The sequence below is a fragment of the Xanthomonas floridensis genome (assembly GCF_001642575.1).
In the GTDB taxonomy this organism is placed as follows: domain Bacteria; phylum Pseudomonadota; class Gammaproteobacteria; order Xanthomonadales; family Xanthomonadaceae; genus Xanthomonas; species Xanthomonas floridensis.
This window is the reverse complement of the sequence record NZ_LXNG01000025.1, coordinates 1-50,780: the sequence shown is the minus strand read 5'-3', so window position 1 is coordinate 50,780 and position 50,780 is coordinate 1. Positions and strand designations below refer to the sequence as shown.

Genomic DNA, 50,780 nt, shown 5'->3' with positions numbered 1-50,780 from the left:
TGTGCAGCATGAGTCGGCGTGGCAACTGCCACGACAACGCACCCGTGGAGAGCTTCTTCGGCCTGCTCAAACGCGAGCGGATCAGGCGGCGGATCTACCCGACCAGGGACGCCGCACGCGCCGAGGTGTTCGATTATATCGAGATGTTCTACAACCCAAAACGCCGCCACGGTTCAACTGGCGACCTGTCGCCTGTAGAGTTCGAACGGCGCTACGCGCAACGAGGGTCTTGAGTGTCTACGGAACCCTGGGCGTATCAGCTCACCCGAGACACCAAGGCTCAATACCAAATCCAGATGGACGAGGAGGGCATCTTGCTCGCAGCAGCTACCATCCTGGAACAACGCCTTCAACGCCAAGGCCGCATCCACAGCCCCGAGCAAGCTGGCGACTACCTCATTGCCCGCTGCGCTCACCTGCCGCACGAAGTCTTCGGAGTCGTCTTCCTGGACATCAAGCACCAGATCCTGGCAACCGAACATCTCTTCTTCGGCACCATCGACGGCTGCGATATTCATTCCCGAGTAGTCGCCAAGCGCGCCCTGGAATTGAACGCAGCTGCCGTCATCCTTTTCCACAATCACCCAAGCGGCAATCCGGAGCCAAACGAAGCCGACCGCAAGGTCACCGAGCGCCTGCAGCAGGCTCTGGGCCTCCTCGACATCCGGGTGCTGGACCACCTGGTGATCGGCGGGCGTCAGCACACCAGCCTTGCAGCAAGAGGGTGGGCGTAGCCCTCCCTCTCTCTCATCGGCTGTTGGCATAGGCCACCAGTGCGCCTGATCTTGCAAAAGATATGGCGCTACGCTTGAGTTCGGTCATCACGCTCTTTCGCCGCTGACGCCATTACGGCAAGATCCAAGTGAAAGAGCTGCTGCTGAAAATTTTTACGGCATGGATAAAAATCGAAGGAGGGAGTTGTTGATGCGCCAGGATGCGATCCAACTGTTTCAATGCTTGGGGAAGCATGATGTCTGAGCGGGTTGAGAAGCTCTTTGAAGGTTCTGATGAGCTATTGGAGGCGTTGGCGCCCATTACGGCGGCTCCGCCGTTTGATCAAAGTGATCGACTGCAAGTTTGTCGCGCGCTATGCCTGCTTTCGATTGAGTACGCTGTTGCGAGTCGCTGCTTACTCGTAGTCGGTTCTGAGCCGTCCACCTTAGTCATCCATCGAGCGCAGTTCGAAGCGCTGGTGCGCGCCGTGTGGGTCCTTTACTGCGCAAGCGATACCGACGTGGCCTGCTTACAAGAAGAGCTGACACCGACAAGTGAATCACTAGCGGCTCGTTTGCCAATGCTATCCAAGATGCTGCTCGCTCTTGAAGCGGTGACGCAGGCAGCTGATCCGTTGCACGCGTTTATGGAATTTAAGAAATACTCTTGGGCGGCACTCAACTCGTTTGTCCACGCGGGTGCACACGCGCTTCATCGGTTGCGAACGGGCTTCCCGCTTGAACTCGTTGAAGTTGTGGTCAAACAAAGCAACGCGTTGGTCGTGATGGCTCACATGCAACTCGCAATCACCGCAGGTAGCCAAGAGGCGGTGCGCTGGGTTGCCAAGACGTCGGACGGATTTCCCGCTGTGCTTCCTCCACGAATACGTTAGGATTTTCAGGCAAGCGCCATCGCCCACAGGCTGTCAGGCTGATGAGTGGCAAGCTTGCGGTGCAAGTTGCTTGCAGTGAGACTAGAACGAAGGACGGTTTGAATGACAAATATCAGCAAGGCGGAAAGCTTCGAAGACGGATTTTTGCGGGCTGCGCTTGAAGTCATCGCAAAGCGCGATGAGCGCGAGGCCATCATCACCAGCCAGGATTTCGATGGCCTGAAGCAACGACTTGATCGCTCACCGAGCACGACGCGCTTCACCCAAGCCATGGCGGAGTTTTACCTCAGCATCCCAAGGCGTCAGTTCGACAAGCTCAAACGAGAACACGGCAATCCGTTTTTGATCAGCAAGAGCACGCCGAGATCTATCCCCAAAGTGGACCTCTTGACGTGGTATGCGCAAGTCACCAAAGCCCGGGAGAAGATCCAAGATCCGATCTCGGGCAAATTCGGTCGAACGGGGAAGGGCATTCCATTCATTGTGATCCGTGAATCGGCTGGCAAGATCAAGAGCGTGATCTCACATGCGGGCATCACGGGGCTCGACATGAGTGTGATTGAAGAAGCTTTTCAGCAAGGCGCAACGATCTTGGCCCTGACCATCGATCAAGCCTTGGCGCTGCCTTGGCAATCAAACCCTGAGAAGAGGCGTTGGCGAAACGCCTACCGGTTGCATCTGATGGCGGTCCATGATGCCAAGATGGCGTGGCTGGATCGCCAAGAGTTAGACGAAGACACGAAGCCCGTTTAGCGCGGCGGCCCACCCCACGTATTGGCTGCCTGGTGCATCCGGGCGCTGGCGTTATCGGCGACGGATGAATGGATGTTCAGCGATCGTGGCGATTTCGTCCTGTAGCGACGCGCCTGCGATGCATAGATTGCGTTCCGAAGCTTGGCAAGTCGTCAAGCGCGGAGAGCAAGATGAAATACACCATCGAGATCAATGCGACGGTCCAAGTCGCCCACTACATGACAGTTGAAGCAAGCTCGCCGCAGGAGGCGCTTGCTCAGTGCGATGTCGACACGATTGCGAACAGTGACTTCGATTTCGAAGAATGGTTTAGTGCACCCGAAATCCATCGCATCGAAGATGAAACCGGCACGCTCATTGCGTGTGACTACGAGGACCATGTTCCTGACATCGACGACCTGTAAGTCCCTTCTCGGCTTGTCCAATCGACTGATGCTGTCACGCTGCGATCTTGACGAAAGGCGTTTCGGCCTTAAGTTGAATGGAAAGGAGACGAAATGGACCAATCAATTAGAAGAAATATTAGACAAGCAGTGAAGCAGGGAAGCGAGACATATGTGCAGTCGCTTTGTCAGGCTCAGGGTGACATCGATGCTGCGGCACGCTACGCCATTGAGGTGGCGATCAAGAGCGGCAAAGAAAGCTTGGTTGATCAGCTGGCGCCACTGCTGTCAAAGTCGTTTGCGGTCTATCCGCTTGATGTCGCCGCCAAGGCGGGTTCAGCGCGGGCAGTTGAGCAGCTCATGGCGTTTTGCGACGCAGAAAACGACGAGGCATTGGTGCTTGCTGCCAGGCACGGGCACACGGAGTGCGTCAAACGCCTGCTCAAGGAGTGTAGTCCTTTGCAAGGCGATTCTCAGGCGCTGTATGAGGCAGCGCGTCATGGTCACGCAGATATGGTCTTTCAGTTGGTCCTTTTTTCAGATGCTAAAGCCCAGGACAGTCGAGCGCTGATCGCTGCGTGTCGGGAAGGCCACTTGGAAGTGGTCAAGCATCTGTTGCCGTTTTCATCCAAAATTCAATGTGCGCAGCATGGCTTTGCGGCGGCGGCCGAGAACAATCATGCCGAGGTCGTTGAGTTCTTGATCGAAGCTGGTCTTCCGGATCCGGAAGACACCTTTTCGCTGGGGCTCAACGTCGCTGCTGCCAAAGGTCATGAACAGCTGGTGCGGACGATACTTTGGGCGATCGTCAGAACAGGCCATGCGCCTCGCGACTTTGGCGAGAAAGCACTGTTCGCTGCAGCAACGAAGGGCGATGCAGGAATGGTCAAGTCGATCTTGGAGTTCGCCCACAAGACCGCCTATCCAGAGGCCGGCTTGTTTGCTGCACTCCAAAATGACCATGATGAAGTGGCGGATGTTCTGGTTCGCCGAGTGAACCTAGATAACGTGCGCGAATTGATCTCGGACGAAGAGATCGAAGCCAAGCTTGATGAAGCGATTGCCAGACTTGACGCTACGAAGCAGCACAGAGAGCTTCAATCCAACGAGCGCAAGAGATTTGCGCAGAGCAATACGTCAAGTTCAATAGAGAAGAGCCCTGCTCGCGGCGCACGCTTGTAAGCGAATGCTGTAGAAATACGCCTGGATGTCATCGGCATCCTCACTCCGCTCCGTTGCTTACTTCTAAGGACCTGCTCTCCGTATCTCCCAATCGCCCCGCGATAGGGTTCGTACCTGATGGAGGTCAGTGTCGTAGATGGCGATCAGGTCAGAGCTACTGGCAATGATGTGGCCTCGGATCTTTCGCTCACCCTTTTCCCAGAGTTCTGTATCGCCTCGCGATACCGGACCAAGGAGGCGGCGCTTCTCAGTAACTGCTTCCTTCTTTCCGTAACGCTCCCCAATCACGCCTGGGATTGTTGAAACGAGCAAGCCAACGGAATACAGCGTCAATGCTAGATAAATTCCCGAAAAGGCTATACCTCCTGAGGTGAGACCAAGCTTTACTCGTGGATGACGCCGATAGAAATCTTGAAGGCGACCATTGCGAACCGATTGTGCGGGGAGGCGGTAAACCCAGACAGCTAGCCATAACGTAAAAAAAGCGATCGCTATTGAACCCCACGGAAAAGCGCTGAACATTCCGAACCCTTGAAGCACAACGGCATAGTAACCGCGAACAACCTTCCAGTCGGCTGATTGGGGAAATAGGTCGGCTTGAACGCCCCAGGCTTTGAGGTAGCTGGTGTAGGCAACATGTCCGCATCCGTGAAGCACGATTCCAGCCAGCGTCGTCATGGCAGCTAGGCTACCGACGAAGCGTGTGATGGACCACGACCGTCTGGAGGACGCACTGTTCGAGTCTTCTGGTGACGAGGTGGAACGCTTCGATCTGACAATTTCGGTATGGCGCATGGTTGACGTGTTCGATGAGCTACTCAGCTACTTTGATCGTTCCGCAAGAATCCGATGTGATGCACCGAATTGACGTCAGCCATAAAACGCCCTGAGCCTGACTCTCGGGCGTAATCGAAAAGGAGAAGATAGTGGCCAACCATCTCATCGATACTCGATAGGCCATAACGTGCGAGGATAGGGGGGATCTTGTCCCGGTGAATGGCGATACGGAAGCTCTGGTGCGTGGGGCCGAAGTTGGAAAAGTAAGTGTTATGGCCCTGCCAGATGCTCCAAGATCTGACAATGCCCCAGAACCCTAGCCAGCGACCGGTGTGCTGCGCCATGCTGGCCGATTCAAAACGCACGAAAGCGTTATGGACCGCCAACTCAGGTCGGTCATTGCCTGGCATGCGAATCATCATGGCGCTTGTCTTAAAGCTCGGCCAATGCACAAGCTGTTCAAGAAGCTTTTGAGGACCGCGCGATACCGAGTTCGTCGATCGGGTCTGGTCGCCGCCGGCACGAGATCGGCTTTCGCTCTCCGTTGGGTCACCCGTTGAGACGTTATCGGCCGAGCCTTCATCTTGATCGGTCAAAATCCGAACAATCAGCGTAGTGTTTCGCTGCTCCCAATGAGCCACAGTCCGATCGGTATCATCGTCTTCCCATGGATCACCATAGCTTCGGGTAATGTCGCACTCGTCACCGTGGGGTAGGGCATAGAAATGCGCGACCTTGCTTCGTCGCCCTGGGCTGAGCCTCGACGCTGACCTGAAATGAGCGGTTGCCTCGCAATAGGGGCAGCGTAGATGGGGCTTCAGTGCCCGGCGAGCAGACGGATCCAAGTCAGCTACCTGTTGGGCCGTGTAGTCCTGGTCACTCCGACGATCCCTTGCTTTGTCCATTAGACCCCCTGTCTTGCCTTGCATGCTTTCAGGGGTTACGCCGGCAGTCAAGTGGTCGTAACTTTGATGAAGGAGATCAGTTGGTGGGCCTCAAAGAATTGGAGAAAGGCGATGCCAATGGACGACGGGGTGAGAAAAACTCAAATCAGTGGGCTTTGGACAGTATTGTCTTCGCGCGCGTTGCTGATGACGCCTGTCTTAACGGTCGACAGATATAACTCCTTGTCTTTGAGCATCGTTTCGCTCAACAAGCCTCGCTCTTGAAGCGAGACATAAAGCGCTGCGGCATAGGCCTGGCAATTGACTGACTTGTCCGGGTTAAACGCGATGTCCGAAAATGCTCGGTATGTGAGCACTTGTTCGGAAAGGTCCGGCTGCTTGTGCAGGGCGTTCATGTAAAGCCAGTCATAGAATGCGGTTCTTGGTTCTAGTTCCCAATCAACATTGAAGAAATGGAACTTGATCAATCGGCCACTTTCTTTCAAGCGCGGATCGCGCTTGGCGTCGAGGGATCGCGCGTTCAACAGATCTTTATAGGGCCCGCCATTCTCGAAGACTTTACTTGCTTGAAAGGCACACTCCAGGCTAAATTCTCGCTCGTGCTTGACGGTCTTGATCATCAAGTTGAAAGCGCTCAGATCAACCCCAAGTGAATCGGGTGACTTGCTGGATATCTCTAAAACTCGATCAACGCCAAGCTGCCGTTTTGCTTGGTCGTGAAGTGATGCAATAGATTTCTGCGACTGGCTTATGGCCATGCCTGGGTGCCACTGGAACTCCACATGACGGGTGGAGACCAGCATGGGTCCCTCGAAGCTCGGCATGAAGATGGGGCGAGTCGCCACGCTTAGGTCGCCTGTTTCCAATGTGCAAAATCCTGGCGACCACTGAAAAGAGCAGGTGCGTGGACTACATACGTGCCCGCATGCCTCGAAAGCATGCGGTTCTTGTCTTCGCTAGTGTGGGTGGCTAAGCCCATCAAGTATGTCGGTGGAATATCGTTCAGCACTAAAACTTCTGCCTGCGGATCAGTGGGATAATAGTTGGGAATGCCGAGCGAGCTTCTTGTCTTCCCACTACAATCACCATACATGTTCTGGAACGGTGCCAGGCCCATCCGTTGAGCCAAAGTGCTTGCTGTTACCGCATTTGATGCGGCATTGGTCGTGCAGAAAGCACATGGTAGCATCCAAAGCACCGAAGGCATAACCGCTATGACCACCCACTTCGTGTCAGGGTTCTTTATCCTGAGTGGGTAGAACATCTTATAGTTGGGAAAGCCAACTGAGAGGCAGATGGCGGAGGTGCGATCAAGACGAAAGTCGTCATTGAAGACCGCGCCTTCTGAGCTAGACAGCTGATCACGCCGCAACAACCCTCGACTAAGGATGGAAGCCAAATTCTCTTCGCGCGTGAAGTGGAAGAGGGCCTTAATGCCGCGCTCGGTGACAAACTGCTGGATATTTGCTGCCATATTGATTCCTTTCAATCTGCCTAACGATGCTTGAGGAGCGCGAGACCATGCCGTGCGCTTCCCTAGCACGACCTCACAGAGGCTTTATCGGCCGCAAGGTCAGAATCTTGAAGTCGAAGCGTTACGTTTCAGGCGGCAGGCAGTAGCGTTACGATAGGGAGGCCCATAGGGGGCGGAACAGGGGATGTTCATGCAGTTGGCAGTCGTCAGGATTAGTAATTTCTGGTCCTTCGGTCCAGAACCAGTTGAAGTTAAGCTGGATTCGATGACTTACCTTCTAGGCCCAAATGGGGCGGGTAAGACCGCCGTTCTAACGGCTTTGGCGCGTATGTTCGGCACCACAGGGGGCATGCGCGCTGTGCTCCCTTCCGATTTCCATGTGGCAATGGGCGAAGTTCCAGCGGAGGGGAAGGCCGCGAGTCTATGGATCGAGACAGACTTCACGTTTCCCGAGGTCGAGGAGGGCGAGGGCACCGCAGCTGTTCCGATCTTCTTCTCTCACATGCAGCTCCAAAGTGCGGGCGAAGTTCCCGGGGTGCGCATTCGCCTCACGGCTGAAATGGATGAAAGCGGAGAGATCGAGCAACGCCTGGAATACGTATTGACAGCCGACGAGGACGGCGCGCCTACGCAGCTTCGAGGTATGCCAAAGCTGGATCGGCAAGCCATCCAGGTTCACTATCTTCCGGCCCGGCGTAACCCGGCTGATCACATCGCATACAGCGCAGCCTCACTGCTCGGAAGGGCCCTCCGAGCGGCAGACTGGACCGCTGAGCGCACCAAGGCAAACGATCTATCTGAGCAGCTCGGTGCAGCAGTCACCGAAAACGCGGGCGTCGCAGCCTTCGGTAAGGCACTTACGACAGGGTGGGGAAAGCTTCACAAGGGGAAGTTCTTCGCCTCCCCTAGCATTGCTTTTGGCACAGGCGGACTCGCTGAGGTGTTGAAGCAAGTCAGTGTTCGCTTCTCGCCCGGTCATGAAACGCCCTCAGTGGATTTCGAGCGCCTCAGTGACGGTCAGCAGTCATTGCTTTACATCTCGCTCGTGTTGGCAGCACATGCGGTTGATGTCGCGGCGTTGACCGACGCAGAGTCACCTTTTGACTTAGCTCGGCTAAGGCCGGCTGCTTTCACTTTGCTGGCGGTGGAAGAGCCTGAGAACAGCCTTTCGCCTCAGTATCTAGGTCGCGTCATCCAATCGCTTCGGGATCTCAAAGAAGAGTCAGGAGGGCAAGCGATTGTGGCCACGCACTCGCCTGCCATCTTGCGCAGAGCAACGCCTGATTTAATCCGCCATCTGCGGCTTGATGCTGATCGAACCACACAAGTCAGCCAAATCGTTCTTCCGGATGAGGCCGGAGAGGCAGGTAAGTTCGTTCGTCAGGCAGTAATGGCCTATCCGGAGGTCTACTTCGCCAAGCTCGTCGTGTTGGGTGAGGGCGACAGCGAGGACATCGTGCTGCATCGCATGCTCGGCGCAATGGGCGTCGAAGCGGACGCATCCAGTGTCTGCGTGGCGCCTCTGGGCGGTCGCCATGTCAATCATTTCTGGCGCTTACTATCCAGTTTGCGCGTGCCTTATATCACACTGCTTGACCTTGACTACGGGCGCCATGGCGGAGGATGGGGGCGCATCAAAGTCGCACATGGCTATTTGCGCCAGTTTCCAAACGGCCATCCAGTGCGCACCGCTGCTGAGGTGAATGCGCTTCCCGGATGGAAAACATCTTGTGGCGGAGAGGACTTCTTTGAAGAGCTGCGCTTTTTGAAACGTGCGGGTGTGTTCTTCTCGCTCCCCATTGATCTTGATTTCATCATGATGCGCAAATTTCCAGACGCCTATGGTGCGATGGGGCAGCCATTGGGCGATGACGATGATTTAATAACTGCGGTCTTAGGCAAAAGCGGAATCGCCAGTCACTTAAGTGAAGAGGCTCAAAGTTTTTTTCACGACTACCATTGTCTGTTCAAACTTGGCAGCAAGCCAGTAGCGCATCTTCAAGCCTTGGCCAACCTGAGCGACGAAGAGTTGATAGCGGATGCACCAAATACGCTGAAAGTTCTTTGCCAGCGTGTGGTCACCATGTTGGCGGCAGACTCGGAATGATCACACCAGCTCAGTGGAGCCCGATCGCCATCAAAACCTTGGAACCCGGCGCAAAAGCTGCGATCACGGCACTTCATGGGAACAGCATGGTCATTGCTAATCCCGGATCAGGGAAGACAGAGCTTTTAGCTCAGCGCGCCGATTTTGTGCTCAGGACGGGCACGAGCCGTTATCCCAAGAAGATCTTAGCCATCTCGTTCAAGACCGACGCCGCTCACACTCTTCGTAGGCGAGTGAGGGATCGATCGGGCTTTGACCACGCCCACCGTCTGAACAGTATGACCTTCGACGCCTTTGCGCGTCGGATCATCGCGATCTACCGGCCGCTTCTAAAGCCGACGGATCGGCTGGATCACGGGTTCAAAGTCGGCGTGACCCGTGTCAATACCATCCAAGTAGCGTTCAAGGAGTTGGTGCCTCTGGCGCAACAACTCATCGAGCAGCATCCAATGATAAAGCGATCCATCAACATGGCTTACAGCCATGTGTTCTTAGATGAGTTCCAAGACTGCACAAGCGCGCAATACAAGCTGATCCACACTCTGTTCAAAGATAGCCACACCTCCATCACCGCTGTGGGAGATGCTAAGCAAAAAATTATGGGCTGGGCGGGGGCACTTGATGGGGTGATGGGGAAGTTTGCTGATGAATTCGCCGCTGTGCCCTTGAAGCTTGTCCAGAACTGGCGGTCTGCTCCTGCCATTCGTCGGGTGCAAAACCGGATGATCATTCAGATGGAGCCATCCTCGGCTATCGCGGAGAAAGATATTGTTGGTGAAGATGGCAAGGTCTACTTAGCGCGTTTCGCTGATGAGCGGGCCGAGGCCGCGCGCATTGCAGAGAAGATTGAGGAGTGGATTGCCGAAGGCATCGCGCCGCACGAAATCGCCATCCTTCACATTCGCCAAAGCGTTATGTTCAATCAAGCCATCGACGGTGAGTTGGATCGTCGTAGCATTCCGCGTCGCAATGAGCAGGAGCTACAAGACTTGGTGTCGGAACCCGTTACAGAGTTCGTGGTCAACCTCCTGCGCGTTCTTGGTCGAAAGCCTGCGCCAAACGCCTACGCATCGGTTCTGTATGCTTTGACTGCACAAGACGATGAGCAAGGCGACTGGATCAGGCTGCTGAGTGCCGCTCGCGATCGTGTAGCTAAGGGGCTTGCTGGTGATCAGGCGGAGATTGCCTTTGAGCAGCTGCAAGAGGTCATGGCGTTGATTCCGATTGCAACACTGCTGTCGCTCTCTTCGGAATACGACGCCCCGCGCTTAGCCGAAATTTTGAGCCAAGTTTACGAGGTTCTCGGAAACTTTATTCGTGAGCATCACCATCTGGAGCAAGCACTGGCAAGATTTTTGGATGAAGGATCAATCCGAGTAATGACGATCCATAAATGCAAAGGTATGGAGTTCGAGTGTGTCGTTTTGCCTTGCACAGAGCGCGAGACATGGTGGGGCGATCAAGATGAAAATAGAAATGCATTTTTTGTCGGTGTGAGTCGCGCTAAGCAAAATCTCGTTGTGACCTGCGTGGGCCAAAGAAGTGCACCAATAGGCGCAAATTCAAAATGGCAAATTTCACGGCATCCGCAGGAAGAATTCCTGGAATACGTGAGGTTGCATGAAGTTCATTATAGCGAATGAAAAATATTTTTGGCCGGTTTGGTTTGTTGTGCATTGACTGCTTGGGTGCCTCATTTAATATTGTAATAATATTTACGAGTGCGAGGCCTTGAATGAAAGATTACTTATTAAAAAAATACTCGAAGATCCCGACATTCGAAGATGTGTGGTATTTCTCAGTGTCAGGCGGGGCTTTACTTACTGTAGTAATGGGTGTTTTTAAGTTCCTGCAAGGGTCGATTTCTTAGCTATTTTTCCAACATATTTGATCTTCTGATTTGTAGGCTATTGATGAGGTGGGATGTGCCTGAGTTTATATATTTGATGGTCGGAATTCTGCTTGCCGGAGTTATCGGCTATGTTGCATATCTTCACAAAATTAAGTTGGCGACAGGAACTTTTTTGTTTCTTATTGTTGATGGAATTAGTGTGAGCGTGATATTAAAGATCTTTTATAAAATGTTTGATGGTAAGTATGATGCTGTTGTAGGTGGCGATGAAAAAATTTATATGGGTCTGGGGTGTGCGGGTATAGTTTACTTGGTTGTCATGCATGTGTTAAAGGCTCTTAACGCAGCGCGAGGCAAGGATTGGGATTTTGATGAAAGGCCAACGTTATAGTAATTTTTTAGTGCGGGACAGGGGGGGTGTAGCGGCAATGGATTTCGTTTTAATTTGTGGGGTGCGAATTAATGGTTTTTATCTATTCTTATATGCGTCGCAAATCTTTGCCTAGAGCGTGTTATGAATTTAAGGCTCCTGCGGCTATCGTAAGAGATTGAAGCCACCACGACCGTGTCCGACCGACGTCTCCGATGAAGAATGGGCCTTCGCTGCGCCCTATTTAACACTGATGGATCCGCAGGCACGGCAGCGCAAGTACGACCTGCGCTTGAGGTTCAACGCATTGCGCTGGATGGCGCGAGCTGGAGCACCCTGGCGCTTGATTCCCCACGAGTTTCCGCCGTAGGAGGCGGTCTACCAGCAAACCCAGCGGTGGTTGTAGGCTGGGCGCTATGAGGCCATGGTCAACGACTTGCGTTCGATCTTGCGGGTGGCGCAAGGCAAGCAGGGGCAGCCCAGCGCCGTGATCCTGGATGGCCGAACGCTGCAGTCCACCTGCGAAAGCGTGACACGTGCCGGCTACGACGGCTATAAGCGCAAGAAGGGCAGCAAGGTGCACATGGTGGTGGATACGCTCGGCCACCTGCTAGCAGTGCAGGTCACCCCCGCCGATGAGCAGGAACGCGCCCAAGTGCGATCGCTGGCGCAGGAAGTTCGGCATGTCACGGGCGAGACGGTGAAACTGGCGTTCGTCGATCAAGGCTACACAGGCGAAGGGCCGGCCGAAGCCGCACGGGAGGAAGGCATTGAACTGCACGTCGTCAAACTGCCGGAGGCCAAGAAAGGCTTTGTCTTGCTGCCGCGCCGCTGGGTCGTGGAGCGCAGTTTCGGTTGGGTCAATCGGTTCCGAGGCCTGGCCCGTGACTACGAACGCCTGCCGGAAACACTGGCTGGACTCCACTTCGTCGTCTTCTCCATCCTCATGCTTGGAAATTCCGCGTCTCTACTTCAAAATTCATAACACGCTCTAGTACAGGGCGGAAATTATACCCTTGGCTTGCTCCCGGATCAGAGCTTTAAGGTCAGATCAAGGGAGGACCACGCTGGATGCGACATGCCTATGCCTGCTTTCGGTCTTGCGGCGGTTTAGGCTTCCGCTGACAACGAGCAAGTGCTTCGTGCTGATAGCTGATGGCGTTCACCCGCAAGGCTATCGGATTGTTCGGATCTCGACCTCACCCTTCATGCGGGTGACCGCGATAACATGGTCAGCGATATCAGGCACGGCATGGTCGATGACCAGCTCCACAACCTCTTTGACAGGAGCGCCGCTGGCTTTGGCAGGATAGTCAGCAATGCGTTTGAAGATGTCGACATCTCTACGGTGTGGGATAGGCCAAGTATTGCCAGAGTTCATGTGGCATAGCCAAGTATTTTCTGCATGAGCGGCTAAAAGACTTGCCGTATCGATGGTCAGGACATCGTGCTCAAACTCATCATAAGAATTTAGTAGCCGTAGTAGGCGTTCGCGCTTGGCCCAGAAGAAGACTTTGCTGTTGATCAGTCGATACCAGTGTTCTGGCGTGACATGTGGGGGCAGAGCATGCACTAGTCGGCCCGGTGGCATCGGCTTCTGGTCGCGAAGCACGATGTCATCCGGAGAGTTGGGCTTCACCGATTGCATTTCCGGGCGATGCTCGGCTTCAAGGTGAGTGCGTCGGCTACCGCACACCCCTAGCTCGTCGAGCGCGCCCGTTGTAGAGAGGAGTCCACGCGCTTGGATGCTCGGCCAAGATCCAGCCAGCGCCATGTGGTAAACGCGCGGGTAGCGCTCAATCAACTTGCTCAATTCCACTGCTTTACTCCAAACGCGAACGCGCGGTCCAATTGCGACGGTCAATGATGGATCGAAGATCCTTGAAGTCGCTGTCTTTTTTTGGGAATCTCGTGTTGATCAGTGAAACGGGGGCTTGTGCCACGCGTTCCAGCTCTTCGATGAACTTGATTGTGTCTACTGCTAGTTGGTCAAAACGCCTAGCTTTCTGGTTGGCTTCATCTAGGTAGTCGACGAAGGTCAGCACAATGTCGGTCGGCGCATTGAGGTTGCACGCGCGGCGGAACTCGCTCCATTCGAACCAGCCAACGCGCCGATTGCGTTTAGTTGTGGAGGTGATCTCGGCGCCTTGAACTTCGGCGGCGTCCAGTCCTGCTGCCCCGGCAATGATGGCAAAGGTGGTTTCATTTTTGAGCTTTCCAGAGGTATTTCCGGCTTCACCGTCTGGGTCAGCAACTCGGATTGGCGTGGTGCGCACGACCATGAGGATCTTTCGGACACGACTAGGCGAGATGCCAGCTTCCGCAAGGCACCCTGCTACATTGGTATCGCGGGACGTGACATGCGGATACGCGCCATGATAGAGACTAAGTGCACTCCCTTGCGTTCCTTCCAAGAGCACGGAGTGGCCCTTTCGATAGGCATGTTCCAGATGCTCCTCGGTGGAGCCGATATAAGGTTTCAGCTCAGGAATGTCGCGGGCAAGTTTCACCAGCTTTGAGGCGTTTCCTCTGTTGAGAATGCGCCGCGCCTTGGCGGCGCCGCTTCCGCTGCCAGTGGATGCAATGGCACCAACGACACCGCCCTTTTCGAGTGTGATGTCTTCTTCCTCAATGATGGTCGCCTGTGGATCGATGAACAGCCGGTCGGGTCCGATCTTGAACTTTGCAATCTCCTCCAAGAGCCCTTTAACATTGATCGTAAAGCCAGCGCCCAGCAGGAGTTTGGCATTGGAGAAGCTTGCGCCGGAAGGAAGTTGATGGTGAATTGCCTTGCCTACGGCATTAGCCACAGTGTGTCCGGCATTGGGACCGCCTACGCGAACAAGCACATCGTATTCGTTAGCGAGATAAGCCACGATGTTGCCCTTGCCCTCACTACCATATTGTCCACCGACCAGCACATCCACACAGCGGACGTCCGGTGGCGTCAGGAGATGAAGGTGTGCAGCGACGCGGACGAGCGTGTCCTCATGATCAGCGCGGACGGTGTAGATGCGAACATCGGCATCTTCTTTGAGAATTTTGATCTCGCCGTCATCAAGATCGTCAAGTTGGTCGTAGACTAAGCCGCCCGGATTGTCCGTTGTTGATGCGATGTAGCGTTGCAGCAAAACTTCTTTTGACGCATACAAATGCACATGGGTAAGTCGAGTGTGAAAGCGTTGACGCAACTGATTGACTTGTTCAACAGAGCGCACCGCATCCACGACAATCCCTGGCTCGTCTTCTTTCAATGAGTCGTAGATCTTTTGCACACTCTCATTGACCCATTCGCCATATCGATCCCGATCCGGCATGGGTGTCCTGGGAGCGATACGGGGAGGGGCCACATGACCACTACTTAGTTCGAGTTGACCTGAAAGAATGTCATCGGTGGAAATGAGGCGAAATCCATAGCGCTCAGCCAACGCTTTGGCCAAGCCACTTTTGCCTGAGCATCGCTTGCCGCTGATGATGACCACCCGGTGGCTTGGCATCGTCAGCTCCAATTCTTGATGATGCTGGACGCTACCTGCTCGGGCGTCTGTGTTGATGTTTCGATCAGGCAATCGGCGATGCTTCGCAGCGAGCGAGCACTCACCTCGTTAGGGTGGGATACCGCATTTGAATAGTCGTCATCAGAATGGGCATAGCGTGAACGGAGCACCGCCTCAGGCGCTTCAAGATGGACATGGCGAACAGCCGATCCAAATCGCGAGCGGAAGTGCTCAACCTGCCGCGCCTTACGAACGGCATCAATGATCCAGCCCTTCGTATCCGGCGCTTGCTCAATGGCCCGGATGGTTACCGGATCAACGACCCATGTGTAGTCCGTCTCAGCATCAAGACGATCGCCGGCCTCTTGAAGCTGCCGGCGAAGCTCGGTTTCGGATAGCGAGGCGTCGGGGATGAAGCTTCTGAGATAGGCGCTTGTGCTGACCTTCTGAAAGCCGAACTCGTTGATGAGTTCAGTGGTGGCTGCTGATTTCCCGACACCAAATGCACCACTCAGTAGAACAATCCTGACTTGATTCATCTCAAAAGCGCCCCCTGCACTTTGACTGACAAACTTTAGGTTGAGGTCTATCTCGCTCAATAATGCTCTATGGAGAGGTTAGTCGACAAGACGGGACAAACAGCCACAACCGCGCTTGCCGGCGAACTTCCCTTTTTTGTTGAGGATGACTATCGACGTCCCCCCCGATTTTGAGTGGCACCCCAGTTTGGAGTCCAATTCCCTACCCCGAGGAGATTGGACGTGAAGAAGCGCTTTACCGAGGAACAGATCATTGGCTTCCTGCGCGAAGCCGAAGCGGGCGTGGCGATCAAGGACCTATGCCGGCGGCATGGCTTCAGCGAGGATCGACCCAAAAAAGCAATCGGCGGCATGACCCCGGCTGCTTATGCCCAACATCTGGCAAACACCGATATCATCAGCCCAGGACTCCAAACCCGACCATTACTCAGGGCGGGGGGACGTCGGTAGGGCCGCGCACTCTCTAAACCGCTGAAAGGCGCAGTAACAAAGGATCTTGGGGATCGATGGACGCAAAAACCAATCAGCTCGACGCTTTGTTCGACGGAAACAAGTTTTACCAAGTGCCGCTGTTTCAAAGGCCCTATGTCTGGGAGGAGAAAGAGAACTGGGAGCCGCTTTGGGAAGATATCCAAGCACTCTTGGACAAGCGGCTTCGCACAGGCAAGGCGCACCCGCACTTCATGGGCGCCATCGTGCTCGAACAGGTGCCCAACCCCGCAGGTTCCATCGAGACACGCCTGGTCATCGACGGCCAGCAGCGCTTCACAACCTTGCAAGTCTTCTTGATGGCTGCGCGTAACCTATGTGCTGCCAAAGGGGCGGAGAAGTTCGCTGGTCGCTTCACTGGCTTGATCGAGAACGCAGCCAACCGGGCAGAGACCGAAGAGGAAAAGTTCAAGCTTTTTCCCACTAACTCCGACCGGCCTGCATTCCGGCTGGTGTGTGAGTGCACTTCCGACGCCGAGGTAGAGCAGGGGGCCAAAGGGAAGCCAGAGCTTCATGGCAGCCAGATCGTTGGCGCCTATCGCTATTTCAGCAAGCACCTGGTCGACTGGGCTGCGGGCAAGCTTGATGACGAGGCCGATGCCGAAGCGCTATCTGGCAAGACGGTTGGGGACCGCCTGGAGTGCATCTGGTTGGTCGTGCAGGATGGCTTACAGCTGGTGGTGATCAACTTGACTGCGGGAGATGAGACGCAAGTCATCTTCGAAACGCTCAATGCTCGCGGCACCGAGCTCCTACCTGCTGATCTGATCAAGAACTATCTGTTCCGCAAAGCTGCGAGGGTAGAGGGTGCGACGGAGAAGTATGTAGAAAAGCTCTACGCCAAGCATTGGGAGCGCTTTGACAGCAAGTTCTGGCGAGAGCCCGTCCAGCAGGGTCGCATCTACCGCCCCCGCATTGACCTTTTCATCAACCACTACCTGTCCATGATGACTCGGGATGAGGTGAAGTCCACCCATCTGTTCAATGCATACAAGAACTTTGTAGATCATGCAGAGGCGGATCCAGAAGCAAGCATTCCGGCTCCCACCACACCTGCGGCCCATATCCAGCAACTCGCTCAATTCGGGGATATCTTCCAGGCGTTCTATGAGCCCAAAGACCATGACGCTTTGGCACTGTTCCTACGCCGTTTGGAAGCGGTAGACACTGCTACGGTCTATCCGTTCCTCCTGTATGCCTACGCGAGCTTGATGCCCGACAACAGGGACGAGTTCGACAAGATCTTAGGCGTGCTCGAAAGCTTCCTGATGCGCCGCCTGATCACCAATTACACGACGAAGAACTACAACCGGCTGTTTGTGGACTTGATCAAGGCCGTTGAGAAGGCGGGCGGAGTGTCCGCAGCCACCGTCGCTGAGCAACTGGGCAAGGGCACTGGCGAGAGCACCAAGTTCCCAACGGATGATGAATTACTCGTGGCGATCTTCGAGCAGGAGCTTTATGGCAGGTTGGCACAGAAGAAGGTACGTGCCGTGCTTGAAGCCTTGGATGCATTCTCCATGTCCAGCAAGAGCGAAGCGATCGCGATGCCATCGAAGCTCACCATCGAGCATGTGATGCCGCAAGCCTGGCTTACCCACTGGCCACTGCCGGAACAAGACCAGGTGGATGAGCTGACCAAGCAGAAGGCCATGGTTCGTAGAAGCGTCATGCTCAACACCTTGGGTAACTTGACCCTGATCACCGGAAAATTCAATTCGTCTTTGCAGAATGCTGCTTGGGCGAACAAGCGCCCGGAGCTCTTGAAGTATTCCAAGATGAACTTGACCCGCTACTTTCATGGGAAGGAAGCCGACGACTGGCACGAGGCGGCAATCCGGATTCGCACTGAGCACCTCTTTGCGCAGTTGCTTCGTATCTGGCCAGCTGCAGGCAAGACGGCGAACAGCTAGGTCTCTCCGAATCATATTTATTGGTCAACGCGAAAGGATGTTCCATCACGCAATCCTTGGGCAATCTGATGCCCAAGGATTGCTCTGCGCAGGCAAGCGGGCATTCCTCATACTAAGTCGCGGTCTCGATCCTCGTCGTTGTGGGATTGATGACGTGTAGTTGGAAGGCGGGCATTGCCGCCCATCGCAGAAGGCGAGTAACAAGATCTTTGGTCCCGTTTTTTTTTGCAACACAGGCGACGACGTTCCGGTCTTCCATGAACACGTAAGGCTCGAAACTGATATGCAGCGATCCTGTCTCGCCTTTGACCTCGACGTGGCCGCTCGGCAAGATCCACCCAGCGTCGATCCCCGACACTTTGATGGACCTAGCGCCCGCCGCCTGGTCGGTCAACTTGCTGCCTTCCAGCTGCACAGCTTCGCCAGATACTGCGCTATGTGCAAAAGCTGCCAGGATTATCCACCCAACTAGGGACACATCTTCGTGCCCTTACGAAGCTTCTCTTTGAACTGACCCCGCTGATACACCGGCAACTGAACGCTAGGTTGATAGAGTGATAGTGCTGCAAGTTGTCTTTGCATGACATTGCCTGACGACTTATGAATGTAGTGGTCTTGCAGCACTGGCACGCTCTTAATAAGCGAATGTCCCGTGAGCAACGCGATGTCCCGAGCTGTGATGCCTGCCGCATGAAGCTCTGTGGCCAGGATGCAGCGGAAGCCATGGAAACCAATGCCTTTGGCAAAGCCTAGATCTTTCAGGTAGTCGCTGAATTGGTTCAAAAGTCCTTGGCTATACCGGCAATTGCTCGCACCGCTCTTCTTGTTCTTGCCAGCAGATAAGTGCGGGAGATGCTAAGCGGCATGCGATTCGCATCGCTCTCTCCGCCCGTGAGAAATACTTGTAAGCTCAATAGGCATTGATTTTTACAGAGCCACGTATGACCTAGCTGAGCACGTAGCCATGAATCAGCCACGCATAGCGATTGCGCTCAAATAGCGGACTTTGAATAGTTTAGAATTTGCAAGGGGAGGAGCGAGGCAAAAGCCTGCTCCCTCCTTTTGGGCAATTAGATATTGAGTGGCTTTGTGACAGGAGATTTCGCGCTCCCGTTACTGGTCGTAGCGTACGCTTTCCCTGCTGCTTGCGCGGCCTGATCGGCGGCATGGAAGTCAACCACCAATCCGGGTGAAGAAAGGGCTGTTCCTACGATCTGAACGTAAATTGCTTCTGCAATACGCGCGGCTTGATCTTGCTGAAAACTGTTCATGGCCCACTCCTTGGTTGTGAGGTGCCAGTGTAGCTGATCACGGATACATCCTCGCCCCCTTCCTCAACCGTTCCTTGAACTGCCCGCGCACATAGCTCGGTAGCTTCACAGATGGCTGATAGTGGCCAAGCGCTTCAACTTGGATCTTCCGAGTGTTCCCAGCCGATTTGTGGACATAGTTGTCCTGCAGAACCGGAGCCTTCTTGTTGAGTGCATGTCCGGTGATGAGTGCAATGTGCTCGACCCGCACGCCCTTGGCATCAAGCTCCGTCGCAAGCGTGTGTCGGAAGGCGTGAGATCCAATGCCTTTGCCAAAGCCAAGCTCCTTCAAATACTTCGCAAACTGATTGACGAAGCCCTGGCTGTAGCGTCCATTCGGCTCGCCGGTCTTGCGGCAGGTGCCAGCCGATAGGTTAGGAAAGAGGCGAGGGTGGCCAGATGCCTTGATGTCGGCCAAGAAGTCGAGGAAGCCCGCCTCGATGAGGCTTGGGTGGATCGGCACTTTGCGGATCGCGCTCTTACCTTTGAGGCTTTGCCGGCTGCGTTTGCCTGCGCTTTGCGCGAGATCTTCGTCCACGGTCTTCTGGATTGAGAAGCACCAAACTCCTTGATCTTGGACGATGTCGGCCACTTTGAGTTGGGCGATCTCGTTGATCCGAGCACCCGTGAAAAGGGCAATGAGCGGGCACCACCAACGGTGCGGATACTTCTTGGCCCAAGGCAGGAAGGTCGCCGGGTTGAAGATCTTCTGAATTTCTTCTTGGGAAAGCAGCCGCTCGGGTTCGTCCTGATCAGCCAGTAGCTCTCCTCTGGCCGGCTTGAACGCATCCATCGGCGAGTGCGGGATGGCACGTGCTTTGACTAAGGTGTTGAAGAAGGACGCGAGGAAGCGCCGGTGCAGTTCTAATGTGGCATTGGCAGGCTGCGCCCGGACCATACGTTGACCTTTGGCGATCAAGGCTTCGACGCTCAACCACTGATGCTTGGGGTTGGTCATGAAGTCTTCGGGTGCCCATCGCAGCAGATCCCACATCTGGTAGATATGCGTGTGATCAATCCGGGCAACGGACGTGTTGCCACTCACACGCTGCAAGATGGCAAGCGTTCGACGATAGGCCTCGATCGTGGTGGTGCGAAGGTTCTGCCGCTCCTTGTCTTTGAGGAAGTCGTCGACCTCTTCAGAGAGGAGTCGCGCCGGGGTGGCAAGGGGCAGGGGTTCTGGATAACGAGTTCCGGATCGGCGAAGTCGTCGCAGCTTTTCATGATGGTCGTAGGTCGCTTGGACCAAGTCTTGAAGGTGAAGCGCGCCGGCTCGGTCTTGAACGACCATATCTGTAAATTCGACTTTGCCGATGCGAATGCTTCGGATGGATAACTGACCTTTGGGCTGTTGCAAATATTGATGAAGTTGGGAGTGTTTAAAGTGCATCTACGATCCAATTATGAGGAGGTAGACGTTTGATAAGGGGAGGGGATTTTCTGTCAATGATAAAATAGGACAGAAATTTCGCGTCAATGATTGTCTAAGGTGGTCTCGCTAATTGTCGTTTAAATAGCTATATTTTTAGCTTTGCTTTTATAAAAGATTTTATCGCAAGGCTATATATTTCAATGATTGTAGCTGTGTAAATGGGCTTGAAACCATCAATGCGCTTGTAGTGTTTAAAAGTAACAAAAGGGTAAAAGTGAGAGATATATCACTAAAACAAAATGAATGATATATAAATGAGATATCGTTTGTCTAATCTTATCTATCTTAAGAAGGAAGTTAGGCAAACCGAATTTCGTCATCCGAAGTCGGCAGCGATGTGTTTGCTTGCGTCGCAGAATTTGAGACATAACTTGGCTGAGATGAGACCTGGTGCGTGGCTGCAAAGCAGAACTCAGGAGTTATCTATTTGCGTGTCGGTTACTACCTCCGGAGCGTCGAGGCATTCGTGCGAGCGCTCGCGGGGGAACCGACGATGCGTGGTTCTGATCACATTCCATTTCTAGGCGCATTTTGAGGCCTGCTGATAATGTTTTTGACGGCGGCAGCGCTTTGCGGATTTGACTGGATACCACTAAAAGATTTGAGAGAGGCTAGGTTGATGCACTCGAAGTCCGGTGTAAGTCCTACGCCGCCCTTGTCATCCACAACAACGATGGCGCCCATTTCGATAAGCTCCGGCAAAAACGCTTTAATGACCATGCGGGGAACCAATTGCCACCCCTCAGCGCTTCCCTGTAATGCCTCACCTACGATCTCTGCGAACCCCTGGCGCGGTCCCCCTAGGCGATGCGAATACTGACGACGTTTGAAGATCTCGCTCAGAATGCATGTCTCATCTAGGTGGTTAAGGGGGAGAGTCGTTGCGCATCCATTATGATAGACCATATAGTGCACCCAGCTGATCTCTTCAACGAGTGCGTTAATATCCCCTTTCGACAGGGATGCAAGTCGTGCCGCTGCTGTGAGTGTATCCGTGTCTTTGTCAAAAGCCTTATATGCATGTATCCCAGCCTTTGCCATTAACCGGCAGGTAAAAGCCAGCAACATGGTGAATTGATAATGGCCACTCGACGATTTCGCCGGTCCCCTTCGCACTGATAGAAGGTGCTCATCTTCGGCAGGGTCTAGTTTCTTGGCCTGAAAAATGGCAACTTTTGCGCACTCGTCATCATGGCCAATGACGAGGCAAAAATCGGCCCCCGTAGCGGTTTCGCTCAATGGCGTCTGGGCCCCGCCGTTCTTCCGAAATGTTCCAAACCGAAAATCCGCGTTGCTGCCTGAGGCTTGACCTTCAAAGGCGGCAAGCAATGGGGCCGCTATCGCCGTTCCGCCTAGGATAGTAGAGGTGTAGCTCTCCTCGTCATAGTCTTGGACGCCTGCAATAGTCTTGGTGCGCTGCATGGTCCAAAGGAGCGCCAAGTGCATGGGGTCGGTTGGCGTCGTCTGAGAAGAGATGTCATCGCTCGATCCCATCGGGAGACCTTAGTCTAAAAACGTGAACATAGCATTGCCACGTCGCAGGAGCGAATCAGCAGTTACGCTACAAGCTCTCTCTATAGATGCGCAACGCGTCGGGGTATCGACGACCAATCGCTTGCAGAAGCTTTCCACCGCCGAAGACGGCGCCCTCACCTTCATCCTGTAAGCATCGGAGCAAACGATCAGACCAGTCAGATGGGATGCATTCTGTCGTGATAATTGGACCGGCTAACAGTGAGCATAGAACGCAGTCTCGTTGTTCCCCTGCACGCCCTTCGTAGCTTCTTAGCGCATCAAGCAATGAGACTTGCGCTTCAAGATCCGAACCCATGAAGACTTCCATGAAGCGAGATCTCTGTCGTTCGTTTTCGAGCGCAAAGGCGATATACCAAGTCCACTCGGCCCAGAAATGTCCTAAGGTCTCAAACCGAGCAGACTCGCTTCCTGCTCGCCAAGCTCGCCAGCTGGTGTCTCCTTCAATAATCACCCCGTCGCCCGCGCGGGTCATACTCATGCCAAACGGCTCGATAGCATCGTTGGCGTCTTGCAAGCTTGGAAAAAACATTTCAGGCCTCCATTGGGTATCCTTTGGTAGGCCAAAAATGAGACTTGTCAAGCGTGTTTAGCCTTTCCACGGCTCCCAAACTCGTGAACGCATGGGCAGCAAGAGGAGGGTTAGGGTGTAGTCGAACTGGTCGGCAGTGATCTTCATCTCTTTGAGACTAAGTCCATCCTCGGCATGCTCGAACCATGCATTGGCCGGAAGCTCCACACCTAATCGCTCGTGGATGATTTGATCGTTGGCCGCTAGAGTTTGAGGGCCAACTGCAACCACGCTTTTGCGCGGACGAAAAAAGGCGCCACCGGCTCTAGCTGACTTGCTCGACACCGACCAATTGATGAAGCCATCGGTATGGGAGACGAGTACAGCACAGTGATCTGTGTGATCAATCCAGCGCAAAGCAGCGGCGGTGAGTGACACGCCATAACGTTCAGCGCAGTCGCCGAGCACTTGGAAGTCTGCGCCACCTTGGGTTCTCTCGCGGAAGTCATCCAGCGGCATGAGTAAGGTCGCAGCGAAGGCGTTGGCCTGTATTTCGATCAACGCCTCTTGCTCCGTCAGGCTCATCATGTCTTGCGTGGCGCACTGAAAGCCGTCGATGCGGTCTTGTCGATGCAGCAGGTAGTGGCCAAGCTCGTGAGCTTGCGTGAAGCGGATGCGACCAGCAGATTTCAATGTCTGGTTGTAAAGCAGCATCCACTTGCTGCGCGTGTCATTCGGGAAAAGTGCGCCTTCAAACGATTTGATGTCTGCCGATTCGATATTGGTGATGGGGTCATCCCAGCGGAAGATCTCTGCTGCCTCTTTGGCCAGAGCAACGACGTCAACTGGAAAGCGGGGGGCCCCATGCGCCGCTGACACCGCATTGAGCAAATGCGTTAGCCGGAAGGCTGCCTTGGAGGGTGTAAGCAAATCCTTTGTCATCGGCCGATCCTTAGCAGGCTAAGACTTCTTGAAGGTTTCCATGATCTTGCGCATCTGCTCTTTGGCTGTCGCGTCAAGCTCTCCGTAGTTCCTAAAGAAGGCCAGGTCCAGGTGCCGCTCTTCAGGACTAGTCGCCTCTTGGTCCAGGAAGTAGGACACATCCATCGAAAGCGCCTTGGCGAGTGACGCGAGCTTCTCAACCGATGGGCGAGGGGAGTCTCTGTTCTCCAGCTCCCACAAGTAGCTCTTGCTCATGTCAGCCGCTGCCGCTAGTGCGTCAAGCGTCATTCCCCTGTCTTTTCTTAAGTTCTTGATTTTATTGCCAAAATTCGTTGTCATCGACTATTCCTCATCGGCCGGCACAGCGCCAGGTGCCACTATACCGAACAAAAAGTTTGACGGCAGCGGAATTTCTAGGCAAGATGACCAAAATCCGCTGCACCGAACAAAAAGTAATGCTAAAAAGACGTGACGCATAGCACATATGCCCTGAGGCTATGCTAGAGTCCAACGCAAAAGGGCCCGACCATTGGTCGAGCCCCTAGATATTTGGAGTCACTGAAATTGCAACACAACATGTAGTGGTCGTAGGAACCACCGCTGCAAAACAAACCTCACACGCATGGCGTCAGTCGGTGAGGTCTTTGAGATTGGCTGCCTCGTAAACAGCCGGAAAAGTATAGCGCCCTCGCAACGGGTGTCAATACACCAGTCTCGAAGTTGTCGGATGAACGCCCTCAACCAAGAGGATCTACGGCCGTGTCTACAACGACCGATACCCCTCGTCCTGGCTACAAGCTCATCTTCAGAGCAGTCATTACTTTGAAGAATGGCAAGAAGCTCCACGCTTCTGCTGCGGGCTTGAAAGCTTGGCCGATCTGGGTCCCTGACGTTTAGTCAGGGAAGGTGCGGGGCAGCGTCTGCTGCCCCGCCTTTAACGGTCAAGATCGGGCGACCTCTTGTGCTTTCTTCTTTAACTACCGAGAACATCAATGGCTACTAATCCACCGAAGGGCGACGGTCACCGCAATGGCGCGGTGCGTAATCGCTCGCAAACGCAGACATCTGCGGGCAATTTCGTCAAGCGCAATACTGAAACTGGGCGCTTCATGGATGTCAAATCAGACAAAGCGCCTTTCAAGGGCGTTCGCAAGGAAAAGTGACGGGTCAAAGGTGGTGCGCGAGCACCACCAATTCGATTATTTGTCCCTCTAAGGAGAAGCGCTTTGCCTAACTTCATCATCAATAAAAATGCCCAGACCAATGGCGATCATGAGGTGCACAACACCACGACCGGGTGCTCCTACATGCCGCAGCCGGTCAACCAAGTCAGTCTTGGTTCTCACGCCACTTGCCAACAGGCTGTAACAAACGCAAAGGCTCGCTGGCCGCAAAATCGGATCAACGGTTGCTACTACTGCGCAAATGCGTGTCATACCAGCTGATGCTTGACCTTAGGGTGTCGGTGTTCACCGGCACCCTTTTGGCTAATGCATTGGAAGGGCTTGTAGCTCGTCGGTTAAAAAAAAGACGGGGCAGTCAGCCGTTCCATCTATTTTCCTGGCTACTAAGGTGACTTATGACCAACTGGTTGGCGCAAGCGGTAATCGGCGGCATCGTGGCTTCAATGGTGATCCATTTGGCGCGTTGGGCTTACGGCAAGGCGATCTTCTGGAATGACCGGGTTGGCCTCGCTATCAATCGAGCTGAGTTGCGGAAGATTGAGCACCTTGGACAGGACAAATTCCACGTCATGCAGTTCCTGCTGGTCCAAGTGCTGTGCTGTTTTGGGATATTGGGCATTGCCATCATGCTTGCCCCACTGGCCTTTATGACGGATGGAGCCAAGTGGATTGCGCCAGGCCTGGGATTGCTTGGCCTATCTATCTACGGATGTGTGATCTATCCCCTTGGCATGATCGTGCGTCTTCGGAAGGGGGCAGCATATATCGAGCGTCAGCGGTCTCTCATCGAGCGAACTGAACGCCGCTTGGAACTCGTTTCAAAAAAGGCCTAGGCTTCCTATCGACGCTTACGGTCACCAGAGCGCGGTATGGGGCTATCGGTCGTCGTAGAAAAAGATATCGCCGGAAAGCTGGAAGTTGCGATCAGCTACGCCGCCTGGCTCCTGGCTCATATTGATCCAACCGAACGGCTTAGCCATGTCGTTCCTGCGGTGCGATTGTTGGGAGAGCATGCCGGCGCTTGGAGGACTCGCGCTGAGCACGACGCCAGTCCGAACAGCATGCAGGTGCCTTACCGGCAAGGTGAGCACCAAGCCCCCATGCTCCTTTCACCGGCCCATCGAGTTAGGCAATCGCTATCCATGGATACGCAGCGAATCGTAGAAGATCTGGTCGTGCTGCTGCGCCGCCGCTGGATCAACTGACACCCAACATGACGTCAACCGGGAGAAATCGATGAGCATTCCCGTACAAGCTTTTGCAGATCGGCTTCCCAATGACCTGTCACCTGGCAGCATCTTTCTGTTCCGAGAGAGTTGGGCAATGTTGGTCAACAATCAGCATGAAGAAGCGGAGCCTGTTCTCGCATTCTTGGTGCTCCAAGGCGAGCGCGCAGGTTCGCTCTTCAAAGTAGGAGAGGGCATGATTCGATGTCTGACTCTGGCCGAACCGTTCGGATGGTTCGCATCAGTGAAAGAGGGGGTGCTCCCGGCGCATGACGTGGTGGATACTGCATCACTCTCACTCACGTCAGATGGACCGGTCGTTGTTGGTCAGATGCCTAGCCAATGGGGAGACGGCGAAAAGATCGCTTTTGGCATGCATGGACAGCCCCTTGGTGACCATCCCCGTGGTGCGGTCAAGCGCTTTGCTACATGGAGTGTTGAGCTTTGTCATCCCGCCCAGCCTTTCGTGAGCTTGGGGCGGATCTTTGAGGTCGATCGAAGTATGTCCTGATTCCATAACAGGCAAAGTAGAACGCTCGAAAATAGCTGTCTTACGCTCTTGAGCCTTGCTAAATCTTGAGTCAGAACTGATGAACTCTGACTCAGGAAACACACATGGCCATCTATCACACCCGCATCAAAACTTACAGCCGAGCCAAAGGGCATTCGGCGCTTGCCGCAGCGGCATATCGCGGTGGTTATCTGCTCACCGATCCCACCTCAGGTGCTCGTCACGACTATAGGGGTAGGGCAGGCATCATCCAGTCGCGTTGCCTGGCGCCAACTGGTTCGCCGGCATGGGCCGATGACCCGCAAGCACTTTGGGCCGCTGCAGAAGCTGCAGAGCGACGCTGCAACAGCACCGTCTGCCGAGACTTCGCCATCGAGTTGCCGCACGAACTCGATAACTCCCAGCGTTGGGAGTTGGTGCTCGATATCGCTAATCGCCTGATTGAGCGCTTTGGCTTTGCGCTGCAAGCGAGTCAGCATCGCCCGACCAAAGATGATCCGCGCTACTTCTATGCGCATCTACTCGCCACGACTAGACGGATGGAAGCATCGGGAATGACGGCGAAAACGCGTGTGCTAGACGGGCGCATGAATGGCAAGGAGGAAGTTGAGTGGATCCGCGCCATGATCGCTGATCGGATCAATGCACACCTTGCCCAAGCTGGCATTGGCAAATCGGTTGAGCATCGGCCCTTGACGGAACGTTTAGAGGCGACGCGAGGCAACGGGATCTATGTCCAAGGCCAGGAAGGCTTTGAGCAGCTTCTGTCCCGCTACCGCCAAGAGGGGCGACTGTTGAGAGTGCCGGATGGCCACGCGGCGGAACAGGTCCAGCGAGAGCGTCATGGGCCGGACATGGACACTTCTGCTGATGAGACTTCGCTCGCGAAGATGCCTATCAGGCCGGCATCCGTTGGCAGACTCAGTTCAAGTAGGGACGACGAAGTTCTGTCAGCAAACCAAGAAGATCGAAGCGGCCATCAAGATACGCATTGAGGGCGTCTGCCATGTGCTGGTCAACGCCAAAGCCAGCTGCGTTTTGTTGGGCGATCCAGCCTTCAACATGAGCTTGGCGGAGTTGATGTTCTTGCTGATCGAGGGGCACAGCGGGGGAGTGGACGGCAGAAGACATAATGACGAATCCAATGTTGAGGTTCTTCGATTCGTAGCAGAGAAGTCTTCGCCGTCAAGCCCAGTCGCCTATCCCAATGGTCGCTCGGTTAGAGCTTCAATTTTTCGTTGACCGCCTGACTGACCAACTCATACCACTTGTTCATCTCCGTCTCGTTGCCAAACTTGATGGTCCACACCGGTTGATCGATATCTTTGACATTGAGCGTCAGCGTGCCTTCGCGGTTGTAGTTATGCCAGTGCTTTTCCCAGGACCGCACATCGCTCAGCGCATACGCCTTGATGCGACTGCCGGCTTTGAACTTGATCATGGCGCGTGCTGTAGACACAGCAATGCGCGTGTTCTTGTAGCCATAAAACCGCTGGAAGTCATGGTCAAAGGTTGCGTTGTCGCTGCGCGTTTTCACCGTTTTGGCAAGCACCAAGAAGATTGCGGCGCAGCCAGCGAAGAAGACCAGGGTAAGAAAAGTGCCGACCGTCATGTGAGTTCCTGAGGAAAGGATGGGGGCACCGTTGGCAATCAACGGTGGCTATTGGACGCGACCAGTGATTTTCCAAGTGCCGCCCACCTTGGTGAAGGTGTAGACCCCGTCCATTTGATTGCCGAAGTCTTGACCCAATGCCTTCACCTTGGCGCTGGCATCGCACGTGTAGCTGGGCGCACCTTCCGCCTTTTGGCACTGGTTGCTCTTGAAGTCTTCGATCCTGGCCTCGTCATTGCTGTTCTCTTTGACGAACTGCAAAAAAGCGTGCTCCCGCTCAGACTGCGATGGGCGACCTCCCGAGCAAGCCGCCAGAGAGACGATCAACGTGCCGATGACGGCAAAGCGAGCGTTGGACATAGAAATTCCTTGAATAGGGGGGCGAACGGATCGGGGCATGCACGAATGTTCAGGGCCGGCAGGGCTGCCCAAGCAACGGTTTCCAGTGCAGTTGACAGCTTGCCGACGCAGCGGCAGTATGCGTTCAACGAATGATTCGTTCAACGAATTTTTGCAAGGCGCGTAACTCACGTTCATCCTTGTAAGGATGAGCACCCCCCAACCTGACATCCTGTCGTTGTTCGCTGCGCGGCTTAAAGCGCGCCGCCTAGCAATTGGCCTTGTGCAACAGGACTTGGGTGTCGCTCTTGGATTGGAGAGTCGCATCGCTCAGGCTCGCATCAGCCGCTACGAAACGGGCACGCATGTCCCAGATCTCAAGACTGCCTTGGATCTGGCTGATGCACTTGGTGTGTCCCTCAGTTCGTTGGTCGCCGAGTCTGATCGACTTGGTCAGATCATCGAGCTGGTGCGCCAGCTGCCCGAGGGGCAGCAGGAAGAGCTGGCGAAACACTTGTCGGCACTCGCCGCTTCGTCTCCTTCGAAAGCCGAAAAAGAGTAGGCCGAACAACCTAGGCGGCGGACAAGCTCTCATTCGGGGAGCAGCGAGGACGTCGCAAAATTGCGGCTGAGCCCAGCGCAGCGGCCCGCCTAGTCCATGGTGCGAAAGGTCCCGTCGCTGTCTTGGCATGCTCCCCGTCAGACAATTCCTACACAGATGCCAATGCCCATCCGATCTGAGCGGGCGGTGTGATCCTGTAATCTTGCGAGCGGACGGTCGTTTTCAAACAAGCCAGGGATCACCAATGGAAGGCAGCGCTCAATGACCGGCAAGATCAAGCTCAGTGTCGCCACCGCGCTCTTGCTCTTCGCCCTCACAGCAGGGGTCTACCTCTCCGGTCAGTTGATCCTGATGCTGTTGAAAGTGGCTGGGCCGCTCAGCGTCGGCACCTATTGGTCTTACGTCAAAGCGCTCGATCTCCCGCAGTTCGCTCCCTATGTCACCAAGATCAAGCTGGCCGGTGCCTTGGGCTTCGGCGTGCCGCTGCTGGCCTGGATTGCACTGCTGATCCCGTTGTTCAAGCCAAAGGCGGCCGCTTTGCATGGCGACGCGCGCTTTGCCTCGGGCAGTGACCTGGCCAAGAAGAACATGCTCAAGCCGTCGCCAACCGGCATCGTGGTCGGCAAGCACGGCGGCAAGCTGGTGCGCTTGCCCGGCCAGCAGTTTGTGATCCTGGCCGCACCCACGCGTTCGGGCAAGGGCGTTGGCATCGTCATTCCCAATCTGCTCGACTACCAAGGCTCGGTGGTGGTTTTGGACATCAAGCAGGAAAACTTCGATCTGACTTCCGGCTGGCGCAAGAGTCAGGGTCAAGAGGTCTTTTTGTTCAATCCCTTTGCAGAAGACGGGCGCACGCACCGCTGGAATCCACTGAGCTACATCTCGCCCGATCCGGCCTTTCGCGTGTCGGATCTGATGAGTGTGGCGGCAATGCTCTATCCAGACGGCTCTGACGCCCAGAAGTTCTGGGTAAGCCAGGCGCGCAACGCCTTCATGGCGTTTACGCTCTATCTGTTCGATAGCTTGGACGATCAGATCAAGCGCAAGCACCCGAAAGACACCTGGATGTTCCCAACCCTTGGCTTGCTCTATCGCGTGTCGTCTGGGGATGGGAGCGACTTGAAGGGCTACCTTAAAAAGCTTTCTCAGCGCGACTTCCTGGGCCGCGACGCCAAGATGGCGTTCGACAATTTGCTCTCGCAAGCCGAAGAGACGTTCGCCTCGATCATGGGCACGTTCAAGGAGCCGCTCAACCAGTTCATCAACCCAATCCTGGATGCGGCCACCAGCGGCAATGACTTCTTGCTCACCGATGTGCGCAAGAAGAAGATGAGCATCTACATTGGCATCCAGCCGAACAAGCTGGCCGAAAGCCGCCTGTTGATCAACCTGCTGTTTAGTCAGCTCATCAATCTCAACACCAAAGAGCTGCCGCAGAACAATCCGGCGCTCAAACACCAGTGTTTGCTGCTGATGGACGAATTCACGTCCATCGGCCGGGTCGACATCATTGCAAGCGCGGTGAGCTACATGGCCGGCTACAACATCCGCTTGCTGCCGATCATCCAGAGCATGGCGCAGCTGGACGCGACCTATGGCAAGGATGTCTCACGCACCATCATCACCAACCATGCCTTGCAAATCGTCTATGCCCCGCGCGAGCAGCAAGACGCCAACGATTACTCGGACATGCTCGGCTACACCACGGTGCGCAAGAAGAACAAGTCACACACCAGTGGCAAGCAAAGCAGTGTGTCCTACTCCGAGACCGAGCAGCGCCGCGCATTGATGCTGCCGCAGGAATTGAAAGCGATGGGCTTTGACAAGGAGGTCTTTCTCTATGAAGGCATCCAAAGCCCGGTGCTCTGCGAGAAGATCAAGTATTACGAAGATACCTACTTCACCAAACGGCTGCTACCAAAAGCCGAGGTGAAGAAGTTATCTGCCGCCGTCTCGGGCTCGTGAAATTAGCTCTTGACGAAAAATTCCAAGCCATCGCCGGGAAATGAAGATGCCATTTGTAAATGAATTTATTCCTGAGCCAGATGTTGTCAAATACAACCTAGAAGCGATCGACAGAGACTTCGTGGTCGGTGGCACCAATGCCAGAGACTGGACAATTGATCGTGATCGCGACATGTATTTGCGCAATGTCGCAAACGGTGGCGGCACCGAAATCGAGGTCAGAAACCAGACAAAGTTCTCCTTCTATTGGCATGGCGAGCTCCTGACGCTGAGACTGGATTTGGTCGACGGTGGAGGCGCGCGAGGTCAGCCCGGCTGGTCCCATTGGAGACTGATGTGGATCAATGGTGGAGAGGGACTGCCTGAGCATCTCAAGGCTGACAAGGAGCAATTCATAGCTGATCTCAAGGAGGCCTTGCTCGCATACAAGGATTTCGGCGTCCATTCCAGGAACGCGGACTACCACATCGTTTTTGAAGTCGATGAGGGGTGCTTGGTGTGAATGGCTCGATATCTGCCCAGGACGCAATCGATAGAATTCGTCAGAACCCTGGCGATTACCAGACACCGGATTCGCTGCGGTCGCTCGCCGCGCAGGTGGATGCAAATGCCTCAGGCAAGGTCACTGTTCTTTATAGTGGCCCGGCAGCGAAGGACATCTGGTCGACTGATGTCATTGGGTCGATGATCGAATCTGGCGAAGACATCCGGGTTATCGATAAAAGTCAGGCATCGAAGTTTCTTAATTCTCGTGAGTTCTATACCGCACTCGCCGACATCTACGAAATCTCGCCTCGTGAGCTGATAGACGGGTCTCATCGTGGGCCAGCGACAGAGTGGCTTTATCACCCTACGCAAGGTCCTTGGGCAGATGCTTCGGGACGGTTTGCCGATGCAACCGTAGGTGAGGTTCATGCCATCGTGGGCGACGCTCAGCCAAGCCGTGTCTTTGGCGAAATTGAAGTGCCTCGCATTCTTGCCAATCCAAACGTCACCTCGATTGAGGGCCTTCCACGTGAAGCGCTGGCCGGTGTGAAAGACCGGCTTGGTCAGCAAGCAGCCTTTGAGCTGATCGTGGCCCGTGCGCGTGAACACGAGGGCATGCTGCGCATTCCAGCCAGTGATGATGCGCTCCGCGAGAACAAAGTTCTGAGGCTCGACAACAGAGAGTATTTTCGCGGAACGGCCATTGAGGGAACATCAAAGGCGTTAGACCAGAGCACGCTTCCGCTTAGTCAGCGCATGAAACCGCCAACCGAGCATGCCCGAGCGGGTCAGCAGCGCTGGGATGAGTGGCAGGGACGCAATATCCAGACCACGCCTGAGCCTGAGATCCCAGGCTTGCGTCGCGCCGGGATGACAGCAGGGCTTGCGGGCTTGGGCGTTGCCGCGACCGCCTACGATGCGTCGCAGACCGGAGAGCGTGTTGGCACGCTGTTGGCACAAGACAACCTCACCGCTGCGCGCTCAGAAGCGTTGCACTTTGCTGCCCGAGGTGTGGGCGGCTGGGCGGGCGGCGCTGCTGCCGCTGCCGTGGTTGGCACAAGTGGTGCCGGACCCGTCGCCCTGGTGGTAGCTGATGGTTATCTGTTCAGTGCTGCTGCCGACAAGGCTGTGACGCTCTGGGACAACCGCCAGATCTATACGCAAACCGACAAGCAGGGCGTGAGCTGGGAGTTCAACGGCAGCCAGTGGCTTCGCCAAGAAAAAGCCGACCTGCAAAACGATGGCACGGATACCCCACAGAAGCAGGGCATGTTCGCGCTGCCAGAAAAAGCGCGCGAGCTGAACTATCACGCCAGTGGCGAAGCGACCGAGCAGGCGCTGGGCAAGGTGCAACCCAGTAATCCCTATGTGCAGCCATCCAGTGAGGCAGATGCGGCGCATCTCTACGCACGGGATTGGCGGCATGATCCGGCAAGTGGCCAGTGGTCACGGATGATCGCCGATGAAGTCGATCGGAACGATCGACCTGTCTGGACGGTTGATCCGGCAAGTCTTGAGCGAAGTGCCGCTTTGAACCAGCAAGCAGCTCAGGTGGTGGACGCCAACATTGCCCGTGGCCCAGCTGCAATTGCGGCAACCTATCAAGCTGCCTATCAGCGCAATGGCTGGGAGGACTTCGGGCCTGTACCAGCTGCCGTGCAAACCGCCTTGAACCCAGACTCACTGCAAGCATCGGACGGCAAGCAGTATCAGCGCGATATCCAGGGTCAGTGGCGGCATGATGGTATTGCTGCCGAAGGCAATGTTCCGTTGGAACTGAATGCGACGCGTGAGCGCTTGCAACCGGCCTTGGAGCAGCATGCGCAGGCAATGGCACAGATGCCGGCAAGGCAAACGCCAACCGCGCAGCAACAAGACCAAGCCAATACCGAAGCGACCTATGCCGCCTATGGCGTTGCGCCCAATGCCCAGACTGCAGGCGCGATCCAGCTTGCGGTGCAACGGACACGTGAGGCAAACGGGATCGATGCAGCGACCAGTTCTTTGGCATTGGAGCGTGATGCGACCGGCCAATATTCGGTGGACAGCCCCATCCAGCATCTGAGCCGTGACGCCGATGGTGTGGTGCGTGTTGCAGCAACGACCAGCACTGAGGAGATCCATCAGGCACTTGGGCAGGTGCAATCAGTTCGGCAGGGGCAACCGCCTTCGACGGGTGCACCAGAGCTGCGCATTGACGCGCAATCGCCCCAAGAGCGTGACGCCTACGAGCAGGCCCTGCGCGAGGCCAATCGGCAGGGCGTTTCCACGCAAGAGGCGCAACAGGTCGCAAGCTTCGCAGCAACGACCGTTACAGCTCCGCATGTGGATGAAACTCAAGCGCCTCAGGCAGCCATTGATGCGCAACGGGATCGGGATGTTGCACGCGCACCCGATGTGCCTGCTGTTGCGCAGACAGCAACGCCTGCTCCGGTCGTGATGCCTGCATCCGTCAATGTGCAAGCACAGGAAGAGCCGCGCCCGGTCGCCAAGCCTGCAGAACCGAAGCCCGAACCTATCCAGCAACGCGAACCCCAAGAAACCCGAACACCTGAGGTTGACGCACCTCCGACAGCCGGCGCAGTCCAGCCTAATGCAGAGGCAGTCGCCCCATCCTCGGCAAGCGCATCTGTGCCGAGCGTTGGATCGGCAGCATCAACTCTCACGTCTCGTGAGGAAGCTTCAACCCAGGCAATTGTTCCAACAACGCCGTCGGCATCAGGTGAGGTGGAAGGGTTGCGCCTGGGCGACCGGGGACAAGAGGTCGAGTTCTTGCAGTATCGCTTGCAGCAAGTGGATGCGCGTGGTCCAAACGGTCAGGCCGTACCGCAAGACGGGCACTACGGTCCAGAGACCGAACATGCGGTGAGGCAGTTCCAGCAGGACCAAGGTTTGCCGGCGACGGGCGTTACCGGGCAAGATCTGGATGCGGCGTTGTCCCAAGCACAACACGCGCGCCGAGATGCCTCGAAACCCACAGAGCCGACATCGGCGAATGCGGCGATGGAGCAGGGCGGTGAGCAGCAAGCGCAAGGAGTTGCACCACAGAACGACGCGCCATCGGCTGTTCCATTGCAGGCAACGCAGCAAGAGGCGGTGCGAGCGCCGTCGCCGGCAATCCCAACACAGAGCGAAGCGCCGGCACAGATCGTCTTGCCTGAGCGCACGTCGTCCTCCTATACGTCATTGCCTGGTTTTGGTGGGGCTGGTGGGCGTTCAAACCCAGGTATGAACGATGAGGATCGGGTCGAGCAAGCGAAGCCCTCCCAAGATGTCGCTCAGCCGGCATTTCCGTCTGATCATCGGGACTACCCCTTGTTCTCTGCCATCCAGGCACAGCTCCCGAGGGGCACATCTGATGAGAAGGCGGCCGAAGTGCTCCATGCCGTCAAAGAGTCAGGGATCGAGCGCGCGGATCAACTCCGGAAAGTGACCATCCAAGATGATGTCGCCTTTGTCTTTGGCAAGACGCCCGGCTTTCACTCGGAAACCGCCCTCAACACGCCATCGCCTGGCATCAATGTGACCTTGCAGAAGACAGCGGAGCTGGATCAGCAACGGACGCAGGAGATGGCGCAATTCCAGCGCGAGCGCGAAGAAATCGACAAGAACCCAGCAGGCCCCGTAATGACGCTCGCTGCCCACTCTCAGCAGAAAATGATGGCAGACGCGTCCAGTGGTGATGGGGGCGGTGGCTGACGTGGTGGAAGCCTAGGATCGGCTTGATAACGATTGGGAGCAGCACCTGCTCTAAGTTGATGTTGACGCGTTTTGTGCGCTATCTGCCGTGGTCCGACTCCGCAATGTGCGGCTGCGCTTTGCGCAACACACCTTCGCTTGACGCAACCCTTGGTTGCTGAAAAAGCAATAACGTGGGGCTTGCAAACTTAGGTTTGGCGCCAATGCCAACGCCAGATCAACAAAACGCAAATGTAATTTTAATGTCTGCGCGGGTAGCCTCAACTCACGCAAGTTGTGCAGTAGATCTCGAAGTGTAGGTGCTATGGATAGCGAATCAGCTCAGACGGATGACGCAGAACAACCGCTCTTTCGCAAGCGGAAGGGGCCAGAGACAACTTCCACACTCGGCGACCTAAAAGATGCGTTTCCCTCGTCCATCCGGATCTGGATTGGCTGTGGCTGTGCGCTTTTCCTCTTGCTGGCCACGTTTGTTCTGACCGCGTCCTACTCCAAGCGGGAGCATGTATCAGGCCAGATCATCTCGACGCATGGCCGAGTGGACATCCGCAGTGGAACGCCTGGGCTCATCCTGTCAACGACATTGAAGCCCAATGCCTTGGCCAAGAAGGGTCAAGTGCTTGCGGAGCTGTCAGCCGACATCACCGACGAAGCGGGTCGCTCTTTGTCCGATGAGACGATCAAGCGTGCGCTCAACCGATCAGAAGAGCTGACCAAGGAGCAATTGCAGGCGCATGACTTTTCCGGCCAGCGCGAGCGGGAACTGACGCGTCAAGTCGAAGAAACGAGCGGTGCGATGCAGGAAGTCGCTCGCAAGATCTCAATCTTGGAAAAGAAATATGCCAAGAACCAAGAACTTTTGAAGACCATCGAGCCCCTGCTTGCTGAGAAGTATGTGTCCAAATACACCTACCTCACCTACGAAAACGCTCTCTTGGATGCAGAGGCGCAGATCCAAGATGCCCGCGCGCAGCAGTCCACACTTCGCAATCAACGTGCCTCTTTGCTGGGTGAAATCACCGAGATAAAGACGACGGCCAGCAGGCAAGCAAGTGAAATCGAGCGCGAGAAATCCACGATCGAAGATCAAGTTGCCAGAGCCAAGTCCGACCGGCTGCAGACCATCACCTCACCCTTGAGCGGCACAGTCGCAGCGATCTATGCATCCCAAGGTCAGCGCATAGGCACCGACTCGATCATTGCATCGATCACCCCAAGTGAGTCGGTGTTTGAAGCTGAAATCCTCATTCCTTCAAGAGCCATCGGACATGTGACGGTCGGCACCGAGGTGCTGCTTAACATCGCCGCATTCCCGAAAGCAAAGTATGGTGTCATCCAGGGGCGCATTGCATCGCTGTCGACGCAAACGAGTCCGCTCGGTGAGTTGGAGCGCCGCTATGGTCGCCAGTCGCCTACTGAGCCGGTTTACACCGCCAAGGTGGCCTTGCCTTCTCAAACCATCGGAGTCGCCCAAGAAGCGAAGTCCTTCCTGCCGGGGATGGAAGTGGATGCGGAACTGATTTTGGAAGGCCGCAAGATTTGGGAGTGGATGTTTGACCCCTTCCAAACGATGGGCTCACGCTTGACGGGTGAAAAGCGATGAAGGATGTCTTGACACCATCCGCCAATGGCGATGCCGAGCCGGATCGCTCTGCCGAACCAAGCCTGGTGTTCTCCTCGAAGCGCCGTGTTCCGCATATCCGCCAAACTGAGTCGAGCGAGTGCGGCCTGGCCTGCATTGCGATGCTGCTTTCCTACTACGGTCATGAAACGAGCCTCGGGGAGCTTCGCAACCGCTTTACGGTGTCAACCAGTGGGGCAACGCTTGCGTCTCTGATTGAAATTGCTGATGCCAACGGGCTCACAACGCGTCCGCTTCGCTTGGAGCTTTACGAACTTCCCAAGCTATCGCTGCCTTGCATGGTCCATCTGCACCACGGGCACTTTGTCGTGCTGACGGCTGTGCGGGGCGGACACGTGCACATCAGCGATCCTGCAACCGGCGTCAAAAAAATCAAGCTCGATGAGTTCGATGAGCTCTTTAGCGGTATTGCGTTAGAGGCGCATCCCGGCCCGGCCTTCAAGAAGATCAAGAGTGTGCCGTCGGTATCGCTTCGCGATCTGGCAGGCTCGCTTCGGTCCCTGGTGCCCGCGTTCTGGGGCGTGGGCATCTTGGCGCTGTTCTTGGAAGGCTGCGCGCTGATTGCGCCGCAATACCTGAGACTGACCATGGATCAGGTGCTCAGTGTCAAGGACGATGGCTTGGTCACCACATTGGCGATCGGCTTTTCGATCGTGCTCTTGGTCCAACTGGTCTTGACCGTTGCCAGGAAATGGACCTTGCTGTGGATCTCTTCCACCACCGGCTTGCGGTGGAGTAGCAACTTGTTCCGTCATCTGGTGTCGCTACCCCAGTCGTATTTCGTGAAGCGGCATACCGGGGACATTTCAAGTCGCTTCCAGTCGATCTACTCCATCCAGCAGTCACTCACGACGAAGATGCTGGAAGCGGTCATTGATGGGGTGATGTCTTTCCTCATGTTGTTGCTCTTGATGAGCTACGACGCGCCGCTTTCCTTCGCCTTGTTGGCTTTCACCATCGCCTATGTGGGTTCGCGCTACGCCTACTACGCCAAACTCAAAGAGGCCAACCTCGACCAGATCAACATCGATGCACGCCGGCAAAGCTTGCTCTACGAAACGGTCCGAAGCATCCAGCCCATCAAACTGTTCAACAAGTCAGCGCTTTGGGCGTCGCGCTTCACGAACTACAGCGCGAAAGCGACTAACGCGACCATCGGGGCTGAGCGGATCCGCATTGGTTTTGATTCTGTCCAGCTTCTCATCCAGGGCCTGTGCCGCATCTTTGTAATTTGGGAAGGCACCCGGCTGGTGCTCAGTGGGGATATGACGGTCGGGGTGCTGACGGTCTTTCTGATCTATGCGACCCAGTTCAGCCAGCGCAGCATCAACTTGGCTGACTACTTGATGCAGCTCCGTCTGCTTCGCTTGCACACCGAGCGGATTTCAGACATCACCCACAGCGAGCCTGAGTCGTTTTTGCACGGCAACGGCGCGGTGGAGGATGCTGCACCCGCCATTGGGATCGTCAACGGCTACTTCCGCTACTCGTCCACGGACAAGTGGATCATGAGTGCTTTGCAGCTCAGGGCCCCGGCAGGCCAGGTGATTGCAATTGTCGGGAACTCAGGCGTGGGTAAGACCACACTCATCCGCGTTCTGGCGGGACTTGAAGATCTTCAAGTCGGGGACTTCTTAGTCAATGGAGAGGATCTGCGCAAAGTGGGAAAGTCGAGCTACCGAAGCAAGGTCAGCATCGTGATGCAGGGTGACAATCTGTTGTCCGGAACACTGGCGGAAAACATCTCTATGTTTGATGAGCACATTGACCAAGAACGTCTCGTGCAGGCTGCGAAATTGGCATGCATCCACGACGATATACAGCGCATGCCAATGGGCTTCAACACCAGAGTCGGCGATTTGGGAAACACGCTGTCAGGTGGTCAGAAACAACGGATCTTCTTGGCCAGAGCCTTCTACAGGCGCACTAAGTTGTTGTTGATGGATGAGCCAACGACTGGGGTTGATGAGCAGATGGGCATACAGCTGATGAAGAACATCAAGAGTATCGGCGCAACCACAGTCATTGTGACGCATGACAAGAACATCTCTCGGATGTGCGACATGCACTATCTCTTCGTGGGCGGAACTCTAAGGCCCTTGATCAAAGAGCAGCCAAGAGCATCTGAAAAGAGCGATGCAGCGGAAACTACTGAAAAGTCCAAGCAACAATGAGCAATCAGTGCTTATTAATTAATTCAAAGGGAGGGGCGTTATTGAGAAGTCGATAGTGGGAATGACTGGGACAAAATTAAACACATAGTATGGAGTGCTGTAATGAGAGAGCTGACAAATGAAGAGCTATTCTTAGTGGCAGGTGCCGCCGCCGCTGCGGATGTCGATCCAAGCGAGCCGCCCACGCTGCCCCCAGTGGTTGTTAACCCGCCGCCTTCGGGGCCACCGACGCTTCCACCCTCTCCGCCGATTGAGTTCCCGACACCACCGCCCAGTGGTGGAGGCGGGGGTGGACTGCCGAATCCAACGGACAAAAATACGACGACTGATCTCGGAGCAGAGGTGGATATCCTCGTCAATAAGTCAGCAACCTTGGAAGGGCTGGTTCAGCTGGCGCAAGCGAAGGGTTTCAATATAGTGGCCACTGATGGTTATTCTCATACGGATCCTCTTGCTACTGGCGGTGGAACAGTTTACGTAAAAATGTATTCTAACCCCAGTGATACAGCATCCCAACTAACACATGAATTAGGGCATACGCTTTTCGATGGGGAGTGGAACACGGTTACAGATCGAGCATCAGCCATTAATATGGGTCTAGCAACTGAAGGTGAAGCAACAATCTACTCAATCGCGGTCCAGAGAGAGCTTACCGCACAGGGTGTCGCTTTCAACATTGCCGCAGATCCCGCCAATGTGGCTTCTTACAATGCGACATATGACGCATATCAGGCCGGTCAGATAAACTGGGACGCTGCTTCAGCGCAAATCGGCGAGTCTTTCAGGAATGGCGAGCATATCGATGTGAATGGAACTCCTGATAATAAGGCTGATGATATTAGCTATGAGCAATACTACGGGAACTATTGGGACAGTAGGAAAACCTCTGGGGGCTAATGGCGTGGTGTATAGATATTAAATTTCAGAAGGTGGCTGATATGTTTGTTTCAAAAAAAATGGCGTTTCTGGTAATCCTTAATTTTGCTGTGACTATGAGTGCGCATGCTGAAAATAAGGACTCTCAATTGAGTTTGGATGAGATCGTTAGTAAGTTTTATGATTCTGCTAAGCCAGTCGACTATGAAACTTTCCGTGATATCGGCCTCAGTGAATTTCGGCAAGTAAGTTCAAGCCGGTCATTGAACATTGCTTTTCGTTCAGCCGCGTTGAAGACAAAGGATCAATATGGAGTCTCCTTCGTTGAGTTCAGGGTTCCACCTGAGCTCGACAAAGGAGTGAGCTTTGCGTATATGGAATTGACGCCCGGACGCTGTTATGAGGTGTCTAAGATCAAGCAGAAATTTGCGCTCACTCCATATGTCCTACCACCCAATCCCCACGCGCCACTCTCCGATGCCGGCAAGGAGGTTTTCTACAAAACCGATCTTGGTGGAACGTCTGTGTATGTGAAAGCGAGCTCGAAGAGTGAGTGCTTGCTTGGGCTCACGAGAAGTCGAAACTAAGCGGTTTGCTGGCGCTAGCCAATTAGGCATCTATCTAATTGGCTAGCGCCGAGATGAGCAACCAACACGTTTGGCGTAAAAGGATGAGTTCAGGCAATACATCGTCATAAGTAGCCGCTGTGGGCATTGGAGGCGACAGCGTGATGGCACTACGCATCCGGCCGCTCTCTCAGGGTGTTGCGAACGATGAGGGAGTAGACGAGGAGGGCAGGCGCGCAAGTCAAGCAGATGCCGATGAAAAACGTGCCATAGCCTAGGCTTTGTCCATGGAGTGTGGTGAGATAAGCCACTGCAAGGCCTGAGAAGCCGGCAAGCACCCTGCCGAAGATCGAGTAGAAGCTTGTTAGCCAAGCGTAGTGCTCTCCTGCCCGTCCGAGTGTGACTAGCTTTGACATGTAAGCAACCAACGCGATGCCGGTATAGCTACTGGCAAGGTTTTGAAGAATAACGCTAGCCCAAAGCAACTCAACAGACCGTTCGTTGGACGAAAGCAATGCAAGACCGAGGAGGGCAAAGGCTTGGAGAGCTGCGCCAACAAGGATGGTCGTGCCCAGAGACATACGCTTCAAGCTTGTGCCTGCAGCCAAAATTCCCAGGAAGGCTGCTGGGATCCCAAGCCAGATATGGAGGGACCCGACCACAGTCTTCCCAATGCCCAGGGCATGGAAGAAAGGATTGATCATGGGACCCAGAAGAATGTCCGGTAGGCGATAGCAGCCGATGAAGACGACCACCGCGATCCATCCTTGGAGGGTAGAGGGTCGAAGCGACACCAACGGAGCCCCTTGCTTCTCCGCACCCGTGGCATCTGGGGTGCGGGCGCTATCGGGATGAGATTGTAGAAAGAGCGTTCCGCAGATGGGCACCAACATCAGGGGCAGCAGAAGGGCATAAGCAACTTGCCAAGACAGCCGCGCTGCGAGCAAGAACACTAGGCCGTCGCTCAGCAGAAGAGCAAGGCGGTAGCCAAACTGATAGGCAGTGAGGAGCTTGGCTGGCTGCTGGTGCACTGCCTCCTGTTCGATGCGAAACGCATCGACTGAGGCATCCAGGGTCGCACCGCCAAGGGCGGCTGCGACGGAGCTCAATGCAATGAGCGGCAGACTACCGGTGACGACGCTCAGGACAAGGCCCAGGAGGGAGAGGGCGACCATGACCGAAGACAAGACAATCCAGCCCTGACGGTGCGACATGGTGCTTCCAACGGCCGGCGCACGACGTTGGTCGAGATGGCGGGCCCATAGGAATTTGAGGGAGTAGGGAAGTGCGGTCCAAGCCAAGGCACCGATGACTGCGATCGAAAGCGACTTTTCGCTGAGCCAGTAGCCTAAGGTGCTGCCGATCAGCGGATAGGGCAAACCAGAACCGAAGCCCAGGAACAAAAATCCAGTCCAGGCCTTGGTCGACCTTGATGTCACTTCGTGCATAGGCTGCAACTGCCTTGTCGCTTCGGTTCGTCCATTCGTATCAAGGAAGCAACGTGTCTTCCTCAGCTATCTTTGCGAAGTCTGTAGGTCTTGGTCCCCAGCATAGCGCCCGTCTTATCTCGCACCAAGCGATACGCTTGCTTGAAGTGAGGGCGCAAGCGATGCCGGAGTGCTCTCGCCAGGCGTCGGTGATGCCCTGGCATAGCCACGAAATCCAAGATCCAGAGTTGATCACCTTCGTTCCAGTCGCTAATTGGCAAGAACGGCGGATCTTGCAGAACCAAATGACTGGCGGTTTCAGGCGTCAGATAAGCCCATAAGGCGTAGCCGGTCCAGACCCCGTCTTCGTCTTCGATCGTGACGAGCTGGCCTAGGCGAATTGCAGGCCATAGCCACACATAAGCCGCTGCGATACTGAACCTCTTGCGGTCAGTCTTGAACAGGAGTTGCATTGCCAGGCCAAGCGCCTGCGCATCAACGGCATTAGGTTGCATGGGCGGTGGTTGAGCTCAACGTCTGCGCTGCAACTGCAGCGTCCGGGAAGGTGAGCAGTGCGGCAGGGATTGATGCACGCCCGTTCAAGCTTAGACCTACCAGGTAGCTGGTGGGTTCGCAGTCGACCAGCACGACGGTTCGATGGCCAGAATTGGTGATGCCGAGTGTCTCATCTGCGACTTCGGCACCGAAGAGCAGTGTGCACCCATGCACGCGTGGCCCCGACAGCTGGGCTGCATAAGCCATGCGGTGCGTATCAAAGAAATACAACGCGGTGGACACGTGATCGCTTGCGTAGCCTAGGACAAGCCAGTGTGGTGGTAAGCCTCTCCAAACCCGTCGCGAGGCCGCGACCTCGGTTGCGATAAATGCGGAGACCCGCTCGGGTCCCGACGACCGATCGGCGAGGATCGACCGCACCAGCTTGATCGCGCGGCGCTTAGAGACGCGATAGGAAAGGCGTGGTCGTGGTCTCAGCCAGCGGTTGGCCGCACAAAGATGAAGATCTGAGTTCGGAAGTGCGCGCACGAACGCTGCGATCTCCTCGCCAATCTGAGACCCCCGGGTTGCTTTGCCTCTGAGGTGGTCAGAGAGCCAATCGTGGCGCTCGCCGTGCTTTGTGGGCTGATCGAACGCATAGTCAATGCGCTGTTGCTCGCGGTAGTAGCGCGCAATGAGCGCTTTGAAATGCAACGCCTCTGGGCTTGACTCAGGCAAGGCACACGCTTCTGCACAGTGATGGAGGAACGCAGCTTCCATGTGATGCTCGATCTGGATAAGCAGCTGATCGATGTTGGCGATTGCCTTGTCAAAGCGGGAATACTTCTTGAAGAAGTAGGCAAGCGAGGGAAGCGAGTGGCGAACATCACGCATCTCATCGCCGAAGAAGTGACGATGCCCATCGGTGCCATGCTTCCAGTTGGGAACTGCGCGGAAGCCGCCGAAATCCAGGAACTGCGCGTTCGATGTGATGTTGTCGCTTGTCGGGCGCCCTGTCCAAAGGCGATGCGCGCGACTTGCGGCAATCTGCTCGGCAAGGCGCAGGTAGAGCTCAGACAAGTTAACGCCTAAGCCATTGGGATTGCCGGCATCGAGCTGCGCGTGTTCGTCGGCAAATTGGATGGCATCTTTGACCCGCAGGCTATCTTGAAATTGATCGCTGTTTGCGCTGCCTGATGTTCCGAAATACAGGCTGCGCTCGAAGTGCGCCAAGCGAAGGAAAGCGGGCCGGATCAGAATGGCGCACCGCTCCGGTTCGTCTGCATCGGTGCGTGCCAGGGAGAAGCCGGCATCGATGATGGCAACGATGGGGACTGCCCCGTGGGGAAGTTCTGCGTTGAGGATCTCGCTGGCGACTGCCTCGCGAATGGCATCGTAAAGATAGAGACAGCCATGCGAGTGCGACCAATCATGGGCCTCGGAGACCAATGGTGTGGGGCCGGTTCCTTTGGCGATGAGCATGCCATCGGAGCCACAGCGGCCACTCCCTCCGTGGATTGCCCCACCGCTCCCACCATAGCGATCAGCGCCCAGTGTCCGTCCGCCGAAGCTGCCGGCAACGCAGTGAGCTTCGAGGGAGGTCACGGCGAAGCGTTCAAGCAAGGACGCTGAGATGCTGGTCCGAGTGGGCTTGTCGTGGATGGCGATGCCCAAGTCATGAAACCAGCGCTCATTGAGCCAGAGCAAGGAAGCATCTACCAGCTTTCCCACTGGGAAGGGCACGAGCATCGAAGTGCCCACGCTGGCGAGGTTCAACAGGTTGGGGTCGTTCTTGTAATCCATGTCCCAGTATTCATTGGGCATTTCGCTTCCTTGTTTCCGCAGCTGCTGCGAATTCGCGTTCGATCGGCTTTGGTGATGCTACCAATCTGGGGGCCGTTCGTCCTTCTGTTGCTTGTATTTCCGAAAACCAAAGGACATCGCCTCTCGCATATACCGTTGCCTTGAAATCGACACAGGACATGGCAAAAGTTGGGTCTGTACAGGTCTTATTAATTTTCTAATATAAATATTGATCATACGTAGGGGCGCAATTGCTGACCCCAGCCTTAGCGCGAAAATTCTAATAAAGAATCAAACAGCAAGAGCGCACTTATGGTTTCTGCTTTGCAGAAACCGTGCGCCAACGCTGCGCGTCGGTGCGGTGGCTTTCGCCACCTCGTTGCCTATGCTTCGCTAGGCAACACAGCCACTTCAAAACCTCGTGATCAAGGTCTCTGTGCTGTCGAGTTCGCTTAACTCTCGACAGGGAATGTTCTATCGCTTCTTTGTGTTCTCCACAAACAAACAGGAGTTTCACAAATGGCGATTTATCACGCAACAATGAAGTCTTTCAGTCGAGGCAACGGCGACTCTTCGGTCGCAGCAGCTGCTTACCGCGCAGGGTTTGATCTGCTCGATATGAGCACAGGGCTTGGCCACAATTATTCCCACCGAGGCGGTGTCGATTTCCATCAGATGCTTGCGCCGAAAGGAGCGCCCGAGTGGTGCTTTGATGCGCAGTATTTTTGGAACGCGAACGAAGCGGCCGAGACGCGCAAGAACGCACGCGTTTGCCGAGAGGTCGAAGTATCGCTTCCGCATCAACTCGATCCACACCAACGTAGAGCGCTCGCTTTGGCGCTTGGCCAATTGCTCGTCAATCGGTTCAAGGTCGCCGTATTGGTCGCTGTGCACACACCAAGCAAATATGGTGATCAGCGCAATCATCATGTGCATATGCTGATGTCAGCACGACAAGTCGGCCCAGGAGGACTGGGGGAGCGCGCTTGCGCTGAGTTTGATGCGCGGCAAGGGGGCGGCACACGAGCGCTGCGGCAAATCCGCAAAGACATCGCGATGGTCATCAATACGCACTTGAAAAATGCGGGCTACCCGGCTCGGGTGGATCATCGCAGTCTCCGAGCACAAGCACACGAAGCCGCGCGTAATGGAGAGTTTGAAAGCGCCCGCGAACTCACGCGCCGGCCTGGCAAGCACTTGGGCAAAGCCAAAGTGGCGGTGATGCGCAAAACGAAGTTCACAGCAGAAGTCAGAGGTAGGGGCGGTCAAGCTGCGGCCTTGGCGCTTTCAAAGCTTGTCGCTGAGCACATGAAAAAAAGCGGTGGTCTCGTGCACGAGGTGCCACCGTCTCATAGCCATGCGACAGCACTTCGGGATCGGGCCAACGCACAGGCTTCTGGATTGGACGGACGCACAGCGGTTGGGCAGACACGATTGTCAGGCGCAGAGCGGGTGCGGCAGATCAAAGAGCGCTTGGCGCGTGCGCCAGCGCCTCGCCCGGGTCTCTACACGCCTTACAGCGGTCAGACCCGACATCTTAGTCGCGTGACGCGTTTGGCTCGTTCCTCGGGCCGACAAGACGCTGAGGTGCTCAATGCGGAGGCGCAACTGATTGAAGATTGGCTCGAAGCCCAACGAGCGGTGGCTCAGCAGTCTCTCGAAGTCTTGCGGCAGATCCCGGGTATCCAGATTGAGCCCGAGTTCCAGCGGGCGCACTCCACGCTCGTTTGCCGGCGAGCGGATAGCTACGCCTGCCGGCGAGCGGATAGCTACGCCACCAAGCCATTTCTCTTTGAAGACACCGAGATGCTTGCTCGCTCAATCAGCAAGTATGCCCATGCGCTGGTGCGACCCTACAAGGCGCGTGTGGCCGTGCTAGATGCGCAAGCCAAGCTCTATGAGCAAGAATACGATTCCGATACGAAAGCGGTGGCCAGAGCACAGCGGCGCTTGGCGCGAACGAAGAGGCATGTTTCCCCGCGCATCCAAGCGATCCAGCAGGGGCGGATCAAGCGGGCTCGAAAAGCGATGGTGGAGGCGGCTGAGGACTTGGAGAAGAACTTCGCTCCGCAGCCGATTGAGCTTCTGACGCCTGAGGCATCTGGAGAGGACGCACTTCCACCGCAGGCCGAGGGTGAGGCAGGGCATTGGGAGTTGAAGTTTCGGCCACCGAAGCCAAGTCTATGATGGCTCAGATATTTCTGACCGTTGACCGCGCAGTAGACTGATGGTGCGCCTAGGCATTTGGCAGAAAGCTAGGATTGTTGCAGGATGTTTCCGCCAAATGATCGGAACAATGCCGCCCGCCATTGGCACCCGGCGCCGAGACTGAGGCTTCAACGCCAGCGACAAGGGAGCCCCGCATGCGGGGCTCTTTGCTTATACAGGTCTTAACCCTTGTCTTTTCTACTGAGGCTTGGCTAACGCTAAGTTCCGGTGCAATTTAGAGCAATCGTGAGCTATTTGGCCTTCTCGATGGAAAAGCTGTAATCCGTCGATGATCCGAAATAGTGGCAGCAATAAAAATTGGTATCATACTAATAACAGCTGAAACCGTCGCTTGATATGAGAAAGGATGAGATCTAGCAGTCGACTACTATTTATCTGTGTTGCATCACTTTACACGGTCTGACTTTGTGATAATGTATCTTAAAAGATAGAAGGTGCGTGAATGGATAACGAGAATAAATTTGAGCCAAACGCTGAGCAGAAAGTATGGCTCGATAATGAGGTGGCCGAAAGGGTCAGGGCGATCAAGGATGGCTCGACGGAGCTGCTATCCGCAGAGCAAGTCTTGAGTAAAGTTCTGGGTGGGAGTAATGCAAAATTAAAAAGTCGAATAAAAAAATCTTGATATAGTTATACTTCCTGGATTGGGGGTGTGTTGATGCCAGGCTATACCGTTAGTTTTGACCCTTTGTTTGCAGCGGATGTGAGTAGTTGGAGTTCTGAATTTAATGGGGATTCAAAGGAGGAAAGAGTTTTAAAGCTGATGAGCTTCTGTAGTAATATCGGTAATAATCCAAATTTGCTTAAGTATTACGGTGAGGCAAGGCCTTATAAAATTTGTGTTGTTGTTTATAAGCCAGAAGGTGGCGATGGTATATGCGCTGCGGCCTGTGTTGATCATGATGCGAATTCGATAATTTTTATTTCTTTGCGACGGACTAAGGAAGAGGCGGGAAACTTGGCTCGCACTCATTCTTAAAAGCCTAACCTCTTAATGTCTGGGAAAAATTAGCGTGTATCGCATTAGATTGCCACTAGTAATTCCTTATCCTCTGGTGGATAATCGCCCTGCGCGGGACTGCTGTATACAGCATGGATTTAGTACGGGTGCTGGTCTTGCTACTGGCAAGCTACGTAAAAATATAATTATTGAAAATCCTGTGGATCATATTCGTGAAGCAATAAGTGGTCTGCATGGCGGAAACCTTTTGCCTTCGTTGATTAAAAACAAGCTGAATCTTCTGTCATCTTATAAAGAAGCTTTAAGTTTTACGCCGCCTTTATACAGGATTCCTTCCATATGGAAATACCGTAAAGAACATCCGAGATATAACGCTGCTGGAGTTCATGGTGAGATCTCTGAATTTGGTAGAAAAATGACGCCTGGTCAAATTGTCTTCCATGGCGGCTTGCCGCCACCTGTGGGGCCAGTATTTTATCTGGATAGAGTTTTATCCACAACGCTATGTGCAGAGGTTGCTAAATCTCATGCTTATCGTGACGGGTACAACTCAATATTAAGCATATGGGTAATTACCGTTGCTCAAGATTCGATAACAAAGGCGCTTTTCCTCAGTAATCAAAGTAGACAAACCCACGGGCATGAAACTGAGGTGATTATTCAGGCTGGGGCGCGCGTTTCTATTTTGAGTGTCTATAATCAGCGTGCATTTAAAATTTATGAATTGCTGCTCCATTAATGGCTGGGGCGTGGGTTGGTTTGAGGGCGTGGCTGCTTTATTGCGAAAGCAACTGCTGTGCTGAAACAAGAAAGAAGCTTGGTTCGAGTGTTCAGGTGCCCGCATTTATCCAGGGAGGGGTGAGCTCGAGAGCACACAGATGGTTTTTAACGGCACAAGGGCTGGCATACGAGCGCAAACCGGCAAGTCTCTAATTCCAGGTAAACGGCCATTGAAGCAATAATTCGCAGCCGTTTTAAGTCAGGCACTTATGCTTTCACGGGGTGATTCGGATCAGAATCAGCTCGGGAGCGGATCAAACGTGATCTGCTATTGCCTCTCGATGATGTATAGCTTGGTGAGCTGCATATCCTTTCCTTGAAAGAAAGACGCTATGCCTTAGGTTAGCTCAATGAGCTCGCCGAATTTGCTGGAAATTATCAGGGCGACTATCTATACTTGTTAGAACACTCAACAGGACGCGGCCCGACTGTTCTTTTGTCGTTAGATCAATGAGTTAGAGTGCTGAACGTTTAGTCCCACTCTCTCCGCCAGATGCCGACCTAAGTCACTGATCTAATTAACTTTATTTTTTCGCTAGATCTTCGTTCCAACATCCCATCCACCTAGTCGCTATGCGGTCAATCCGGGCAAAATCATCTCGGGTAATCCGCCTAAGGAAGAGGGGAGCGAGGATGGCATTGCACGCCACGTATTTAGCGTTTTCAGACAAGCCGGACGAATTTTCAGCATTCATCGGTGCGCATGCTAGGCCAGTTGCACCAGGGGTCTTCATCGTTGAAGGCAAGGACGCGCGACAGATCGTCAAAACGCTCGGGGAAGCAGCAGGCATTGCAGTGTATGTGGTGGAGGTTAATCTCGCCGACATTGAAAGGCTTGCTTGAGGCAAAGTGCCGGATCACGGCTCATGACGCCGCTCCGGCTGCAGGCTGTTTTTTAAGGTGGGCCCGCCTGTCAGCTGGCGCCCACGCTGTTACACGAACAGCAGCCCGCGCTCAACGTAGGGTGACGCCTCTGCTTCCGGCGCGCTGGTCGCGGCGCCTACGGCCATTGCCAGCGCCACCAGGCCGTCGATGCGTCCCGTTGCCTTGGACTTGTCCAGCTTGCAACCGCCTGCCGGGTCTTTTGTGACCACTGCATTGGCCGCGCACATGGTCAGTGCAGGATGCATGCCGTGCGCGATGCGGCCATTCAATAGCTCGGCTTCCAGCGCATCCAGTGCGGGGGCCATATCGCGGAAGCCTTGCCCCATCGGTACCAACGGCAGCTCGATGCCCAGCCGTTCCAGAGACTTGCGAAACACATCAATGCGCCAGCGGTCGAAGGCGAGAGCGCGTAGATCCAGATCCGCACACAACTCCACAATTTCCGCAGCTACGTGGTCATAGTCCACGCTGGCCCCAGGCGTGGTGCGCAGGAAGCCTTGCCGGTGCCATACGTCGTAGGGTGCGCGATCACGCGCGGCGCGGTCACGCAGACCATCGCCCGGCGTCCAGAAATACGGCTGCACATTTCCATGCAGGTCGTACAGCACGAAGGCGGTTAGGTCGGTGCGTGCGCTCAGGTCTAGCCCGCCATACACCGGCCCCACAAACTCGGCTGGCTGCTCGCCGTTGGTCTTCCACACGTTGGGCGAAACGAAGGGCGAGACTACGGACACGCGTTGGTTCAAGATCAAATTGCGGAACGTGTTTTCCATGCTCGGCATCCGCGCAGCCTGTTTGGCTTGTTCGCGCACATCGTCCAGCGAGCGGAACGTACCCAATGCAGGGTTGGCGGCACGCCACGCGCTTTCGTCGTCCAGGTCGGCACCTTCCTGCGCGCTGTATTGGCGACACACCATGCGGGGGTCGTCGGATCGCTGTGCATCATCCAGCCAGATCGAAAACAGGTCTGCATCGCTGGCTGCCTGCGTACTGATAGCGATCAGCAGCGGTTCCGCGTGCGCGCCCTGACTAGTGGTGATCGCGTCAACGAAGTCAGACTGCGGCCCGCGCACCTGGCCGATTTCATCCAGGATCGCCAGCACCGGGGAAAGTCCGTGCGCGGTCTTGCCGTCATCTGCCAGCGCTTTGTATTCGGTGTTGCGTGGGAGTCCGATCAAGCGCTTGCCGCTCGGGATGATGCGCACGATTTCCGACAGGCGCGGCGACAGCTGCACCATCTTGGCAGCCAAGTTGAATACCAATGCCGCCTGGTCGCGGCTCATCGCGCCAGAGACGATTTGCGAATTTTGTTTGGCCTCCGGCCCGACAAGATGGGCCAGAAGCAGGGCTGCGATCAGGCCGGTTTTTCCGTTTTTGCGACCAATGGAAAGCATCGCGCGCCGCGTGCTGGCGGGGTTGTCGTACACGCTGGTGATGAACTCGCGCTGGAACTCGGCCAACCTCATTGGTTTGCCGACGTGCGCACCATCTGGAATCAGGCAGTACGTTTCAATGAATTTGATGACCTTGCCCGCCCGCGTGATCATTGCAGCCTCGCGCCGGGGATTAGGGAAGGTCTGAACAACTCCATCTGATACTGCCACAATGGATCAACGAACCGAGCGGACGATCTCGATGCAGCTGAGCTTTGGCGATGCGGAGTACAACGGCAAGCGCAAGCAGACACGGCGCGAGGTGTTTTTGTCGGAGATGGAGCAGGTGGTGCCGTGGAAGGGTCTGCTGGTGCTGATCGCGCCGCACTATCCGACGTCTGGGCAGCCGG

Annotated in this window: 47 protein-coding genes and 4 pseudogenes; 31 read left to right on the top strand and 20 right to left on the bottom strand. The window is 55.1% G+C overall.

Going from position 1 to position 50,780, the window contains the following annotated elements; all coding sequences use genetic code 11:
* The 6 genes from A7D17_RS23060 to A7D17_RS15410 all read left to right on the top strand — a co-directional run.
* Nucleotides 1-233: IS3 family transposase (locus A7D17_RS23060; RefSeq protein WP_153041903.1), on the top strand; the 233-nt coding region annotated here is incomplete at its 5' end.
* 63 nt (nucleotides 234-296) lie between these two features.
* Nucleotides 297-734, top strand: a complete 438-nt coding sequence (locus A7D17_RS23055) for a RadC family protein (protein ID WP_082862044.1) — start codon at nucleotides 297-299, stop codon at nucleotides 732-734.
* A gap of 233 nt (nucleotides 735-967) precedes the next feature.
* Nucleotides 968-1,606 carry a DUF6988 family protein gene (locus A7D17_RS15425; RefSeq protein ID WP_064509893.1) on the top strand — a complete coding sequence of 213 codons (639 nt, stop codon included), beginning with the start codon at nucleotides 968-970 and terminating at the stop codon, nucleotides 1,604-1,606.
* A gap of 102 nt (nucleotides 1,607-1,708) precedes the next feature.
* The gene (locus A7D17_RS15420) at nucleotides 1,709-2,359 is read left to right on the top strand and encodes a hypothetical protein (protein ID WP_005923911.1); all 651 of its coding nucleotides are present in this window, start codon (nucleotides 1,709-1,711) and stop codon (nucleotides 2,357-2,359) included.
* Between the two features lie 170 nt (nucleotides 2,360-2,529).
* The gene (locus tag A7D17_RS15415; protein ID WP_005923902.1) at nucleotides 2,530-2,763 is read left to right on the top strand and encodes a hypothetical protein; all 234 of its coding nucleotides are present in this window, start codon (nucleotides 2,530-2,532) and stop codon (nucleotides 2,761-2,763) included.
* Between the two features lie 93 nt (nucleotides 2,764-2,856).
* Nucleotides 2,857-3,924 carry an ankyrin repeat domain-containing protein gene (locus A7D17_RS15410; RefSeq protein ID WP_064509892.1) on the top strand — a complete coding sequence of 356 codons (1,068 nt, stop codon included), beginning with the start codon at nucleotides 2,857-2,859 and terminating at the stop codon, nucleotides 3,922-3,924.
* Nucleotides 3,925-3,987: 63 nt separating this feature from the next.
* Here A7D17_RS15410 and A7D17_RS23050 read toward each other — a convergent pair whose 3' ends face one another.
* The 4 genes from A7D17_RS23050 to A7D17_RS15395 form a co-directional block, all read right to left on the bottom strand.
* Nucleotides 3,988-4,602: a hypothetical protein gene (locus tag A7D17_RS23050; RefSeq protein ID WP_082862039.1), complete on the bottom strand. Its 615-nt coding sequence runs from the start codon at nucleotides 4,600-4,602 to the stop codon at nucleotides 3,988-3,990.
* 140 nt (nucleotides 4,603-4,742) lie between these two features.
* Nucleotides 4,743-5,297 (bottom strand): hypothetical protein, encoded by a 555-nt coding sequence (locus A7D17_RS24930; RefSeq protein WP_239692219.1) that lies wholly within the window; start codon nucleotides 5,295-5,297, stop codon nucleotides 4,743-4,745.
* 449 nt (nucleotides 5,298-5,746) lie between these two features.
* Nucleotides 5,747-6,451, bottom strand: coding sequence for a DarT1-associated NADAR antitoxin family protein (locus A7D17_RS15400; RefSeq protein ID WP_064509891.1), 705 nt, complete (start codon nucleotides 6,449-6,451; stop codon nucleotides 5,747-5,749).
* A 2-nt stretch (nucleotides 6,452-6,453) separates the two neighbouring features.
* On the bottom strand, nucleotides 6,454-7,080 hold the full coding sequence (locus tag A7D17_RS15395; protein WP_158255492.1) for a DarT ssDNA thymidine ADP-ribosyltransferase family protein: 627 nt from the start codon (nucleotides 7,078-7,080) through the stop codon (nucleotides 6,454-6,456).
* A gap of 184 nt (nucleotides 7,081-7,264) precedes the next feature.
* Here A7D17_RS15395 and A7D17_RS15390 point away from each other — a divergent pair, with 184 nt between their 5' ends.
* The 4 genes and pseudogenes from A7D17_RS15390 to A7D17_RS15380 all read left to right on the top strand — a co-directional run bounded on the left by A7D17_RS15390 (nucleotide 7,265) and on the right by A7D17_RS15380 (nucleotide 12,394).
* Nucleotides 7,265-9,187 (top strand): ATP-dependent nuclease, encoded by a 1,923-nt coding sequence (locus A7D17_RS15390; RefSeq protein WP_239692218.1) that lies wholly within the window; start codon nucleotides 7,265-7,267, stop codon nucleotides 9,185-9,187.
* A complete protein-coding gene (locus A7D17_RS15385) occupies nucleotides 9,184-10,830 on the top strand; it encodes a UvrD-helicase domain-containing protein (RefSeq protein ID WP_064509889.1) in 1,647 nt (548 codons plus the stop codon). The genes A7D17_RS15390 and A7D17_RS15385 overlap by 4 nt, the downstream gene beginning before the upstream one ends.
* A 282-nt stretch (nucleotides 10,831-11,112) precedes the next feature.
* Entirely contained in the window at nucleotides 11,113-11,430 is a 318-nt protein-coding gene (locus A7D17_RS24190) for a hypothetical protein (RefSeq protein ID WP_146091629.1), read from the top strand.
* Nucleotides 11,431-11,587: 157 nt separating this feature from the next.
* Nucleotides 11,588-12,394, top strand: a pseudogene (locus A7D17_RS15380) (IS5 family transposase).
* Between the two features lie 189 nt (nucleotides 12,395-12,583).
* Here the strand turns inward: A7D17_RS15380 and A7D17_RS23040 are convergent.
* From A7D17_RS23040 to A7D17_RS15370, 3 genes are read right to left on the bottom strand one after another with little or no spacing between them, the layout of a single operon-like run.
* Nucleotides 12,584-13,228 carry a DUF7002 family protein gene (locus tag A7D17_RS23040; RefSeq protein ID WP_082862036.1) on the bottom strand — a complete coding sequence of 215 codons (645 nt, stop codon included), beginning with the start codon at nucleotides 13,226-13,228 and terminating at the stop codon, nucleotides 12,584-12,586.
* A 4-nt stretch (nucleotides 13,229-13,232) separates the two neighbouring features.
* Nucleotides 13,233-14,906: an adenylosuccinate synthetase gene (locus A7D17_RS15375; protein ID WP_064509888.1), complete on the bottom strand. Its 1,674-nt coding sequence runs from the start codon at nucleotides 14,904-14,906 to the stop codon at nucleotides 13,233-13,235.
* Nucleotides 14,907-14,908: 2 nt separating this feature from the next.
* Nucleotides 14,909-15,505 (bottom strand): AAA family ATPase, encoded by a 597-nt coding sequence (locus tag A7D17_RS15370; RefSeq protein WP_082862035.1) that lies wholly within the window; start codon nucleotides 15,503-15,505, stop codon nucleotides 14,909-14,911.
* A 162-nt stretch (nucleotides 15,506-15,667) separates the two neighbouring features.
* Here A7D17_RS15370 and A7D17_RS24530 point away from each other — a divergent pair.
* Nucleotides 15,668-15,769, top strand: a pseudogene (locus tag A7D17_RS24530) (transposase); the annotation flags it as partial.
* Nucleotides 15,770-15,951: 182 nt separating this feature from the next.
* The gene (locus A7D17_RS15360; RefSeq protein WP_064509887.1) at nucleotides 15,952-17,847 is read left to right on the top strand and encodes a DUF262 domain-containing protein; all 1,896 of its coding nucleotides are present in this window, start codon (nucleotides 15,952-15,954) and stop codon (nucleotides 17,845-17,847) included.
* A gap of 468 nt (nucleotides 17,848-18,315) precedes the next feature.
* On the opposite strand, the pseudogene A7D17_RS15350 reads toward A7D17_RS15360, so the two are convergent.
* From A7D17_RS15350 to A7D17_RS15330, 7 genes and pseudogenes are all read right to left on the bottom strand, one after another.
* Nucleotides 18,316-18,696: pseudogene (locus A7D17_RS15350) on the bottom strand (integrase); the annotation flags it as partial.
* Between the two features lie 221 nt (nucleotides 18,697-18,917).
* Nucleotides 18,918-19,118 carry a hypothetical protein gene (locus A7D17_RS24185; protein ID WP_153041967.1) on the bottom strand — a complete coding sequence of 67 codons (201 nt, stop codon included), beginning with the start codon at nucleotides 19,116-19,118 and terminating at the stop codon, nucleotides 18,918-18,920.
* 37 nt (nucleotides 19,119-19,155) lie between these two features.
* Nucleotides 19,156-20,331: a site-specific integrase gene (locus A7D17_RS15345; protein WP_064509897.1), complete on the bottom strand. Its 1,176-nt coding sequence runs from the start codon at nucleotides 20,329-20,331 to the stop codon at nucleotides 19,156-19,158.
* A 765-nt stretch (nucleotides 20,332-21,096) separates the two neighbouring features.
* Nucleotides 21,097-22,083, bottom strand: coding sequence for a hypothetical protein (locus A7D17_RS15340; protein WP_064509884.1), 987 nt, complete (start codon nucleotides 22,081-22,083; stop codon nucleotides 21,097-21,099).
* A gap of 67 nt (nucleotides 22,084-22,150) precedes the next feature.
* A complete protein-coding gene (locus A7D17_RS24180; protein ID WP_153041965.1) occupies nucleotides 22,151-22,654 on the bottom strand; it encodes a hypothetical protein in 504 nt (167 codons plus the stop codon).
* A gap of 57 nt (nucleotides 22,655-22,711) precedes the next feature.
* Complete coding sequence (locus tag A7D17_RS15335) at nucleotides 22,712-23,575, bottom strand: ImmA/IrrE family metallo-endopeptidase (RefSeq protein WP_064509883.1); 864 nt, start codon at nucleotides 23,573-23,575, stop codon at nucleotides 22,712-22,714.
* 18 nt (nucleotides 23,576-23,593) lie between these two features.
* On the bottom strand, nucleotides 23,594-23,914 hold the full coding sequence (locus A7D17_RS15330; RefSeq protein WP_026064459.1) for a helix-turn-helix domain-containing protein: 321 nt from the start codon (nucleotides 23,912-23,914) through the stop codon (nucleotides 23,594-23,596).
* A 653-nt stretch (nucleotides 23,915-24,567) separates the two neighbouring features.
* Here A7D17_RS15330 and A7D17_RS24610 point away from each other — a divergent pair.
* From A7D17_RS24610 to A7D17_RS23025, 5 genes are all read left to right on the top strand, one after another.
* Nucleotides 24,568-24,738 (top strand): hypothetical protein, encoded by a 171-nt coding sequence (locus A7D17_RS24610; protein ID WP_162841736.1) that lies wholly within the window; start codon nucleotides 24,568-24,570, stop codon nucleotides 24,736-24,738.
* Nucleotides 24,739-25,154: 416 nt separating this feature from the next.
* A complete protein-coding gene (locus A7D17_RS15325; RefSeq protein ID WP_064509882.1) occupies nucleotides 25,155-25,592 on the top strand; it encodes a hypothetical protein in 438 nt (145 codons plus the stop codon).
* A 36-nt stretch (nucleotides 25,593-25,628) separates the two neighbouring features.
* Nucleotides 25,629-25,964, top strand: a complete 336-nt coding sequence (locus A7D17_RS15320) for a hypothetical protein (RefSeq protein WP_064509881.1) — start codon at nucleotides 25,629-25,631, stop codon at nucleotides 25,962-25,964.
* Nucleotides 25,965-25,995: 31 nt separating this feature from the next.
* Nucleotides 25,996-26,496 carry a hypothetical protein gene (locus A7D17_RS23030; RefSeq protein WP_082862034.1) on the top strand — a complete coding sequence of 167 codons (501 nt, stop codon included), beginning with the start codon at nucleotides 25,996-25,998 and terminating at the stop codon, nucleotides 26,494-26,496.
* A 104-nt stretch (nucleotides 26,497-26,600) separates the two neighbouring features.
* On the top strand, nucleotides 26,601-27,491 hold the full coding sequence (locus A7D17_RS23025) for a MobA/MobL family protein (protein WP_082862033.1): 891 nt from the start codon (nucleotides 26,601-26,603) through the stop codon (nucleotides 27,489-27,491).
* 224 nt (nucleotides 27,492-27,715) lie between these two features.
* Here A7D17_RS23025 and A7D17_RS15315 read toward each other — a convergent pair whose 3' ends face one another.
* Nucleotides 27,716-28,108, bottom strand: a complete 393-nt coding sequence (locus tag A7D17_RS15315; RefSeq protein ID WP_064509880.1) for a hypothetical protein — start codon at nucleotides 28,106-28,108, stop codon at nucleotides 27,716-27,718.
* 48 nt (nucleotides 28,109-28,156) lie between these two features.
* Entirely contained in the window at nucleotides 28,157-28,468 is a 312-nt protein-coding gene (locus tag A7D17_RS15310; RefSeq protein WP_064509879.1) for a hypothetical protein, read from the bottom strand.
* A 187-nt stretch (nucleotides 28,469-28,655) separates the two neighbouring features.
* Between A7D17_RS15310 and A7D17_RS23015 the strand changes: the two genes are divergently transcribed.
* The 8 genes from A7D17_RS23015 (at nucleotide 28,656) to A7D17_RS23005 (ending at nucleotide 40,438) form a co-directional block, all read left to right on the top strand.
* Nucleotides 28,656-29,009, top strand: a complete 354-nt coding sequence (locus tag A7D17_RS23015) for a helix-turn-helix domain-containing protein (RefSeq protein ID WP_181120328.1) — start codon at nucleotides 28,656-28,658, stop codon at nucleotides 29,007-29,009.
* A gap of 261 nt (nucleotides 29,010-29,270) precedes the next feature.
* The gene (locus A7D17_RS15300; protein WP_064509877.1) at nucleotides 29,271-30,974 is read left to right on the top strand and encodes a type IV secretory system conjugative DNA transfer family protein; all 1,704 of its coding nucleotides are present in this window, start codon (nucleotides 29,271-29,273) and stop codon (nucleotides 30,972-30,974) included.
* Between the two features lie 40 nt (nucleotides 30,975-31,014).
* Nucleotides 31,015-31,476: a hypothetical protein gene (locus A7D17_RS15295; RefSeq protein WP_064509876.1), complete on the top strand. Its 462-nt coding sequence runs from the start codon at nucleotides 31,015-31,017 to the stop codon at nucleotides 31,474-31,476.
* A gap of 740 nt (nucleotides 31,477-32,216) precedes the next feature.
* On the top strand, nucleotides 32,217-35,159 hold the full coding sequence (locus A7D17_RS23010; RefSeq protein WP_082862041.1) for a peptidoglycan-binding protein: 2,943 nt from the start codon (nucleotides 32,217-32,219) through the stop codon (nucleotides 35,157-35,159).
* A gap of 304 nt (nucleotides 35,160-35,463) precedes the next feature.
* Nucleotides 35,464-36,762 (top strand): HlyD family secretion protein, encoded by a 1,299-nt coding sequence (locus tag A7D17_RS15260; RefSeq protein ID WP_064509872.1) that lies wholly within the window; start codon nucleotides 35,464-35,466, stop codon nucleotides 36,760-36,762.
* Nucleotides 36,759-38,975, top strand: a complete 2,217-nt coding sequence (locus tag A7D17_RS15255) for a peptidase domain-containing ABC transporter (RefSeq protein ID WP_064509871.1) — start codon at nucleotides 36,759-36,761, stop codon at nucleotides 38,973-38,975. Before A7D17_RS15260 ends, A7D17_RS15255 begins: the two co-directional genes overlap by 4 nt.
* A gap of 102 nt (nucleotides 38,976-39,077) precedes the next feature.
* Nucleotides 39,078-39,872, top strand: coding sequence for a hypothetical protein (locus tag A7D17_RS24175; protein WP_153041964.1), 795 nt, complete (start codon nucleotides 39,078-39,080; stop codon nucleotides 39,870-39,872).
* A gap of 41 nt (nucleotides 39,873-39,913) precedes the next feature.
* On the top strand, nucleotides 39,914-40,438 hold the full coding sequence (locus A7D17_RS23005) for a hypothetical protein (RefSeq protein ID WP_082862040.1): 525 nt from the start codon (nucleotides 39,914-39,916) through the stop codon (nucleotides 40,436-40,438).
* A 149-nt stretch (nucleotides 40,439-40,587) separates the two neighbouring features.
* Here the strand turns inward: A7D17_RS23005 and A7D17_RS15250 are convergent, their stop codons facing one another.
* The 3 genes from A7D17_RS15250 to A7D17_RS15240 form a co-directional block, all read right to left on the bottom strand.
* Complete coding sequence (locus tag A7D17_RS15250) at nucleotides 40,588-41,865, bottom strand: MFS transporter (protein ID WP_064509870.1); 1,278 nt, start codon at nucleotides 41,863-41,865, stop codon at nucleotides 40,588-40,590.
* Nucleotides 41,866-41,927: 62 nt separating this feature from the next.
* Entirely contained in the window at nucleotides 41,928-42,359 is a 432-nt protein-coding gene (locus A7D17_RS15245; protein WP_064509869.1) for a toxin-activating lysine-acyltransferase, read from the bottom strand.
* Entirely contained in the window at nucleotides 42,349-44,163 is a 1,815-nt protein-coding gene (locus A7D17_RS15240) for a protein adenylyltransferase SelO family protein (protein ID WP_064509868.1), read from the bottom strand. The genes A7D17_RS15245 and A7D17_RS15240 overlap by 11 nt, the downstream gene beginning before the upstream one ends.
* A 498-nt stretch (nucleotides 44,164-44,661) precedes the next feature.
* Between A7D17_RS15240 and A7D17_RS25265 the strand changes: the two genes are divergently transcribed.
* From A7D17_RS25265 to A7D17_RS24155, 5 genes are all read left to right on the top strand, one after another.
* Complete coding sequence (locus A7D17_RS25265; protein ID WP_082862032.1) at nucleotides 44,662-46,329, top strand: MobA/MobL family protein; 1,668 nt, start codon at nucleotides 44,662-44,664, stop codon at nucleotides 46,327-46,329.
* A 484-nt stretch (nucleotides 46,330-46,813) separates the two neighbouring features.
* A complete protein-coding gene (locus A7D17_RS24170; RefSeq protein WP_133125677.1) occupies nucleotides 46,814-46,996 on the top strand; it encodes a hypothetical protein in 183 nt (60 codons plus the stop codon).
* Nucleotides 46,997-47,029: 33 nt separating this feature from the next.
* Nucleotides 47,030-47,350: a hypothetical protein gene (locus tag A7D17_RS24165; RefSeq protein WP_133125678.1), complete on the top strand. Its 321-nt coding sequence runs from the start codon at nucleotides 47,030-47,032 to the stop codon at nucleotides 47,348-47,350.
* Nucleotides 47,351-47,384: 34 nt separating this feature from the next.
* Entirely contained in the window at nucleotides 47,385-48,071 is a 687-nt protein-coding gene (locus A7D17_RS24160) for a hypothetical protein (protein ID WP_161946553.1), read from the top strand.
* A gap of 674 nt (nucleotides 48,072-48,745) precedes the next feature.
* Nucleotides 48,746-48,955 carry a hypothetical protein gene (locus A7D17_RS24155; protein WP_153041962.1) on the top strand — a complete coding sequence of 70 codons (210 nt, stop codon included), beginning with the start codon at nucleotides 48,746-48,748 and terminating at the stop codon, nucleotides 48,953-48,955.
* A gap of 89 nt (nucleotides 48,956-49,044) precedes the next feature.
* Here the strand turns inward: A7D17_RS24155 and A7D17_RS15220 are convergent, their stop codons facing one another.
* A complete protein-coding gene (locus A7D17_RS15220) occupies nucleotides 49,045-50,544 on the bottom strand; it encodes a terminase large subunit (protein WP_064509865.1) in 1,500 nt (499 codons plus the stop codon).
* 88 nt (nucleotides 50,545-50,632) lie between these two features.
* Here A7D17_RS15220 and A7D17_RS23700 point away from each other — a divergent pair.
* A pseudogene (locus A7D17_RS23700) lies at nucleotides 50,633-50,780 on the top strand (IS5/IS1182 family transposase); the annotation flags it as partial.

Excerpts from the sequence above, each read along its gene's own strand:
- A7D17_RS15315 (WP_064509880.1), bottom strand. The coding sequence starts at position 28,108 with ATGACGGTCGGCACTTTTCTTACCCTGGTCTTCTTCGCTGGCTGCGCC.
- A7D17_RS24185 (WP_153041967.1), bottom strand. The coding sequence starts at position 19,118 with ATGAACAGTTTTCAGCAAGATCAAGCCGCGCGTATTGCAGAAGCAATT.
- A7D17_RS15415 (WP_005923902.1), top strand. The coding sequence starts at position 2,530 with ATGAAATACACCATCGAGATCAATGCGACGGTCCAAGTCGCCCACTAC.
- A7D17_RS15385 (WP_064509889.1), top strand. The coding sequence starts at position 9,184 with ATGATCACACCAGCTCAGTGGAGCCCGATCGCCATCAAAACCTTGGAA.
- A7D17_RS24175 (WP_153041964.1), top strand. The coding sequence starts at position 39,078 with ATGAGAGAGCTGACAAATGAAGAGCTATTCTTAGTGGCAGGTGCCGCC.
- A7D17_RS23055 (WP_082862044.1), top strand. The coding sequence starts at position 297 with ATGGACGAGGAGGGCATCTTGCTCGCAGCAGCTACCATCCTGGAACAA.
- A7D17_RS15330 (WP_026064459.1), bottom strand. The coding sequence starts at position 23,914 with ATGACAACGAATTTTGGCAATAAAATCAAGAACTTAAGAAAAGACAGG.
- A7D17_RS15240 (WP_064509868.1), bottom strand. The coding sequence starts at position 44,163 with ATGCCCAATGAATACTGGGACATGGATTACAAGAACGACCCCAACCTG.
- A7D17_RS24610 (WP_162841736.1), top strand. The coding sequence starts at position 24,568 with ATGGCTACTAATCCACCGAAGGGCGACGGTCACCGCAATGGCGCGGTG.
- A7D17_RS24165 (WP_133125678.1), top strand. The coding sequence starts at position 47,030 with ATGCCAGGCTATACCGTTAGTTTTGACCCTTTGTTTGCAGCGGATGTG.
- A7D17_RS15340 (WP_064509884.1), bottom strand. The coding sequence starts at position 22,083 with ATGGGATCGAGCGATGACATCTCTTCTCAGACGACGCCAACCGACCCC.
- A7D17_RS15260 (WP_064509872.1), top strand. The coding sequence starts at position 35,464 with ATGGATAGCGAATCAGCTCAGACGGATGACGCAGAACAACCGCTCTTT.
- A7D17_RS15250 (WP_064509870.1), bottom strand. The coding sequence starts at position 41,865 with ATGCACGAAGTGACATCAAGGTCGACCAAGGCCTGGACTGGATTTTTG.
- A7D17_RS24155 (WP_153041962.1), top strand. The coding sequence starts at position 48,746 with ATGGCATTGCACGCCACGTATTTAGCGTTTTCAGACAAGCCGGACGAA.
- A7D17_RS15220 (WP_064509865.1), bottom strand. The coding sequence starts at position 50,544 with ATGATCACGCGGGCGGGCAAGGTCATCAAATTCATTGAAACGTACTGC.
- A7D17_RS15310 (WP_064509879.1), bottom strand. The coding sequence starts at position 28,468 with ATGTCCAACGCTCGCTTTGCCGTCATCGGCACGTTGATCGTCTCTCTG.
- A7D17_RS15375 (WP_064509888.1), bottom strand. The coding sequence starts at position 14,906 with ATGCCAAGCCACCGGGTGGTCATCATCAGCGGCAAGCGATGCTCAGGC.
- A7D17_RS15295 (WP_064509876.1), top strand. The coding sequence starts at position 31,015 with ATGAAGATGCCATTTGTAAATGAATTTATTCCTGAGCCAGATGTTGTC.
- A7D17_RS15395 (WP_158255492.1), bottom strand. The coding sequence starts at position 7,080 with ATGGCAGCAAATATCCAGCAGTTTGTCACCGAGCGCGGCATTAAGGCC.
- A7D17_RS23015 (WP_181120328.1), top strand. The coding sequence starts at position 28,656 with ATGAGCACCCCCCAACCTGACATCCTGTCGTTGTTCGCTGCGCGGCTT.
- A7D17_RS15410 (WP_064509892.1), top strand. The coding sequence starts at position 2,857 with ATGGACCAATCAATTAGAAGAAATATTAGACAAGCAGTGAAGCAGGGA.
- A7D17_RS24170 (WP_133125677.1), top strand. The coding sequence starts at position 46,814 with ATGGATAACGAGAATAAATTTGAGCCAAACGCTGAGCAGAAAGTATGG.
- A7D17_RS15300 (WP_064509877.1), top strand. The coding sequence starts at position 29,271 with ATGACCGGCAAGATCAAGCTCAGTGTCGCCACCGCGCTCTTGCTCTTC.
- A7D17_RS15245 (WP_064509869.1), bottom strand. The coding sequence starts at position 42,359 with ATGCAACCTAATGCCGTTGATGCGCAGGCGCTTGGCCTGGCAATGCAA.
- A7D17_RS15325 (WP_064509882.1), top strand. The coding sequence starts at position 25,155 with ATGACCAACTGGTTGGCGCAAGCGGTAATCGGCGGCATCGTGGCTTCA.
- A7D17_RS23005 (WP_082862040.1), top strand. The coding sequence starts at position 39,914 with ATGTTTGTTTCAAAAAAAATGGCGTTTCTGGTAATCCTTAATTTTGCT.
- A7D17_RS15335 (WP_064509883.1), bottom strand. The coding sequence starts at position 23,575 with ATGACAAAGGATTTGCTTACACCCTCCAAGGCAGCCTTCCGGCTAACG.
- A7D17_RS23030 (WP_082862034.1), top strand. The coding sequence starts at position 25,996 with ATGAGCATTCCCGTACAAGCTTTTGCAGATCGGCTTCCCAATGACCTG.
- A7D17_RS15425 (WP_064509893.1), top strand. The coding sequence starts at position 968 with ATGATGTCTGAGCGGGTTGAGAAGCTCTTTGAAGGTTCTGATGAGCTA.
- A7D17_RS23050 (WP_082862039.1), bottom strand. The coding sequence starts at position 4,602 with ATGACGACGCTGGCTGGAATCGTGCTTCACGGATGCGGACATGTTGCC.
- A7D17_RS24180 (WP_153041965.1), bottom strand. The coding sequence starts at position 22,654 with ATGTTTTTTCCAAGCTTGCAAGACGCCAACGATGCTATCGAGCCGTTT.
- A7D17_RS23010 (WP_082862041.1), top strand. The coding sequence starts at position 32,217 with ATGAAACCGCCAACCGAGCATGCCCGAGCGGGTCAGCAGCGCTGGGAT.
- A7D17_RS15420 (WP_005923911.1), top strand. The coding sequence starts at position 1,709 with ATGACAAATATCAGCAAGGCGGAAAGCTTCGAAGACGGATTTTTGCGG.
- A7D17_RS15255 (WP_064509871.1), top strand. The coding sequence starts at position 36,759 with ATGAAGGATGTCTTGACACCATCCGCCAATGGCGATGCCGAGCCGGAT.
- A7D17_RS15360 (WP_064509887.1), top strand. The coding sequence starts at position 15,952 with ATGGACGCAAAAACCAATCAGCTCGACGCTTTGTTCGACGGAAACAAG.
- A7D17_RS15390 (WP_239692218.1), top strand. The coding sequence starts at position 7,265 with ATGTTCATGCAGTTGGCAGTCGTCAGGATTAGTAATTTCTGGTCCTTC.
- A7D17_RS23025 (WP_082862033.1), top strand. The coding sequence starts at position 26,601 with ATGGCCATCTATCACACCCGCATCAAAACTTACAGCCGAGCCAAAGGG.
- A7D17_RS25265 (WP_082862032.1), top strand. The coding sequence starts at position 44,662 with ATGGCGATTTATCACGCAACAATGAAGTCTTTCAGTCGAGGCAACGGC.
- A7D17_RS15320 (WP_064509881.1), top strand. The coding sequence starts at position 25,629 with ATGGGGCTATCGGTCGTCGTAGAAAAAGATATCGCCGGAAAGCTGGAA.